This window comes from Pseudogemmobacter sonorensis (genome assembly GCF_042762395.1).
GTDB classification, from domain to species: domain Bacteria; phylum Pseudomonadota; class Alphaproteobacteria; order Rhodobacterales; family Rhodobacteraceae; genus Pseudogemmobacter; species Pseudogemmobacter sonorensis.
Genome location: NZ_JBEFZE010000008.1, coordinates 1 through 56154 on the forward strand (window position 1 = coordinate 1; position 56154 = coordinate 56154).

Here is a 56154-nt window from a genome sequence, read left to right on the forward strand (position 1 = left end):
GCGGCGGGCGCTGCGCAGGCGCGAAGGGCTCGCGCCGCGGCGCCTCGGCGGCGGGCGCGGGCGCCGGATGCAGGGTCAGCGGCTGCGCCATCGGGCGGCGCGCGATCGGCTGCTCGGGCTTGTGCTGCGCCGAGGCGTCGATCCCGGTCGCCACGACCGAGACGCGCAGCCGCCCCTCCATAGTGGGGTCGAGGGTGGAGCCGACGATGATATTCGCCTCGGGGTCGACCTTTTCGCGGATGATGTTCGCGGCCTCGTCCAGTTCGAACAGCGTCAGGTCGTAACCGCCGGTGATGTTGATCAGCACGCCCTTGGCGCCGTTCAGGCTGATCTCGTCCAGAAGCGGATTGGCGATGGCCTTGCCCGCCGCCTGGACCGCGCGATCCTCGCCCTCGGCCTCGCCGGTGCCCATCATCGCCTTGCCCATCTCGTCCATCACCGCGCGGACGTCGGCGAAGTCGAGGTTGATGAGCCCCGGTCGCACCATCAGATCGGTCACGCCCTTGACGCCCTGGTAGAGCACGTCGTCGGCCATGGCGAAGGCCTCGGTGAAGGTGGTGCGCTCGTTGGCCAGGCGGAACAGGTTCTGGTTCGGGATGATGATCAGCGTGTCGACCACCTTTTGCAGCGCCTCCAGCCCCTCGTCGGCCTGGCGCATGCGCTTGGCGCCCTCGAACTGGAAGGGCTTGGTGACGACGCCGACGGTCAGCACGCCAAGCTCACGCGCGGCCTGGGCGATGATCGGGGCGGCGCCGGTGCCGGTGCCGCCGCCCATGCCGCAGGTGATGAAGCACATATGCGCGCCGGCCAGATGGTCGACGATTTCCTCGATGGTCTCTTCGGCGGCGGCGGCGCCGACCGAGGGGCGGGCGCCCGCGCCAAGGCCCTCGGTCACCTTCACGCCCATCTGGATGCGGGCATGGGCCTGGCTTTGCTGAAGGGCCTGGGCATCGGTATTGGCCACGACGAATTCGACGCCTTCGAGCTGCTTCTCGATCATGTTGTTGACCGCGTTGCCGCCCGCGCCGCCCACACCGAAGACGGTGATGCGCGGCTTCAGTTCTTCGCGCTGGTTCGTCATCGTCAGATTGAGTGCCATGGTTCCGCCTGTCCGTTTCTTGTGACGCCGCTGTCAGTCTTCGCTTCGATGGAGAAGGCCTGTCCCGGACCCGGATCCACCACATTTTCGCCGATTCTAGCCATATCGCGACGCGAGGTCACGAGAAAAACGTGCAATCCCCACAAAATATGGGGGTTTTGGCGCGGTAATCGGCGGGATTTCGCGACTTTCGCTGGATATGGGGGTCACCAGTTGTCCTTGAACCAGCGGAAGGCCCGGCGCAGGCTGCGCGCGGGGTAGCGTTCGGCGGGCACCTCGAAGTCCCACCACTCGTCCTGCGGGTGCGCGGCGAAGAGGCAAAGGCCCACCGCGCCCGCGAAAGCCGCGCCCGCGGCGGCCTGGGGCAGGCCCTGGACGCGCAGCGGGCGGCCCGCGCGCACGCGCTGGCCCAGGATGCGCGCGGCCAGATCCTCAAGCCCCGGGATCTGGCTGCCGCCGCCGGTGAGGACGATCTGCTGGCTGGGCATGTGGTCGAAGCTGGCGGCGTCCAGCACCGCGCGGGTCTCCTCCAGGATCTCCTCGACGCGGGGGCGCATGATGCCGATCAGTTCGCTGCAACTGATCTGGCGGCGGTCCTTGTCCCAGTCGCCGGTCTCGGCGCCGATCTCGATCATCTCGCGGTCGTCCATGCCGGTGGCGATCAGCCCGCCGTGGCGGGTCTTGATCCGCTCGGCCATGGACAGCGGAATGTCGAGCCCCTTGGAGATGTCCGAGGTGACATGGTCGCCGCCCATCCGCACGCTGTCGGCATAGATCATGTGCTTTTTCATGAAGATCGACACGCCGGTCGAGCCGCCGCCCATGTCGATGCAGGCCGCGCCCAGTTCCTGCTCGTTCTCGACCAGCGTCGAGATCGCCGAGACATAGGCCGAGGAGGCGATCCCGGCGAGTTCGAGGTCGCAGCGCCGGATGCAGTAAAGCAGGTTCTGGATCACGTCGCCGTCGACCGACAGCAGATGCATGTCGCAGGCCAGCCGGTCGCCGATCTGGCCCCGGGGATCGGCCAGGCCCGAACGGTGGTCCAGCGCGAAATTGATCGGCTGGGCGTGCAGCACCTCGCGCCCATGGCCAAGGTCGGGGACCTCGCAGGCGGCCAGGGCGCGGGCGATGTCCTGCTCGCTGACCACATGTTCGGCCAGTTCCACCTCCCCCGCGAGGCCGTAGCTGCGCGGCTCGGCGCCCGAGAAGCAGGCGATGACGTGGTCGACGCGGACATTGGCCATCTTCTGCGCGGCCTGGACGGCGGTGCGGATCGCGCGTTCGGTCTCGTTCATCACCGCGATCTCGCCGAAGCGCACCCCGCGCGAGCGGGTGGTGGCGGCGCCGATGATGCGGAACTGCGACTGCCCCGCCATCGGGCCCACGCCCTCGGTCTCGCGCGAACGGGCCTCGCCGTCGAAGCGCAGGATCAGGCAGGCGATCTTCGAGGTGCCCACGTCAAGGATTGCGATCACGCCCCGCTGCATGGCGGCCCGGCGCATGTTCCGCATGGCGCGTTGGGTCTGGTAGAGGTCGGTCACAGGTCTGTCTCCACGATGGGCAGGCCCTTGGCGCGGCGAAGCTCGTTCATCGCATGCGCGGTCAGGCGAAGGGTGGGGCGGGCGGAAAGGCGAAGGTCGACGGCGGCCAGGTCGCGCGCCAGGATCCCCTGCGCGGCATCCAGCGCCAGCAGGCGCTCCAGCGCGCGGACGGGGGCGGTCTCGGGCAGCAGGATGCGCTGGCCGCGGTCGAGCACCAGATCCCAGCGGCGTTCCCCCATGCGCACCAGGCCCCGGATGCGCGGCGACAGCGGATGGGCGGCGGCAAGGATCTCCAGCGCCTCGGCGGCGGCGCGGTCGGCGCCCGCGCCCGCCACCAGCGGCAGGTCGGCGCGGTCGGTGCGCTCGATCAGGCTGGCGACGCGGTGGCCGGTCTCGTCGATCAGGGTCAGGGCGGGGGCGGCGCCGGTGCCGTTGTCCTGGCGCCAGACCAGGGCGGGCGCGCGCTCCACGATCAGCACCTGCAGGATGCCGCCCGAGCGCACGCGCAATTCGGCCGATTTCACCGCATCCAGCGCCTCGATCCGCTGCCGCGCGGCTTCGAGGTCCAGATCGAAGGAACTTCGCGGCAGGTCGAGCTGCAGCCGCGCGCGCACCGCCTCGGCAAGGTCCTTCGAGCTGCCCTCGACCGAGGCGAGGGTGACCATGAACTCGGGGCGCTGCTCGAAGGCCTCGCGCAATTCGGTCCATTTGCCGGTCAGCGCGGCGCGGCGGTCGGGATCGCCGAGCCAGAGCGTGCCGCCCGCCAGGATCGCAAGGCAGGGCACGCCCACGCGCAAAAGGGCGCGCAGATGCGGTGTCAGCATGATCCGCTGCATCCGGTAGGCCCAGAGGCTGGGCGCCGGATCGCGCGGCGCGGCCGCGGCGGGCGCGCGGCGCAGGGGCGGCTCGATCCGTTCATAGGGCCGCGCATGCGGGCGAGGGGGGGCGCTCAGCGGTCGCATGAGGCGTCCCTCACCATCCAGTCCATCAGCTCGGGGAACGAGATCCCCAGATGCGCCGCCTGTTCGGGCGCGAGCGAGGTCGGCGTCATGCCCGGCTGGGTGTTGGTCTCAAGCAGCACCAGCCCGGCCAGCCCGCGCGCCTCGTCCCAGCGGAAATCGGTGCGCGACAGGCCCCGGCAGCCAAGCGCGCGATGCGCCCGCAGCGCATAGTCGAGACAGGCGGCGGTGATCTCTTCGGGCAGGTCGGCGGGGATCTGGTGGCGCGATCCGCCGGGGGCGTATTTCGCGTGATAGTCATACCAGCCGTCGGTGATGATGTCGGTGACCAGCAGGGCGCGGTCGCCCATGACGGTGGTGGTCAGCTCGCGCCCCGGCACATAGGCCTCGACCATGACCTCGGCGGGCATGGTCTCGGCCAGGCGCGGCGCGTTCGAGCCGGGATGGACGATGTAGACCCCCACCGAGGAGCCTTCGTTGTTGGGCTTGACCACATAGGGCGGCGCCAGGACATGGCCCGCCTCGACCGCCTCGCGCGCGACGACCAGGCTTTCGACCACCGGCAGGCCCGCGGCGCGATAGACCTCTTTGGTGCGCTGCTTGTCGAGCGCCAGCGCCGAGGCCAGCACACCCGAATGGGTATAGGGGATGCGCAGCCATTCCAGAATGCCCTGGACGCAGCCATCCTCGCCCCAGCGGCCATGCAGGGCGTTGAAGACGACGGCGGGTTTCAGCCGCGCAAGCACCTCCGGCAGGTCCGGGCCCGCATCGACCTCGACCACCTCGTAACCCGCCGCGCGCAGCGCAATGGCGCATTCATGCCCCGTCGCGAGAGAAACCTCCCGCTCGGCGGACATGCCACCTTGAAGAACCGCAACGCGGGGAAATCTGCCCGATCCCACCGCCATATCTGCCTCGAAGAGCCTTTGATGGCCCTATTTCTGTTTATTTTCAGGGCTTTTGCCCCTTGGTCTTCGCGCTGTGGGAACTGCCGTCCCGCCTGTCCGCGATCATGCCGCCGGTTCGCCGACGCACATGATTTCCCATTCTAGCGTGATCTTGCTGGATTGGAACACTTTTTTTCGCACTTCCTCGCCAAGCGTCTCAAGATCGGCGGCGCTGGCCCCGCCGGTGTTGAGCATGAAATTCGCGTGAAGCTCGGACATCTGCGCGCCGCCCACCCGGGCGCCGCGCATTCCGGCGTCGGAAATCAGCTTCCAGGCCTTGAGGTCGTGGCTGTCCCCGGCCTCGCCGGTCGAGGAAAATCCGGCCGGATTGCGGAAGGTCGAGCCGGCGGTGCGCGCCTTCACCGGCTGGCTGGCGTCGCGCCTGGCCAGTTGCTCTTCCATCCGGGCGGCCAAGGCGGCGGGCTCGCCGGGCGCGGCGCGGAAGGTGGCCGCGACGATCACCGCGCCTTCGGGCAGGTCCGACTGGCGATAGCGCAGGTTCAGGGCCCGGGCGGGCAGGGTCAGGACCTCGCCCTCCCGGGTGACCAGGCGGATCTCTTCCAGCGCATCGGCGGTGTAGCGGCCGTAGCAGCCCGCGTTCATCCGCACCGCGCCGCCGATGGCACCGGGGATGGTGCGCAGGAAGGTCAGGTCGAACCCGGCCTCGGCGGCCTTGCGCGCGACATGGGCGTCAAGCGCCGCCGCCCCGGCGGTGACGGGCGCGCGGCCGGTGCCGTCGGCCGCGCCCACCTCGATCGCGTTGAAGCCGCGCCCCAGCCGGATCACCACGCCCCGGATGCCGCCGTCGCGCACGATCAGGTTCGAGCCGACGCCGATCGGGAACACCGGCACCTCGGGCGGCAGGTCGCGCAGGAAGGCGGCCAGGTCGGCCTCGTCCGCGGGCTGGAACAGCCAGTCCGCCGGGCCGCCGACGCGCAGCCAGGTCAATTCGGCAAGGGAACGGTGGGGCGTCAGCACGCCGCGCGGAACGGGAAGATCGGTCATGCCCGCATGGGTAGCGCCGAAGGGCGGGGCGCCGCAAGGGTGCCCGGCAGGGACGGCCGACATGGATGGCCGACAAGGACGACACTGGCCCGCGGCGCCTTTCGCCCGGACGGGGCGGCGGATGCCACTGGAAACGCGGCGCGGCGGGGTGTAGGGGAAAGGGGTCCCAGCCTCCCCGAACCCTGCACGGAGCAAGCCGATGAAAGCCGCCGTCATCACCTTTCCCGGATCGAATTGCGACCGCGACCTGGCCGTGGCCTTCGAGGCCGCCGGTTTCCAGGTCGCCCGCGTCTGGCACAAGGACAGCGAATTGCCGGCCGGGACCGATGTCGTCGGCGTGCCGGGCGGCTTTTCCTACGGCGATTACCTGCGCTGCGGCGCCATCGCGGCGCAATCGCCGATCTCGGCGGCGGTGCGCGCCCATGCGCTGCGCGGCGGCCATGTGCTTGGGATCTGCAACGGCTTTCAGGTCCTGACCGAGATGCGGCTTCTGCCCGGTGTCCTGATGCGCAACGCGGGGCTGCGCTTCATCTGCAAGCCGGTGGCGCTGAAGGTTGCGACGGCGGATTCGGATTTCACCCGGGGCTATGCGCCGGGCCAGCGGATCACCATCCCGGTCGCCCATCACGACGGCAACTACACCATCGACGAGGCCGGGCTGAAGACGTTGCAGGACGCGGACCGCATCGCCTTCACCTATGACGAGAACCCCAACGGCTCGGTCGGCTCCATCGCCGGGGTGCTGTCGGAAAACCGCCGCGTGCTGGGGTTGATGCCGCATCCCGAACGCGCCGCCGATCCGCTGCATGGCTCGGCCGACGGGGCGGCGATGTTCGCCGGGCTCGCCTCGGTCGCCATGGGCGGGTTGGCGCTGGCCTGAGCGGGCCCGGCTTGAGGGGCAGGGGGCAGGCGCCTAGAATCCCGTCCATGTTCGCCGACCACATCAAGGCAGAAACCACCGAGACCGCGCCCGGCCTGGCCGAACGCGTGTCGTGGCGCGTGCGGCTTTCGGTCGGGCTGCTTCTGGTGCTGGCGGTGGCGGTGGTGCTGATCTCGAACCGCTGGCTGACCGAACGGTTCGAGGAAAGCACCCGCAACCGCTCGGACGTGCGGCTGGCACTGTATTCGGGCAATCTGGTGTCCGAGTTGCAGCGCACCTCGGTCGTGCCGCTGCTTCTGACGCGCGACCCCGACCTGATCACCGCGCTGCGCGACGGCAATTTCTCGCGCACCTCGGCCAAGCTGATCGCGCTGCAATCCGAGATCGGCGTGGCCTCGATCCGGCTGCTGGATGCCGACGGGCGGGTGGTCGGCGCGACGAATCGCAATATTCTGGGAACCTCCTACCGCTCCGAGCCTTATTTCGTCGATGCGCAGCGCACGAACGAAACCATCTTCACTTCGGCCCCGCGAGAGGCGGGCGGCTACGACTTCACCTATTCGCGGGCCTTGCGCGCCGACGGCAAGGTGCGGGGCGTGATCGTGGTGTCGGTCGACCTTCTGAAATACGAGCGCGCCTGGTCGGGGTTGCAGGACGCCGTCGTCGTGACCAACAGCGAGGGCACGGTGATCCTGACCACGGTGTCGAGCTGGCGCGGCCGCGCGCTGGCGGACGCGCTGGCGGTGGCGCCGCCCGCCTCGGGGCTTGCGCGCGCCTTCCAGGCGATGACCGACTGGGTGCGCGCCCGGCCCGATGCGGTTGTGAACGGCGAGCCGATGATGCGGACCGAGGCCCGCATCCCCTTTCGCGGCTGGCGCATCGTCACCTTCACCGACCATGCCCAGGTGCGCGAGAAGGTGAACGGCATCCTCGCCCTGGAAATCATGGCCTTCGCCATCCTGATGTCGATCAGCTTCTATTTCCTGTCGCGCCGGGCCTGGTCGCGCTCGATCAGCCTGCAACGCGAATCGGCCGACCTGCGCCAGCTCAACGCCCGCCTGCAACGCGAGATCGCCGAGCGCGAGAAGGTCGAGGCCAATCTCCAGGTCGCCGAACAGACGCTGGAGCAAAGCTCGAAGCTCGCGGTCCTGGGCGAGATGTCGGCCGCCGTCAGCCATGAGCTGAACCAGCCCCTTGCGGCGATGAAGACCTATCTGGCGGGCGCGCGGCTTCTGCTGCAGCGCCGTCGCCCGGAAGAGGCGCTCTCTTCGTTCCAGCGCATCGACGACCTGATCGAGCGGATGGGCGCCATCACCCGGCAGTTGAAATCCTATGCCCGCAAGGGCGGCGAGGCCTTCGAGCCGGTCGACCTGCGGCTTTGCGTCTCCTCGGCGCTGGCGATGATGGAGCCGCAGCTCAAGAGCCGCGTGGTCAAGATCACCCGGGGCATGCCCCGCCAGCAGGTCATGGTCATGGCCGATCGCATCCGGCTGGAGCAGGTGATCATCAACCTTCTGCGCAACGCGCTGGATGCGATCAAGGATGTGCGCGCCCCCCGGATCGACCTTCTGCTGTCGGCGGGCGAGACCGCGACCCTGACGGTGCGCGACAACGGCCACGGGATCACCGATCTCGATAACCTTTTCGAGCCATTCTATACGACGAAGAAACCCGGCGAGGGCGTGGGCCTGGGCCTTGCGATCTCCTCGGGCATCGTCACCGATCTGGGCGGCAGGCTCACGGCCCGCAATGGTGAGGGCGGAGGCGCGGTCTTCGAGATGCAGCTTCCGATCCTTGGTAAAGAGCAGGCAGCAGCGGAGTAGCAGGCATGGCACGGGCGATGAAAGTGGCGATCGTGGACGACGAGGCCGATATGCGGGCCTCGATCAGCCAGTGGCTGGCGCTGTCGGGTTTCGACACCGAGACCTACCCCTCGGCCGAGGATGCGCTCAAGGCGATCGGGCCGGAATTCTCGGGCGTGGTGGTGTCCGACATCCGCATGCCGGGGATGGATGGCATGGCCTTCCTCAAGCGGCTGATGAGCCAGGATTCCGGCCTGCCGGTGATCATGATCACCGGCCATGGCGATGTGCCGATGGCGGTCGAGGCGATGCGGGTGGGTGCCTTCGACTTTCTCGAAAAACCCTTCAATCCCGACCGGATGACCGAACTGGCGAAAAAGGCCAGCCAGGCGCGGCGGATGACGCTGGACAACCGCGCGCTGCGGCGCGAGCTGTCGGACGGCACCACGATCATGAAGAAGCTCGTCGGCTCCAGCCCCGCGATGGAGCGGCTGCGCGAGGATATCCTCGATCTCGGCCAGGCCGACAGCCATGTGCTGATCGACGGCGAGACCGGCACCGGCAAGACCCTGGTCGCCCATGCGCTGCATGCGGTGGGGCCCAGGGCCGCGAAGAAATTCGTCACCATCTCCTGCGCCGCCTGGTCCGAGGACCAGCTCGCCGCCCGGCTCTTCGGCCCCGGCGAGGACGGCGCGATCCCCCTGGTAGAGGAGGCGCGCGGCGGCACGCTCTGCCTCGAAGACATCGAGGCGCTCAGCCAGGGCCTGCAGGCGCGGCTCCTGACCTTCATCAACGACCAGGGTATGCCGCCGGAAACCCGCATCATCGCCATCCGCAACCAGCATGCCCCGGATGTGACGCTGGAACAGGCGCTGCGCCCCGATCTCTTCTACCGGCTGGGGGCGATGACCATCGTGCTGCCGCCGTTGCGCGCGCGCGGCGAGGATATCCTGCAGCTCTTCACCCGGCTCTCCGAGGGCTTCTCCGAGGAATACGGCTGCGAGGCGCCCCAGGTCACCGCGCAAGAGGCCGCGCAGCTCCTCCAGGCGCCCTGGCCCGGCAATGTGCGCCAATTGGTCAATATCGCCGAACGCGCGGTGCTGCAGAACCGGCGCGGCTCGGGCTCGATCGCCTCCCTGCTGATGGCCGACAACGAGGCCACCGGCCCGGCGATGACCACCGAAGGCAAGCCGCTGAAGGAATATGTCGAGGCTTTCGAGCGCATGCTGATCGACAATACCATGCGCCGCCACAAGGGCTCGATCGTCGCGGTGATGGAGGAACTCTGCCTGCCGCGTCGCACCTTGAACGAAAAGATGGCGAAATATGCCCTCCAGCGCTCGGACTACGTCTGACCCCCCCTCTTTTTCGGCCGCGGGCCCGCGAATGGCCCGCGCCCGCCCGAAGACCGACCCGCGGAACCATCTCCCAGATCAGCCCCCCGGCCCAACCCCACCGAACACCACCACAGCAAAGAACCCGCCTCTCCCCCATTCTTCTTTGCAAAAAATATCCCGGGGGTGAGGCGCCAAAGGCGCCGAGGGGGCAGCGCCCCCCCCCACCCCCCACAACAAACCAACCATGACGGCCATGTGAATTTCCCGTTGCCCTCGGCCCGGCTTTGGCCTTAGGGTCGGCATAAGACGTCCCCGCATGGGGCGTTTGGTGAATTCTCTCCCCTTCGGACTGACGGGAGCCCGATCAGACGGGCGCCCGGATCCGCGTCGCGAAACGCGGGGGAGCCGGATCGGTCGCAAGATCGTGAACATTGCCGCAACGCCCGCCGCAAGGCCCGGGCGCCAGGGTCAACAAAGGCGGGGGGCCGCGCGCCCCCTTGACGTGAACCGCGATGAGGTGCGTGAGCATTGCAGCAGGAACAGGGACCCGCCCGCGGGGCGGTCCCGGCCATGCCTTGCTTCGCGCCCGCGCCCAGACAAGTCGCCCCGAAATCTCGAATTTCTCCTCCGGTCCGCCCTGGCGGCTGGCCGGGGGCGTTTCGCCTTCGGGGCGCGATGGAACAATATGGCAAAGAAGATGCTCATCGACGCCACCCATGCGGAGGAAACCCGCGTCGTGGTGGTGGACGGAAACAAGGTCGAGGAATTCGACTTCGAAACACTGAACAAGCGGCAATTGGCGGGGAACATCTACCTCGCCAAGGTGACGCGGGTCGAACCCTCGCTCCAGGCGGCTTTCGTGGATTACGGCGGCAACCGGCACGGGTTCCTCGCCTTCGCGGAAATCCATCCCGATTACTACCAGATCCCGGTCGCCGACCGTAAGGCGCTGATCGAGGAGGAGCGCGCGCTCGCCCGCGCGGAGGAGGAAGAGGAAAACCGCCGCCACCGCCGCAAGAAGCCCTCGGGCCGCACCCCGGCGCGGGCCGAGGCGGCGCGCGGCGATGCGGTGGTCAGCGCACCGGCAGCCGAGGGCGAACTGCCCGAGGGCATGGCGGTGATCGACCTTGACGATGGCGGGCAAGATGGCGGGATCGAGGCCTATGAGGCCGAGGGCGCCGCAGAGACGCCTTCGGTGGCGCAGCCGGATGACGAGGCGACCGCCGTCGAGGGCGCATCCGAAGACGCCCGCGAAGACGACGGCGCCGAGACCTCGGGCGACGAGATTTCGGGTGACGAGGCCCATGCCGATGCCGACGACGGCATCGAATCCATCGCCGAAGAGGACATGGCCGAGGAAATCTCGGCCCCCAAACGGGTGCGGGCGCGCAAATACAAGATCCAGGAGGTGATCAAGGTCCGGCAGATCATGCTGGTCCAGGTCGTCAAGGAAGAGCGCGGCAACAAGGGCGCGGCGCTGACCACCTATCTCAGCCTTGCCGGGCGCTACTGCGTCCTGATGCCGAACACCGCGCGCGGCGGCGGCATCTCGCGCAAGATCACCCAGGCCGCCGACCGCAAGAAGCTCAAGGAAATCGCGGGCGAGCTGGAGGTGCCGGAAGGCGCGGGCCTGATCATCCGCACCGCCGGCGCCAAGCGCACCAAGCCCGAGATCAAGCGCGATTACGAATATCTCATGCGGCTGTGGGAACAGGTCCGCGACCTGACACTGAAATCCATCGCCCCCGCCGCGATCTATGAAGAGGGCGACCTGATCAAACGCTCGATCCGCGACCTTTACTCGCGCGAGATCGACGAGGTGCTGGTCGAGGGCGAGGCGGGCTACCGCACCGCGCGCGACTTCATGCGCATGATCATGCCTAGCCACGCAAGGCAGGTGAAGCTTTACGCCGACGCCATGCCGCTGTTCGCCCGCCATCAGGTGGAAAGCTATCTGGGCGGCATGTTCAACCCGGTCGTGCAGCTCAAATCCGGCGGCTATATCGTCATCGGCGTGACCGAGGCGCTGGTCGCGATCGACGTGAACTCGGGCCGCGCCACCAAGGAGGGCTCGATCGAGGACACCGCGCTCAAGACCAACCTCGAAGCCGCCGACGAGGTGGCCCGCCAGCTTCGCCTGCGCGACCTTGCCGGTCTGATCGTGATCGATTTCATCGACATGGAAGAGCGCAAGAACAACATCGCCGTCGAAAAGCGCCTCAAGGACAAGCTCAAGACCGACCGCGCCCGGATCCAGATCGGTCGCATCTCGGGCTTCGGCCTGATGGAGATGTCGCGCCAGCGGCTGCGGCCGGGCATGCTGGAATCCACCACCCAGCCCTGCGCGCATTGCCACGGCACCGGGCTGATCCGCTCGGACGACAGCATGGCGCTGACCATCCTGCGCGCGCTGGAGGAAGAGGGCACGCGCAACCGCTCGAAAGAGGTGCTGCTGAAGGCGCCGGTCGGCATCGTCAACTATCTCTTCAACCACAAGCGCGAACATATCGCCCTGATCGAGGCGCGCTACGGCATGGCGGTGCGGATGGAGGCGGATCCCGCGCTGATCTCGCCCGACTACCTGCTTGAGAAGTTCAAGACCGCGACCCGCAGCGTGCCCGAGCCCGTGCAGGTGATCTCGGGCCATGCCGGGCTGATGGGCGCGGCGGTCGAGGAAGAGGATCTCGTGGACGAGGTCTTCGAGGAAGAGGAAGAAGAGGTGGCGGAGTCCGCCGCCGCGAAATCCGGCCGGGCCGAGGAGGAAAACGGCGCCGAGGCCGAGGGCGGAGACGGCAGGAAGAAGCGCCGCCGCCGCCGCCGCCGCCGTGGCAATGGCCGCGACGGTCAGGTCGAGGGTGCCGAGGACGGGGCGGAGGATGCCGCCGAGGCGGTGACGGAGGATGCCGCGCTCGAAGCCGCGGCGGAGGTTCCGGCCGGGGCGGATGCGCCCGAAACCGCCCCCGAGGCGGTCGAGGCCGCGCCGGTTGCGCAAGCCCCGGCCGAGCCTGTCGTCGAGGCGCCCGCCAAGCCCAAGCGGACCCGCAAGCCGCGCGTCTCCAAGGCGTCCGAGGCGGTGGCGGCCGCGCCTGTGGTCGAGCCCGCGGTCCAGCCTGTGGCGAAACCGGCCCCGGCCGAGGCCGAGGCCGAGGCCGCGATGCCGCCGGGAACCGCCGAGGCGGCAGAGCCTGCGGCCAAGCCGCGCCGCAGCCGGGCCTCTTCGGCCAAGGCACCTGCCAAATCGGCCGCCAAGCCGCGCGGGAAGAAGGCGGCGGAAGCTGTGGCGGATCCCGCCGAGACGGTGGCAACGGCGGCGCCCGCCTCTGAAACCCGCGTCGCCGAGGCGCCCGTGGCCGAGGCGCCGGTTCTGCCCGCCCTTCAGCCCGATCCCGGCCCGGCGGCGGTGGACAGTGTCCAGCCCGATCCGGCGGCCGAGGCCGCGGTGGAGCCGCAAGGCGATCTCGCCATCGCCCCGGCGCCCGGGCCTGCCGCCGCGGATGAGGCGGCGCCGGGCAAGCCGCGCCGCTCGGGCTGGTGGTCCTTGGGCCGCTGAACCCGCGCCCGACGCGCGAAAGCCTTGGACGGGGCGTGCGGGAACCCTCCCGCGCGCCCCGTTCCATTTCGGGCGGGTGGATTGGGGGGGGCCGCGTTGTCTTGGCCCGGGCCCTCTCGGGCTCAGGCTCAGGCGTGGGCAAGGGCGAGGACGAGGACGACGCGAATGACATCCGGTCGCTCCGCGACGTTCCGGCGCTTGGTTGGTCAGGCCCGCGCGGCGCGGATGAAATGCAGCATGACCGCCCCTTCGGCGCGGCGGCCCAGATATTCATGGCCGGTCTGGGCGCAGAAATGCGGAAGATCCACCGCCGCCATGGCATCCGTCGCGCGGATGCACAGCACCTCGCCCGGCCGCATCGCGATCAGGCGCTTTCTCGCCCGCAGCACCGGCAGCGGGCAAAGCAACCCCTCGCAATCGCTGATGCCGTCGGGTGTGGGCAGGGGGCCGCCGCCCCCGTCTCGATCCCCGGATATGTCGTCCCTGTCCGCCATGGCCCCCGTGATACCGCCCTGCGACGGAATGCGACAGGAAAATCCCGCGAAAGTGAGCGCGCGCCCGGTGACGCCGCCCCGGCGCCGCGCTAAGGAGGGCCATGTTCGGGATCGACCTCTTCGAAGCCAGCCTCGGCCCTGCCGCCCTTGTCGCGCTTGTCGCGGGGGTGCTGTCGTTCCTGTCGCCCTGCGTCCTGCCGGTGGTGCCGCCCTATCTGGCCTATATGGGCGGGATCTCGGTCGGCGATATGAAGGGCCCGGGGGCGGCGCGCCGCCGCATCCTGCTGCCCGCGCTGTTCTTCGTCCTGGGACTTTCGACGATCTTCCTGCTGCTGGGCTTCACCGCCTCGGCCTTCGGGGCCTTCTTCCTGTCGAACCAGTTGCTGTTCGCCCGGATCGCGGGCGGGGTGATCATCGTCTTCGGCCTGCATTTCCTGGGGCTGATCACGATCCCGATGCTGAACCGCGAGGCAAGGGTCGATGCGGGCGACCAGGGCGGATCGGCCTTCGGGGCCTTCGTCCTGGGGCTGGCCTTCGCGGCGGGCTGGACGCCCTGCATCGGCCCGCAACTCGGCACCATCCTGTCTCTGGCCGCGCAGACCGATTCGGTGCAGAAGGGCACGCTGCTCTTGGGGATCTATGCGCTTGGCCTCGGCCTGCCGTTCCTGGCCGCCGCCCTGTTCATCGAGCGCGCCATGGGGCTGATGAACCGCCTCAAGCGCCATATGAAATGGATCGAGCGCGCCATGGGCGGGCTTTTGCTGATCGTCGGCGTGATGATGGTCACCGGCGCCTTCACCGATTTCAGTTGGTGGCTGCTGGAGATCTTCACCGCGCTCGGCCTGCCCCTGCCGGGCTGAGCCCGGGACTGATCCTGCGCAGCTATCCCCTTATTTCCGCCGGAATTCTGTGCCAGTCTGGCCCCCGGAGGGGCGCAGATGGACGAGGCATCCGAGAGGCGGGCGGCGAAGGCGGCGGAACCGGCGTTCCGGCGCCGGGTCTTCTACATTCCCGGCTACGATCCGTTCCACCCCCGCCGCTACCGCGAGCTTTACCGGCGCGAGGGCGCCGAACAGGCCGCGCTTTCGGGATATGGGCTGACGTTGCGCCCGAAGACCACCAAGGGCCCCTATGGCTGGCATGTCACCGGCCTGATCGAGGGCGCGCGGGCCGAGGCCGATGTCGAGGTGCTGGTCTGGTCCGACATCGTCAGGGGCTCGATGTCCGAGACCATCCCGGCGACCTATCTGCAACTCCTGCGCACCGCCTGGGCCTATATCGGCTCGGGCGCGCTGTTTCGCCTGATGCGGCTGAGGAAGGGGCCGATGATCGCGGCGCTCTACCCGATCGTCTTCCTGATCGCGCAACTGGCGCTTTGCGCGGGCCTGGGCTGGCTGCTTGGACGCCTGGTCGCGGGATGGAGCCACTGGAGCCTGGGGACTCTCGTCTTCGCCCTTGTGACCGGCCTGGGGCTGCGCTGGTTCCGGGCGCATGACAACAAGGTCTTCGCCTGGTATCTGATGCATGATTATGCCTATTCCGCGCAGTCGAAAGGTGCGAATCCGCCAGAGCTCGAAGCCCGGATGTTCGAATTCTGCAAAAGGATCGAGGCGGCGCTTGCCGATCCGGAACTGGACGAGCTGCTGGTGGTGGGCCATTCCTCGGGCGCGCATCTGGGGATCTCGATTCTTGCCGACCTGATCCGCGCCGGGCACGGGACGCGTGACGGAAGCGCCGCGCCGCCGGATCGCCCGGCCTTGTCCTTCCTGACGCTGGGGCAGGTGGTCCCCATGGTCTCGTTCCTGCCCGAGGCGCGGCGGCTGCGCGCCGACCTGCGCTATCTGAGCGCGCGGGACGAGGTCTTCTGGCTCGACGTGACCGCGCCCGGCGACGGTTGCGCCTTCGCGCTTTGCGATCCGGTGGCGGTCTCGGGCGTGGCGCCCGAGGACAAGAAATGGCCGCTGGTCGTCTCGGCCGCCTTCACCCGCACGCTTTCGGCGCAGAGGTGGCGAAAGCTGCGTCGGCGCTGGTTCCGGCTGCATTTCCAGTATCTTTGCGCCTTTGACGCGCTGACCGGGGCGATGGGTGAATATGATTATTTCCGCGTCACCGCCGGCCCCCTGACGCTGGCGCAAAGGTTCGGCGCCCGGGCCCCGTCGAAAAGCCGCATTGAACGCGCGGTCAATCGTCATAGAAGCGTGGCATGAAAGATCCCGCGAAATGCCCGTTCCACGATGGCGCCCCGCCGCTGCCCGAGCCGCCGCCCGAGCCGCCCAAGCCCCTGCCGCGACCCGAGCGGGTGTCGCTCATGACCTATCTGCGGCTGTTCCGGCGCGACATCCTTTCGGCCCAGCCCGCCCGGCTCTACCGCGCCTGGATGGCGGAATTCCGCACCCCCTTCTTCCGCAGCTATCTGTGCAACGACCCGGCGCTGATCGACCTTGTGCTGAAGGAGCGGCCCGGGGATTTCCCCAAATCCGACCGGATCCGGGCCGGGCTCGACCCGCTTCTGGGCAATTCGGTCTTCACCACCAATGGCGAGACCTGGAAGCGCCAGCGCCGCATCATCGACCCCGCCTTCGAGGGCGGACGGCTGAAGGACACCTTCCCCGCCATGGTCGCGGCGGCGCGCGCCGCCTTGGCCCGGATGCCCGAGGGCGAGGTCGAGGTCGAGGAACAGATGAGCCATGCTGCGGCGGACGTGATCTTCCGCACGCTCTTTTCGATCCCGATCGAGCATGAGGTCGCGGGGCGGGTGTTCCACGAATTCCGCACCTATCAGCGCAGCCAGCCGATCCTGAACCTTGCGGCCTTCCTGCCGCTGCCGCGCTGGTTTCCGCGCTTCTACCGCCGTGGCACCCGGGCCTCGGCCAGGGTGATCCGCGGGCTGATCACCCGATTGACCGAGGACCGCGCTGCCCAGATCCGCGCGGGCACGGCGCCCGACGATCTGGCGACCAAGATCATGACCACCGCCGATCCGGTGACCGGCGCGCGGTTCGCGCCCGAAGAGATGGTCGACCAGGTGGCGATCTTCTTTCTGGCCGGGCATGAGACCAGCGCCTCGGCGCTGGCCTGGTCGCTCTATCTGCTCGCGCTCGACCCCGATACGCAGGAGCGGGTCGCCGCCGAGGCGGAAACCCTTGGTCCCGATCCCGATTTCGGCGCGGTGGGCCGACTGAGGTTCACCCGCGACGTCTTCCGCGAGGCGCTGCGGCTTTATCCGCCGGTGCCGATGATGGTGCGCGAGAGTCAGCGCCCCGAGACCCTGCGGGGCCGAAAGGTCGCCCCCGGCGCGCAGGTGGTGCTCTCGCCCTGGCACCTGCACCGGCATGAGCGGCTGTGGCAGGCGCCTGATGCCTTTTGCCCCCACCGCTGGCAGAGCGAGGCGGGCAAGGCCTCGGCCCGGGCGGCGTTCATGCCCTTCTCTGCGGGGCCGAGGGTCTGCACCGGCGCCGGATTCGCGATGGTCGAGGGGGTCTTGCTGCTTGCCATGCTGGCGCGCCGGTTCCGGTTCGAGCGGATCGCGGGCCAGGATCCGGTGCCGGTCGCGCATCTGACGGTCAGGGCGCGGGACGGCATCCGGCTGAGGGTGGTGCCGCGTCCGGGCGGCGCGGCGGGCTGAATCCGTGCCGATCCGCAGTGTCGGCCTCCCGGTTCCAGTCTCCCGGTTCCAGCCTCGCTGGTGACCACGCGAGCCGATGCGAGCCCCGGTCCCGAGGCCCGGCTTGCGATCCCCGGCCTTCCGCCCGGCTCAGGCGATCTCGACGCGGTAGCTTTCGATCACGGTATTGGCGAGCAGCTTCTCGCACATCGCCTTGACCTCGGTCTCGGCGCTGGCGCGGTCGGTCGTGCCCAGTTCCAGCTCGATCACCTTGCCCTGGCGCACCCCCTCGACCCCGGTGAAGCCGAGCGCGCCGAGCGCATGGCGGATCGCCTCGCCCTGCGGATCGAGAACGCCGGATTTCAGCATGACGGTGACGCGGGCTTTCATGGTCGGGCTCCGGTGGCTCTGGGATGGCGGAGGCAATAGCGCCCCCGCCGGAACGGGGCAAGGGGCGGCAGGCCTAGTTGATCGCCGAGGATTTCGCCGGATGGGTCACATTCGACGGCAGCACGCCCAGGCGGCGGGCCAACTCGGTATAGACATCGGCCAGGGGCGCGGGTTCGGGCGTCTGGCCATCGGCGCGCTCGGGCTGGCGCAGGTCCCACAGCAGCATCGAATCGGGGCTGATCTCATCGGCGAGGATCAGGCGCATGAAATCGCCCTCCCAGATCCGGCCGATCTCGATGCGGAAATCCATCAGCCGCACGCCGATGCCCAGCATGATGCCCGACAGGAAGTCGTTCACCCGCAGCGCCAGGGCGATGATGTCGTCCAGGTCCTGCTGGTTGGCCCAGTTGAAGGCGATGATATGCTCTTCCGAGACCAGCGGGCTGTCGAGATTGTCGTCCTTGAAGTAATATTCGACGATCGGGCGCGGCAGGGGGGTGCCTTCGGGGATGCCGAGGCGTCGGCTCAGCTCGCCTGCGGCGAAGTTGCGCACCACCACTTCCAGCGGGACGATCTCGACCATGCGCACCAGTTGCTCGCGCATGTTCAGGCGGCGCATGAAATGCGTCGGCACGCCGATATTGTTCAGCCCGGTCATGAAGAATTCCGACAGCCGGTTGTTCAGCACGCCCTTGCCTTCGGTCGCCGCCGAGAACTGGGCGACATTGGCGGGATTGCCGTCGGTCTCATCCTTGAAATACTGGATCAGGGTGCCGGGTTCGGGGCCTTCGTAGAGGATCTTCGCCTTGCCTTCATAGACCTTCTTGCGTCGTGCCATGCCTGCCTCTGCGGGAAATGCCGAAAGGGGCAGCCCTGCCGCCCCCTCTTTGACCATGGCCTATAAGGCAAGGGGCCCGCGCCCGCAAGGCGGGCGCAGAACGTAAGGGCATGGGGCCCGCAAGGCGGGCGCGGAGCGTAAGGGCATGGGCCCGCAAGGCGGGCGCAGAACGTAAGGGCATGGGGCCCGCAAGGCGGGCGCGGAGCGTAAGGGCATGGGGCCCGCAAGGCGGGCGCGGAGCGTAAGGGCATGGGCCCGCAAGGCCGTCGCGGAGCCTGAGGGCAGGGGTCTCGCCGCCGTCGGTCCGGGCGGCTTTGGTCTTGCGGCCTCGGCCTTCGATGGGCATATGAACGCACAGGATCTCTTGCAGCCGGAGCGGGCCATGACCACCTTTGACGACCGCGAAAACGCCTTCGAAGCCAAATTCGCCCATGACAACGACATGCAGTTCCGGGCCGAGGCGCGGCGCAACAAGTTGCTCGGCCTCTGGGCGGCGGAGCTGCTCGGCAAGACCGGCGAGGCGGCCGAAGCCTATGCGATGGAAGTCGTCGCCTCGGATTTCGAAGAGGCGGGGACCGAGGATGTCGTGCGCAAGGTCGCGGGGGATCTGGCGGGCAAGGCCTCGGCCGACGAGGTGCGCGCCCAGCTTGCCGCGCTGCTGCCGGTCGCCAAGGCCCAGCTTCTGAGCGAGATCTGATAGCGAGATCTGAATTCCGGGCGAGATCTGAGCGGACGGCCGCCGGATCCTTGCGGCCCGGTCGGGCGCCTGTTGCCGTCGCCTGCGCCCCATGGTTTCGGGGCGCGCGCGGGGACCCCGCAGCGGCATGGCCCCCTGATCGGGGTCGGTGCCGGTTTCGGTGAGAGAGGTCGGATCCATGGGGCGCGACGGCGCAGGACAGCGGAAGGCGGGCGGCGATGCCCTGGCGCGCCTTCTGGAAAGCCGCGACTGGCTGATGGCGGATGGCGCCACCGGCACCAATCTTTTCAACATGGGCCTTGCCGCGGGCGAGGCGCCCGAGTTCTGGAACGCCGAGCGGCCCGACGACATCCGCCGCCTCTACCGCGATGCGGTCGAGGCCGGGTCGGACATTTTCCTGACCAATACCTTCGGCGGCAATTCCGCCCGGCTGAGGCTGTTCGGCGGCCAGCAGCGGGTGCGCGAGCTGAACCGGACCGGCGCCGCGCTTGGCCGCGAGATCGCCGATGCCGCCGGGCGCGCGGTCGTGGTGGCGGGATCGGTCGGCCCCACCGGCGAGATCTTCGAGCCGATGGGCCGCCTGACCCATGCGCTCGCGGTCGAGATCTTCCACGAACAGGCCGAGGCGCTGAAGGAGGGCGGGGCGGATCTGTTGTGGGTCGAGACCATCTCGGCGCCCGAGGAATATCGCGCGGCGGCCGAGGCGGCGGCGCTTTCGGGCATGGGCTGGGTCGGCACCATGAGCTTCGAGACCGCCGGGCGCACCATGATGGGGGTGACCAGCGCCGCGCTGGCGGGCCTTGTGGAGAAACTGCCCGATCCGCCGCTGGCCTTCGGGGCGAATTGCGGGGTGGGGGCCTCGGACCTGCTGCGCACGGTGCTGGGCTTCGCCGCAACCGGCACCGGGCGGCCGATCATCGCCAAGGGCAATGCCGGGATCCCGAAATATCACGACGGCCATATCCATTATGACGGCACGCCGGAACTGATGGCGGAATATGCCGTCCTGGCCCGCGATGCCGGGGCGCGGATCATCGGCGGCTGCTGCGGCACCATGCCCGCGCATCTGCGCGCGATGCGGGCGGCGCTGGAAACCCGCGCGCCGGGCCCGCGCCCGACGCTGGAAGAGATCGTGGCGCGGCTCGGCCCGTTTTCCTCGGCCTCGGACGGGACCGGCGACGATCCCGACGGCGCCCCGCGGCGCGAGCGGCGCGGCAGGCGGAGCTGAGGCGCCGCGCGGTCCGGGGAAGGGGCTCCCCCCCGGGTGCGGGTGGAAGCATATGGCTAGAACAGGCCCAACTGGTCGCCGCGCGCGAAGGGCGGGGCGAAAAGGTCGCAACGCAGCGGCGGCATGGGTTGGTCCAGCCCCAGCCGCGCCACCGCCTTTTCGAATCTCTGGGCGATCAGCCGCGACCACACGCCCTCGCCCCGCATCCTCTTGCCCCAGGCGGGGTCGTAATCCCGCCCGCCATGGGTGTCGCGCACCCGTCCCATGATCTTGGCGGCCCGTCCCGGCTCGGCCTGTTCCAGCCATTCGCGGAACAGCGGCGCCACCTCTTGCGGCAGGCGCAGCATGATCCAGCTTGCCGCCGATGCGCCCGCATCGCGCGCGGCGGTCAGGATCGCCTCGATCTCGTGGTCGGTCAGGCCGGGGATCACCGGCGAGACCATGACCCGCACCGGGATACCGGCCCGGGCCAGCCGCTCGATCACCTGCAGGCGGCGGGCGGGGGCGGGGGCGCGCGGCTCCATCCGCCGCGACAGGCCCGCATCCAGCGTGGTGACCGAGAGGCCCACCCGCAACAGCCCGCGCGCCGCCATGTCCGACAAGAGGTCGATGTCGCGCTCGATCAGCGTGGCCTTGGTCACGATGGCCAGCGGATGGTTGAAGGCCGAGACCACCTCGACCACCTCGCGCATCACCCGCCATTTCGCCTCGATCGGCTGGTAGGGATCGGTGTTGGTGCCAAGCGCCACCGGCGCCACGCGATAGGCGCGGGCGCGGAACTCGCGGTCCAGCACCGCGCCAAGGCCGGGCCGTGCCACCAGCCGGGTTTCGAAATCCAGCCCGGGCGAGAGGTTCAGCCAGGCGTGGCTGGGCCGTGCGAAACAGTAGATGCAGCCGTGTTCGCAGCCTCGGTAGGGGTTCACCGAGCGATCAAAGGGCAGGTCGGGCGAGCGGTTGTAGCTGAGGGCCGAGCGCGCGCGCTCTTCCCGCGTTTCGGTGCGCAGAAGCGATTCCTCATGCGCGATCTCCCATCCGTCGTCCACCGCCTCGCGCAGATTGGCCTCGTAGCGCCCGGCCAGGTTCGATCCGGCGGCGCGGGCGCGGATCCGCTCTCCGGGCATCAGGCCGGGGGCGGGGGGGCGGGTGAAGGTAGGGGGCGATTCCATGCACCCAGTCTAGAACATAGTGGGAACACTTGCCAAGTGTCGGCTGTGGCCTCCGCCCCGGTGGGCGGCATCGGCGACGGTTTTGGCGCGGGGGGCTTGAGTTGGCCCGCCCGAGGCCCCAGATTGCGGATATGTCCGACCCGCGACCGCGCGCCTGCGTGCCCCTCGTGTCGGCCCCGAGCCCGCGCGGCCTTCCTGCGGGGACGGCCTTGAGGAGGATCCCGATGCCGCTGACGCATTTCCTCGGCCTGATGGCTTTCGTGCTGCTCGCGGCGGGCCTGACGCTGGCGCTTGCCTTCTGGATCGGGCTTCCCCTGGCCGCGCTGGCCTTCGCCGCGCTGGCGGGCAGCCTGTTCCTGGGCCTGCGCCAGTTGCGCTGAGGCGGGGCCGCGCGGCTTCGCGCCTTTCGCGCCGGGGACCCGCAGGCTTCTCCCAGAACCTGCCCCTGCGGACAGGCAAAGCCGCCGTCGCGGCCTCAGCCCCGGTCGCGGTAATGCGCCAGGCAATAGATCCGTATCGCCGAGGCCAGCCCGTCCTCGGGCGCGCGGGCGGCGTCGATCTCGGCCGCCAGCGCGTTCAGCGCCACGGCCTTTTCGGCTGCGATCGCGCGGAACGCCTGCCAGAACGCCGGTTCCAGCGTGACGCTGGTGCGGTGGCCTTGCAGGGTCAGCGAGTGTTTTTCGGGCGGCATGGCCAAGTTCTAGCCGATCACCACGCCCCGGGGAACCGGATTCCCACGCCGCGCCCCGGCAGGGCAGTCTCGCGGACTGGTTTTTTCGCGCCGCCGCGGCTAGTCCTTTTGGCGGGACAATGATGCGCAGGAGAGCATGGAATGGACCGGGTTCTGGTGACGGGGGGCGCGGGCTATATCGGCTCGCATGCCTGCAAGGCGCTGGCGCGCGCGGGGTTCGAGCCGGTGGCCTTCGACAACCTCTCGACCGGCTGGCGCGAGGCGGTGAAATTCGGCCCGCTGGTCAAGGGCGACCTGCTGGACCGCGCCGCCATCGACGCCGCGCTTTCGCAATACCGCCCGGTGGCGGTGATGCATTTCGCTGCGCTTTCGCTGGTGGGCGAATCGATGAAGGACCCGGGGAAATACTGGCGGGTCAATGTCGACGGCGCGCTGAACCTGGTCGAGGCCACGGTGGCGGCGGGGATCCGCGATTTCGTCTTCTCCTCGACCTGTGCGACCTATGGCGACCAGGACGGCGTGGTGCTGACCGAGGAGACGCCGCAATATCCGATCAACGCCTATGGCGGCTCCAAGCGCGCCATTGAGAACATCGTCACCGATTTCGGCGCGGCCTTCGGGCTGAACCATGTGATCTTTCGCTATTTCAACGTGGCGGGCGCCGATCCCGAAGGGGATCTGGGCGAACAGCATGTGCCCGAGACCCATCTGATCCCGCTGATGCTGGATGCGGTGGCGGGCAGGCGCCCGGCCCTGACGGTCTTCGGCTCGGACTATCCGACCCGCGACGGCACCTGCCTGCGCGATTACGTCCATGTCTCGGATCTGGTCGACGCCCATGTGCTGGGGCTGAAATGGCTGCTCGACGGGCGCGGCAGCCGGGTCTTCAACCTTGGCACCGGCACAGGCTTTACCGTGCGCGAGGTGATCGAGGCCTCGCGCGCCGTCACCAACCGCGAGGTGCCGGTGGTCGAGGGGCCGCGCCGCCCGGGCGATGCGGTGGCGCTGGTCTCTGGCTCGGCCCGGGCGATCGAGGAACTGGGCTGGGCGCCCAAACGCTCCACCCTGCGGCAGATGATCGGCGATGCCTGGGGCTGGGCGTCGCGGCCCGGCTACGGCGGCTGAGGCCGGGGGTCGGCGTGCGGCATTGTCACCCGCCCCGCTCCCGGTCTATCCCTTTGACGGATGATGCGAAGCGGAGGCAGGCGATGGCGGGAATTGCGGTGATGGGGGCGGGGGCGGTCGGCTGCTACTACGGCGCGCTTCTGGCCGAGGCGGGCGAGGCGGTCACCCTGATCGGCCGCCCGGCGCTTGCGGCGGCGGTCCGGGACCAGGGCGGGCTTTTCCTTGAGACCGGCGGGCACAAGCGGCTGGTCCCCGCGGCCGAGGCGGCGGGAAAGCCCGGGCTTTCGGTGGTCACCGGGCCCGAGGGCGTGGCGGGCGCCGATCTGGTGCTGTTTGCGGTGAAATCCGGCGATACCGAGGCGGCGGGCCGACAGATCGCGCCGCATCTCGCGCCCGGGGCGGCGGTGCTCAGCCTTCAGAACGGCGTCGGCAATGCGCCCGCGCTTTCCGAGGTGCTGGGGCGCGAGGTGATCCCCACCGTGGTCTATGTCGCGGTCGAGATGGCCGGACCGGGCCATGTGCGCCACAAGGGCCGGGGCGAATTGATCCTGGGGCCGGGCGCGGGGGCCGATGCGGCGGCGCTGCGGCTTGGCGTCGCGGGGATCCGGGCCGAGGTCTCGGACCGGGCGCAGGCCGCGCTCTGGACCAAGTTCACGGTCAATTGCGTGTTCAACGCCGCCTCGGCGCTGACCCGCCAGCCCTATGGCGTGATCGCGGCCCAGCCCGGGGCCGAGGCCTTCCTGCGCGGGGTGATGGCGGAATGCCTGGCGGTCGCCCGCGCCTCGGGCGTCGATCTGCCCCAGGATTTCTGGCCCATTATCGAGGGAATCATCACCGGCATGCCGGGGCAGTTTTCCTCGACCGCGCAGGATCTGATGCGCGGCAAAAAGACCGAGATCGACCATCTGAACGGCGAGGTGCTGCGCCGGGCCGAGGCGCTCGGGCTGGCGGTGCCGCTCAATGCCGCGCTCTGGGTCATGGTCAAGGCCGCCGAGGCGGGCTGAGCCGGGACCGATTCGAGCGCCGCGCCGAAGAGGGGGCGGCGAATCCGGCCGGTTCTGCCCGGTTCTGTGCGATTTTTTTCAGGCTGTGCGAGTTGTGAAAGAATTGTCACAAACTGGCGCTAGACGCTCTTGCATGGATCCGGCGCCCGCCGTTACCTTTCCGTTACAATCGCGCAACTGCGATGGACGTGCGGAAAGGAGGGGCCGCGCGCCACGGACAGGCCGAAGATGATCACCAACAGGGGAGAGACCCATGAACTTCAGAACCAGACTGGCCGCGACGGCAAGCATCATCGCGATGCTTGGCTCGGCGGTTTCGGCTCAGACGCTGGCCGAGCTTGAGGCCGCCGCCAAGGCCGAAGGCATGCTGACCACCATCGCGCTGCCGCATTCGTGGTGCGGCTATGGCGATGTGATCGCGGGCTTCAAGGCGAAATATCCCGAGATCAGCGTGAACGAGCTGAACCCCGACGCGGGTTCCGCCGACGAGCTTGAGGCGATTCGCGCCAACAAGGACAACAAGGGCCCGCAGGCCCCCGACGTGATCGACGTGGGCCTGGCCTTCGGCCCCGCCGCGCAGGCCGAGGGGCTGCTTGCGCCCTACAAGGTCTCGACCTGGGACACGATCCCCGATGACGCCAAGGATGCCGACGGCCATTGGTATGGCGACTACTACGGCGTGATGTCGCTGGTGGTGAACACCGACCTCGTGGACAATGTGCCGACCTCCTTCGCCGATCTGCTCAAGCCCGAATATGCCGGTCAGGTGGCGCTGGCGGGCGATCCGCGCGCCTCGAACCAGGCCATCCTGGGCATTCTTGCCGCTGGAATGGCGCGCGGCGCCGAGCCGGGCGCCGAGGCCGCCGAAGCCGGTCTCCAGTTCTTCAAGGAGCTGAACGAGGCCGGGAATTTCGTGCCGGTCATCGGCAAGGCGGGCACGCTGGCCCAGGGCACCACGCCCATCGTCATCGCCTGGGACTACAACGGCCTGTCCTGGCGCGACGGTCTGAACGGCAACCCGCCGGTCGAGGTGATCGTGCCTTCGGACGTCTCGCTCGCGGGCGTCTATGTCCAGGCGATCTCGGCCTATGCGCCGCAGCCCAATGCCGCGAAGCTGTGGCAAGAGTATCTCTACAGCGACGAAGGCCAGCTCGGCTGGCTGGCGGGCTACTGCCACCCGATCCGCTTCAACGATCTGGTCGAGCGGGGCGTGGTGCCGCAAGAGCTTCTGGACAAGCTGCCTCCGCCCGAAGGCTATGCGGTCGCGGTCTTCCCGGCGATCGAGGCGGTGAACGCCAATTCCGACGCCGTCAAGGCGGGCTGGGACAGCGTGGTCGGCGCTTCGGTCGTCGACTGATCCGGCAGGCCCCGGGGGCGGGTCGGTCTCGGCCCGCCCCCGATAGCCTGACCGACCGGGCGCGCGCCTGCTGTTTCGTTTCGGACCTTTCGTCCCGTCCCCGCTTTCCGTCTTTCGTCTCCGTCTTTCGTCAAGGAATGATCCGCGCATGGCCGCACCGCGCTTTGCTTTTCGTCCGGGCCTGTCGAACTGGCTGGGCGTGGCGCCGTTCTTTTTGTTCGTCTTCTTCTTCCTGATCCTGCCCGCGCTTTACATCGTGGTCGGCGCCTTTCGCGCCCCCGACGGCAGTTTCACCTTCGCCAATATCCTTGGCCTGAACACGACCACGATCCGCAATGCCTATTGGGTCTCGATCCGGGTCAGCTTCTGGTCGGCGCTGATCGGTTGCCTGATCGGCTTTGCCATGGCGGCGGCGGTGGTCTTCGGCGCGCTGCCCAAGGGCATCCGCGCGCCTTTGCTGACATTCTCGGGGGTGGCGTCGAATTTCGCGGGCGTTCCGCTGGCCTTCGCCTTCATCGCGACGCTGGGCCCGGCGGGGCTGATCACGCTTTGGCTGCGGTCGGAGTTCGGGATCAACCTGCGGGCCTGGGGGTTTAACCTGTTCTCCTCGCAGGGGCTGATCCTGACCTATCTGTTCTTCCAGGTGCCGCTGATGATCCTGATCATCGTGCCGGCGCTTGACGGGCTAAAGCGCGAATGGCGCGAGGCGGCCGAGATGCTGGGCGCATCGGGGTTGCAATACTGGCGCATGATCGCGCTGCCGATCCTGACCCCGCCGTTGCTGGGCACTTTCGCGCTGCTTTTCGCCAATTCCTTCGGCGCGGTGGCGACGGCCTTCGCGCTGGCGGGGCCGCAGCTCAACATCGCGCCGATCCTTCTGTTCTCGCAGATCCGGGGCGACGTGCTGGGCGATCCGGGCCTGGGCTATGCGCTGGCCTTCGGCATGATCGTGATCACCGGCCTGTCCAACGGCATCTACCTGTGGCTGCGGGCGCGCTCGGAAAGGTGGCAGAAATGAACGGCGCGGAGCTTTCCGGGATCGAGGGCGCGCTGGCCAGCCTGGCCTGGCCCTTGCTGCGGGCCTTCGACTGGCTGAATGCGGTGGTCGAGATGGCGCTTTCGCTGGGCGGGCGGCTTGGCCATGACGGCGGCAAGCTGCTGGCGGCGCTGGCGCTTGGCTTCGTCTTTCAATTCGCGGCCCGGCTGCCCCTGCGCGCGGTGGTGGCGATCGTGGCGTTGGCGACGCTGGCCTTCGCGCTGCCGGTCCTTTTGATCCGGGCGCTGGAGACGGGCGTGGCGCCGCCGCATCTGCTGGCCTTCGCCTGGGGGATGGCGCTGGCGGCGGGCTGGACCTCGCTGCGCTGGTGGAGCTGGACCGCCTTCGTGCTGGGCACGATGATCTTCGTGCTGCCGCTCTTGGGCATGGCGGAATTCTCGCTCTCGATGCGGCGCGGGGTCTATTCCTTCGACGCCTATGTCTCGGTCCTGGGCGATCCGGCGTTTCGGCGCACTTTCCTTTATTCGGTGATGATGGCGGGGCTGACCATCGTCTTCGGCGTCCTGATCGTGGTGCCGACCGCCTATTGGGTGCGGCTGCGGATGCCGAGGCTGCGACCGGTGATCGAATTCATCACCATGCTGCCCCTGGTGATCCCGGCCATCGTCGTGGTCTTCGGCTATATCCGGCTTTACAACACCTCAAGCTGGCTGCCGCTGACCGGATCGGACCTGGGCACCAACATCCTTCTGATGTTCGGCTATACCATCCTCGCGCTGCCCTATCTTTACCGCGCGGTGGACACCGGCATGCGCGCCATCGACATCGCCACCCTGACCGAGGCGGCGCAATCGCTCGGCGCGGGCTGGCTGACGATCTTCGGGCGGCTGATCCTGCCCAATGTGCTGGTCGCGGTCCTGTCGGGCGCCTTCGTCACCCTGGCCATCGTCATGGGCGAATTCACCATGGCGGCGCTGCTGAACCGGCCCGCTTTCGGCCCCTATCTTCAGCTTGTCGGTGTCAACAAGGCCTATGAGCCCGCCGCGCTGGCCGTCATCGCTTTCGCCATCACCTGGGCCTGCATGGGCCTGATCCAACTGGTCACCCGGTTGCAGAAACACACAAGGGCCGCGCGCTAGTCTCATGGCATATCTCGACATCGAGCATCTGGAAAAAAGCTTCGGCGACAACCGCGTCGTCAAGGATTTCAACCTGCCGGTCGAACAGGGCGAGTTCATCTCGCTTCTGGGGCCCTCGGGCTGCGGCAAGACCACGGTCCTGCGCATGGTGGCGGGGTTCGAGACCCCCACCTCGGGCAAGATCGTGATCGACGGCCAGGACCTGACCCGGGTCAGGACCTCGAAGCGCAACGTGGGCATGATGTTCCAGGCCTATGCGCTGTTTCCCAACCTGACGGTGGCCGAGAATGTGGGCTTCGGGCTGAAGGTCGCGGGCGTGGGCCGGGCCGAGCGCGAGGCCCGGGTGACCGAGATGCTGGATCTGATCGGCCTGCCGGACAAGGCGGGCAATTATCCGTTCCAGCTTTCGGGTGGCCAGCAGCAGCGGGTGGCGCTGGCCCGCGCGCTGGCGCCGCGGCCGCGGGTGCTCTTGCTCGACGAGCCGCTGTCGGCGCTGGACGCCAAGGTGCGGGTGTCCCTGCGCAACGAGATACGCGACATCCAGCGCGAGCTGGGCATCACCGCGATCTTCGTCACCCACGACCAGGAAGAGGCGCTGTCGATCTCGGACCGGATCGTGGTGATGAACGGCGGCGTGGCCGAGCAGGTCGGCCCCCCGCATGAGATCTACAACCGCCCGGCCACACGGTTCGTGGCGAATTTCGTCGGCACCCTGAACACGTTCGAGGCGGTGGCGCAGGGCGGCAATCTGGTCAGCGTCGGCGGCACCCCCGTCGTTCTGGCCGAGCCGCATGGCGCCACCGGGCCGGTCGCACTGGCCCTGCGCCCCGAGGCGGTGCGCCTTGGCCGCGCCGAGGGGCGCGAGGTGGTGCTGCCCGCCGTGATCGAGGAGGTGCATTTCCTTGGCTCGGTGATCCGGCTCAGGGCGCGGGCCGGGGGCGGGCTGGTCGACCTGGATACGTTCAACCGCGCCGATACCCCGCCGCCGCCGGTGGGCTCCTCGACCGAGATCAGCTTCTCGGGCCGGGACGCGATCGTGCTGCGGGGCTGAAAGGCGCCGTCTATCCCTTGTGCGGTGCCCTCCATCCGGCGCCGTCCCTTCGGGTGGTGACTTGCCTGCGGGGCCGCTTGCGTTCTATGCTGGCAAACATATCGCCTGCACCGAACCGCCTAGCCGACCACTGACGGAGGGACGCCTTGCATCTTGGCTATGTCTGCCTGCCCGGCGACGGCGAGACCGACCGGCTTCTGGCCGAGGTCGCGGCGCGGCTGAAGGCGCAGGGGCTGGCGCTGGCCGGGGCGGTGCAGGTGAACAGCCACCGCCCGGGCAGGCGCAAGGCCGATATGGACCTGCATCTGCTGCCCGGGGGGCCGGTGGTCCGCATCAGCATCGACCGGGGCGAGGGCGCGACGGGATGCCGTCTCGACACCGCCGCGCTGGAGGAAGCCGCCGTGGTCGTCGCCCGCCGGGTCGAGGGGGCGGATGTGCTGTTTCTGAACAAGTTCGGCAAGCAGGAGGCCGAGGGCCATGGCTTTGCCGACAGCCTGGCCGAGGCGTTGTCGCAGGGGATCCCGGTGGTGGTCGGCATGGTCGATCATTTCCTGGAGGGGTTCCTGGCCTTTGCCGATGGCCATGCGGCCGAGCTTCCGGGCGAGGTCGAGGGCGTGCTGGACTGGATCGCCGCGGCGCGGCGCGAGCGCGCGGCCTGAGGGATCGGCCTTCGGGATCTGGTCGGGGCGGGGAGGGGGCGCTGCCCCCTCGGCCCGTGCCGGGCCTCACCCCCGGGATATTTTTGCAAAGAAGAATGAGGCAGGGGGCGGATCCTTGGGGCGGCTGGGTCTTGGGGATCTGGGCCTTGGGGGTCAGAGGCCGAAGCCGCTCCAGGGGATGTAGTGCAGGCGGTCGCCGGGGCGGATCCGTTGCAGATCCTCGGGGAGTTCGATGAGGCCGTCGGCCCAGGCGAGGCTGGAGATCCGCGCCGAGCCCTCGGAGGGGAAGACTTCGGCGAGGCCATGTTCGTTCAGGCGCGCGCGCAGGTATTCGCGCCGTCCGGCGGGTTTGTCGCGGGAGAAACCGGCGATGACCGGGTGGCCGCGCGGCGGGCGCCAGCCCGCGCCCGCGCGCAGGGCCAGGGCGGGGGCGGCGAAGACCATGGCGCAGGTCATCGCGGCCACCGGATTGCCGGGCAGGCCGAAGACCGGCACGCCTTTCCAATGCGCCAGCGCCAGCGGGCGGCCGGGTTTCATCGCCACGCGCCAGCTTGAGAGTTCGCCCTCGGCGCGCAGGAGGGCCGAGACGTGGTCCTCGTCCCCGCCCGAGGCGCCGCCGGAGGTCACGATCGCATCGGCCAGACCGGCCGCCCGGTCCAGCGCGTCGCGGATCGCGTCGCGGTCGTCGTCGAGGATGCCCAGGTCCAGCGCCGCATGCCCCAGCCGCGTCAGGGCCGCGATCAGCATCGGGCGGTTCGCGTCGGGGATCGCCCCGGGGATCACCCCGGGCGCCGCGTGGTCGAGCGCCAGCTCGGCGCCGGTCGACAGCACGCCCACCCGCAGCCGGGGCCGCACCACCAGGTGGGTGAGGCCGGTGGCGGCGGCGAGGCCGATCTCGGCCGGGCCGAGCCTTTGCCCGGGCGCCAGGATCGGGGCGCCGCGCCGCACATCCTCGGCCGCCGGGCGGATATTGGCGCCGGGCCTTGCGGGCGGATCGGCAAGTTCGATCCCGCCATGCGCCATGCGGGTGCGTTCCTGCGCGATCACGGTGTCGACCCCTTCGGGAAGGGCGGCGCCGGTCAGGATGCGAAGGGCGTGGCCGGGGGGCACGGTGCCGGGATAGGGGACGCCGGGGGCGGCGCGGCCGGGCGCCAGCGGCACCGGACCCGCCGCGGGGTCGAGCGTGGCGAAGGCGTAGCCATAGCCGTCCAGCGCCGAATTCGACATGGGCGGGTGGCTGCGCGCGGCCCGGGCCTCTTCGGCCAGGATGTGACCGGCGGCTTCCTCCAGCGGCAGGGTCAGCCGGGTGGTGATCGGCCGGATCCGGGCGCGCAGCCGGGCGAGGACCTCTTCGACCGGGGCGTCCCGGCCCGGCCCGCGCGGCGGCGGCGGGGGGATGAGCCCGGTCTCGGCGGCGATGAAATCGGCGATGGCGGGGATGTCGTCGAGATCGAAGCGGGGCAGGCCGGGCCGGGAGAGATCAGGCAGGTCGAAAGGGTGGTCCGAGGCCAGCGCCCGGATCGAGCCGAGCCCGGGCGCCAGGGGCGGTTCGGCCGCGCCGCGCCGAATGGTTTCGATCTTGGCATGGGGGGCGGTCTTGAACCCTTCGACCAGCACCAGATCCACCGGGGCGAGCCGCGCCAGATGCGCCTCCAGCCCCGGTTCGGCGCCGCCCATCAGCGCCCATCCGTTGGGCGCGGCCAGCACGACCTCGATGGCGCCCGCCGCGCGGTGGCGGTCGCTGTCGGTGCCGGGGCGGTCGAGGCCCGCGGCGTGATGGCTGTGCTTGATCGTCGAGACCCGGAGCCCGCGCGCGGCGAATTCCGCGACCAGACGCTCGACCAATGTGGTCTTGCCCGAATTCTTCCGCCCGGTGATCCCGTAGATCCGCATCCCGCCTGCGCCCGTCTTGCCCCTGTGTCCAGAAGCTTTGCCATGCCGGATGCGCCGGGGCCAGCCCGCCGCTTGTCCCGCGCGGCATGAAGTCGCCGCAGGCGCCTGGCGGGGCTGGATCCCGGGGCGCGTCAGATCTTCGGCAGCGGGCACCGGACCAGAAGGTGCCGCTGTGCGGCAGGGCCGAACGGGAGGTGAAAAAGTCGAGCATCGCCCCGGGATCGGGCTGGCCGGTCAACCGCGGATGCCGCGCGAGGGCAAGCGCCCCGGGCCGCGCCAGATGCGGTGGCGTGTCGTTGACCATGTGCCGGACGGCCAGAGCGCGGCTCTCACGCGCGGCTTCGGGCACCGGGGCGTCGCCCCGTGCGCCAGATAGCGGCCGAGACCCCCGGCCCGAGCGCCATGCGGCCCAGGCCCGGGCGCCATGCCGCCGCGATCCGCGACATGGCTGCAGCCGGTGGCGAGATATAGAAATCGGGGGTGGCGGAGAGCATGCCCTCGACCGAGAACTGACGGGTCGGGGCATCCGCGAAGAGGCCCTCGGGCAGGCGGCCTCCGGCGGCCTTGATCATGTCGGCGAAGGCGCCGTCGCCGACCAGGGTGCAGCAGGGCATTCCGTCGGCATGGAGATGGATCATCACCTCGGGACGCTCCGCGCCGTCGATCAGCCCGGCCAGCCGACTGGGCCCGGCGGCGTAGCGGTCGGCGATCGCGACGGCGCGGGGCCTCTTCGCCGCATAAGGCGCAGGCTGGGTTCGGTATTCTCCAGCGGGCGGGCGAAGAAAACCACCAGCGCCACCGGGATTCCCGCCGTATCGGACAGGTCCATCACCGGCCTCTGCATCCCGCCCGCGCCCGCCTTGCCGCTTGTCGTTCAGCGAGGCGTTCGCCACGCGCCCCTCGCCCCGGAAGCGATATCCGGTCAGGCCCGCCCTGTTGGTGCTGCCGCCCACCAGCGGGCAGGAGGCGATATATTCCTTGTCGAACAGGTTCGAGACCGCGAGGTTCAGCTTCAGCCCCTTCAGATCGGCATTGCGCGCGCCGAAACCGCAGGAAAGCGACAGGTCGGCGACGGTTAAGCCGACACCTTGTAGATGTTCGATGCGTCGCCCCGGCTTGAACCGACATGGCGCCCCCCCCACCGATCGCCAGACCGGCCAGCGCCGTGTCGTCGCCAAAGCGGCAATGCGCCCGGAGTGCGGCCTGATGGGTCGGCGCCGCCGCCGGTGTCCTGCCGATATTGGCGCCCTGGGTATTCCCGACCGTGGTATGGCTGTAAGGGCCGATCAGGTCGAAGCCCCGGGCGATCTGGGCCCTGGCCTAAGGCTCGATCCCGCGCGAGCGGACCTCGCCCTGCGGGTCGAGCAATTGGCGGGCGTGCTGCATCCGGGATTGGCGATGCCGCTTGACACGATCATGTTCTGCCGGCGGATGTCGAACAGCGCGACGGTGAAAAGGCCCGGGAAACTGCCCGGCTCATAGCGCAGGCCGAGCTCCCATTGCCGCCGGGTCATCGCTTCGAAACTGGCCAGATTGCCCGAGGCGTCCAGCCCCGTCACCGCCGAGGACTGCGGCTCGAACGAGGACGAGCAGCTTGCATAGGGGGCAAAGCCATTGCCGAAGTCGTAGGTCGCGCCGATCCGGCCGCTGGTTTTCGAGGCCTTGACATCGTATGGCGTGGTCGCGCCGGTTGCCGGGGTGGTGGTGCGGCCCCTGGATTCATAGCGGTCGTGGCGCAGGCCCGCCGTCACGGTCAGGGTGCCGATCTCCATCCTGTCCTGCGGGTAGAAGCCGGGTTGCTCGCGCGTCTCAGTCGCGTGAGGGGTGAAGGGCGCCGAAGCCGCGATGCCGCAGACCGGGTTCAGATCGTCGATGTTCGGCACCGCGACCGAGGTGGTATGGTCGCGGGCGGAATCGAGATCAGGGTCGTCGAGGCCGGTCAGCAGGGTAGCATGGCAGCGCCGGTCTCGAACCTGAACTCCAGCCGCGTGTCGGTGCCCGGCATCCTGCTGTGCTCAAGGAAACGCGAGCCGAGGCGGCACAGCTCCGACCCGTTCGGATCGACCCAGGCCATGGCGGCAAGGGGCGGCGCCATGATGCTGTATTGCTCGGCTTCGAGGTGCGTGCAGCGCAGCGCGTGCGTCAGCATGACACCGGGCGAGAAGCGGTGCGTCACCTCGTAGCCGATCCATTTCTGTTTCCGTTCCAGCCCCGACCATTCCGGGCCTTCGAGGTTGAAATCATAGGAATGCCCAGCCCGGCCGGATGGTCGAAGAGGACGCCCACGGCGGGCAGGAACGGCGCATGGTCGTTGGCCGGGGTCGCGGATGATCCCGGCCTGCACCGTCAGTTCGGTCGTCTCCGAGATCTTCCGGGTCAGCGAGGGCGCCAGCATGTAGCGTTCGGTCCTTGAGCCGTCGACATTGCCATCAATGCCGCTGGCAAGGCCGGTTACCGGGAACGGCAGCCTGCCGCCCTCGGTCAGCGGCTGGCTGAAGTCGAAGGCCAGCCCGGCCCGGTCGGGCGATCCGAAGCGCAACTCTACCTCGCGCGTGACCCCGGCGTTGCGGGCGGAATGGAGTGCTGGAACGGCTCAAGGTTTTCCTCCTGCCAGAAAGTTGTCAAGAAAACAGTCGGGTAAGCTATTTCTTGACTACGGGCAGGCAGGTGGGCAGGCGGGTGGCGCGACCACATCGCCACCTTTGAAGGCCAACCTGGGACCTATGGCTGCCAGTCAAGCCGGTGTTGCCGGGCGGATTCGGCGGGTAGGGATGGCGCGATGAATGCAAGCTCCAGCATGCCGGGCGGGCCGGAAAATGGCGGGGCCGATCAAGATCCGGCCCCGGGGCCGACGCAATGGCAGGGGCAGGCCGTCCGGCTGCGTTTCCGCGACATGTCGCGGGTGACGGCCGCCCAATCCATTCGCCACCCGCCCGATCTTTCCGCCTTCGCGCCGGATGACGTGCTGATGGAGTGGTGGGGGCCTCAACCGCGAGCTCCGGCCCGGGCTGCATCTGCATGCCGCCGAGGGGGAGGAATGGCATGCGCTGGTGTCGCGCTCGGAACACCCGCCCGGTCTTTACTGCCTCTTCCTGCTCGGCGATGCGCTGGACCTGCGCTTCGGCGAGCAGGGGATCGGCATCGGCGGAGCCAATGGCGCGGCGAAGAGGCATATCGGCCCTGCGCCATCGGCCCGAACTGTTCGAACGGCGGGCCAAGCGGCGCCGGTCGGTGCGCAAGGTGATCGTTTGGGCAAGCCTTGAATGGCTGAACCGCGACGGCGCCGGTTTCCTGGCCGCCCTGCCGCCGGAGATGGCGTCGGGCGGTATCGCGCGGGATGTATTTGCGCGCCTCGTGGAACTGATCAGCCAGATCACGCGGCCGCAGGAGATGTCCGAGCCGCTCGCGCCGCTTTGTTTCGAGGGGCGCGCGATCCAGGTGGTCTAGGGGACGCTGGCCGCCCACCGATACGATCCCCCGCGCCGCGCTGCCCCCGGGCAACCTGTCGGCGCTGGAGCGGGCGAAATCCTGGATCGGCGGCGCGCGGCCCGAGGATCCGGCCGCCGAGTCCATCGCCCGCGAGGCCGGGGTCAGCGCGCGTGTTGCAGTGATTGTTCCAGGCCTCGGAGGATTGCGGCGTCCATGAATGCGTTCGCGGCTTCCAGCTTGATCGGGCCTATGCCGGGTTGCGGAGCGGGGTTTCGGTCCCGGACGCCAGCCAGAACGCGGGGTATGATTCGGCCACGAATTTCGCGAAGCTCTTCCGCAACAGGTTCGGCGCCCCCCCGCTCGCCGCTGCGACCCCTGCGCCAAGGGCGCGCGGGGTCGACATGGGGCCGCCCGCCGGGAGCTCGGTTCGAAAGCCGCGATATGCCTTGCTTTGCGGACTGATCGGGGGCGCCTGTCTGGCGCAGGTCGGCTTTGCCCCCCGGCCGCGAGACGGGCCGGAGCCGGTCACGCGCCGACGACCGCGCGGGACAGCCGCGCTCAGGAGCGCGGGACCGGCCTGCCGTTCACCCAGGTCGCGCGGATGGCGCGGTCGTCGCCCATCATGATCGTGGGGAAGATCTGCTGCCACAGCGTCTCGGCCCGCCGGGTCGCCTGCTCGATCGGATGGGTCGAGGCCAGGTCCACCACCACCAGATCGGCCTCCATCCCCGGGGCGATATTGCCGATCCGCTCCTCGGCCCGCAGCGCCCGGGCCGAGCCCTGGGTCGCCAGCCACCACAATTGCGCCGGATGCAGCGGGTTGTGGCGAAGCTGCGCCACCTCATAGGCCGCCGCCATGGTGCGCAGCATGGAAAACGACGATCCCCCCCCGGTGTCGGTTGCCAGCCCCACCCGCAACCGCCGCGCCAGCCCCATGTCGAACAACCCCGAGCCGATGAAGGTGTTCGAGGTCGGGCAATGCACGAGGCTCGCCCCCGCCTCGACCAGCCGGGCCTTTTCGCGCTCGGTCAGCCAGATCGCATGGCCGTAGACCGCGCCTTCGCGCAGAAGGCCCTGGGTCTCATAGGTGTCGAGATAGTCGCGCGATTGCGGGAAAAGCGCCTTCACCCATTCGATCTCGTCGGTCTGTTCCGACAGATGGGTCTGCATCAGGCAATCGGGATGCTCCTTCCACAACTGCCCCATCGCCGCCAGTTGCTCGGGCGTCGAGGTGGGCGAGAAGCGGGGCGTGATCACATAGGACAGCCGGTCCAGCCCGTGCCATTTGCGCAAGAGCGCCCTGGACTGGTCATAGGCGCTTTGCGCGGTGTCCAGCAGGCCCGGGGGGGCGTTCCTGTCCATGCAGGTCTTGCCGGTATAGATCCGCATGTCGCGCGCCTGCGCCGCCTCGAACAGCGCATCGACCGAGCCGGGATGGATCGTGGCATAGGAGCAGACCGTGGTCGTGCCGCCCGCCAGCACGATGTCCAGATAGCGCCCGGCGATGTCGCGGGCATAATCGGGATCGGCGAAGCGCATCTCCTCGGGGAAGGTATAGTCGTTCAGCCAATCGATCAGCCGCTTGCCCCAGGAGGCGATCATCGCCGTCTGGGGATAATGGACATGGGCATCGACGAAACCGGCCGAGATCAGGCAGCGGCCGTAATCGTGGCGCCGGGCCCGGGGATGCGCGGCGGTCAGCGCCCCGGCCTCGCCCAGATCCAGGATCCGGCCCGCCTCGACCAGGACCGCGCCATCGGCGATATGGCGGGCGGCATCCTCGCCCGTCTCGAAAGGGTCGCCCCGATAGCTCAGCACCTGTCCCAGAAGAAGATCGGCCATGTGTCGCCCTTTCGTTACCCGCGCCGGTTACTGCGCCTGTTACATGCGCCCGTTACCCGCGCCCGCCAGCATAGGCGCTTGCGGCCGAAAGGGAATCCGGTGCTTTTCCCTGTTTTGCGAAAACACCTTTGGCTATGGTCGCGATAATCTTTCACGGGGCGGTTCAGGACAGGCGATGACGGAAACCGAGGCAGACCGCGACTCCGATCGCAACCGGGGGAAGCTCGCGATGGAGCGGCTTGGCCTTGTGCTCGACGCCGTCGAGGCGGGCGATGCGGCGCGGATCGATTCGCTGCTGGATCCGCTGCATGCGGCGGATGTGGCCGACATCCTGGAACAGATCTCGCCCGCGCAGCGCGAGGATCTGCTGGCGCTGTGGCATGGCGGGGTGGATGGCGAACTGCTGTCCGAGATCGACGATTCGATCCGCGAATCGGTGATCGAGTCGCTGCCCGAGGCCGTGGTGGCCGAGGCGATGCGCGAACTCGACACCGACGACGTGGTCGACATCCTTGAGGATCTGGACGAACCGGCGCAGGAAAAGATCCTGGAGGCGCTGGAGGACGCCGACCGGGTGGCGGTCGAACAGGCGCTGTCCTATCCCGAATATTCCGCCGGCCGCCTGATGCAGCGCGAGACGGTGGTCGCGCCCGAGCACTGGAACGTGGGCGAGGCGATCGACTGGCTGCGCAGCTCGCAGGCGCTGCCCGACCAGTTCTACCATGTGATCCTGATCGACCCCAGGCTGCGCCCCGTCGCCTATGTCACGCTGGGCCGCATCCTGTCGGCGCCGCGCGACACCCCGCTGCGCGAGATCGCCGAGGAAAGCTTCCGCACCGTCAGGGCGACCGACCCCGAGGCCGATGTGGCCTGGATCTTCAACCAGTATCACCTGATCTCTTGCCCGGTGGTGGATCAGGGCGGGCGGCTGGTGGGGGTGATCACCATCGACGACGCGATGAACGTGCTGGACGAGGAACACGAGGAGGACATGCTGCGCCTTGCGCGGGTGGGCGACGAAAGCTCGATCCAGGACGGGGTGTGGGAAACGGTGAAAAGCCGCATCCCCTGGCTGTTCGTGAACCTGATCACCGCCAATGTCTCGGCCCTGGTGATCGGGCTTTTCGACGGCACCATCGCGCAGATCGTCATCCTGGCGGCGCTGATGCCGATCATCGCCTCGATGGGCGGGATCGCGGGCACGCAGAGCCTGACCATCGCGGTGCGCGCGCTGGCCTCGCGCGATCTGACCGGGGCGAATGCGATGCGGGTCGTGCGGCGCGAGGCGCTGGTGGGCGTGGTCAACGGGCTGTCCTTCGCGGTGCTGATGGGGGCGGTGGGGTGGTTCGTCCTGGGCCTGCCGATGCTGGGGGCGGTGCTGGCGATGGCGATGATCATCAACCTTTGCGTGGCGGCGCTGGCCGGGATCCTGGTGCCGCTGGCGATGGACCGGATGGGGTTCGATCCGGCGCTGGCCTCGGGGACATTCGTGATGACGGTGACGGATGTGGTAGGCTTCTTCGCCTTCCTCGGCCTCGCCTCGGTGCTCTTGCTGTGAGCGGGGAGGGCCCCGCCCAGGCAAAGGCGGCGCTGCAGGCGAAGGCGGGGCTGCAGGCGAAGGCGGGGCTGCGGGGGCAGGCGCGGGCAGCGCGGGCCGGGGCCCATGCGAGGGGGCAGGGCCAGGCGGCGGAACTCCTGGCCGACTACCTGGGCGCCTTGCTGGCGCGGCAGGGGGGGGCGCTGGCGGGCTATATGCCGATCCAGACCGAGATCGACCCCCGCCCCGCCCTGGCCGTCGCGCCGGTGCCGGTCTGCCTGCCGGTGATCCAGGGCCGGGACCTGCCCTTGCGGTTCCGCGAATGGTCGCCCGGCAGCCCGCTGGTCGAGGGCGCCTTCCGCGCGCTGATCCCTGCCGAGGGCGCCTGGCTGGAGCCCCGGGTGCTGATCGTCCCGCTGCTGGCCTTCGATGCGAGGGGGTTCCGGCTGGGCTATGGCGGCGGCTTCTACGACCGCACGCTGGAGCGTCTGCGCGCCCGGGCCGCCCTGTCCGAGGGCGCGGCGCCGGTGCGGGCTGTGGGCTTTGCCTTCGCCGCGCAAGAGGTCGAGGCGGTGCCGGTCGAGCCGACCGACCAGCCCCTGGACGCCATCGTCACCGAGGCGGGCGTGATCGAGCCGCCGGGCGCGTGAAGGGGGCAGGGCGCGCCCCGGCCTTGATCCCCTGCGTGGCGCAGGCCAGGGGTCCGGCCGACGCAGCGCCCTCAATGCGCGATGGCTTCCTGCCGCACGAACATGTTCGACCAGGCCCGGTCGATCAGATCGGGGGTCATCTGATAGGGAATGCCCTCGAACTCGCAGATCGCGATCATCTGGTCGATCAGGAAGGTCGGCTGATAATTGGCGAAATTCATCCCGATGGTGGGATATTTCACCTTCAGCAGATGCATCAGCGCCCGCTCGTCCAGCGGCATCTTGCGCTTGCGGGCCACCATGGCGAAGATCTTCAGGAACATTTCCTGATTGGGGCCGTCGATCTTGATCTTGAAGAAGATCCGCCGCAGCGCCGCGCCGTCGAAGATCTCGTTGGGGTGGAAGTTGGTCGAAAAGATCACCAGCGTGTCGAAGGGCACGGTGAATTTCTCGCCCGATTGCAGCGCCAGGATGTCGCGGCTTTCCTCAAGCGGCACGATCCAGCGGTTGACGATCTTCTGCGGCGGCTCGGCCTGGCGGCCAAGGTCGTCGATGATGAAGATCCCGCCGGTGGCCTTGAGCTGCAAAGGCGCCTGATAGGTGCGCGAGACCGGGTTGTAGGCCAGGTCCAGCATGTCGAGGCTGAGTTCGCCCCCCGTGATCACCGAGGGCCGCTCGCAGCGGACATAGCGCTGGTCGTAGCGGTTCGAGGTGCGGCGCAGGCAGTTCGGGTCGTCGGTCACGCTCTCGGCCGCCGAATGCACGATGGGGTCGTAGACCGAGATGATCTGGCCCGCATATTCGATGGCGCGCGGCACATAGACCTTGTCGCCGATGGCCTTGCGGATGCCGTGGCTGATCGAGCTTTTGCCGTTCCCCGGCGGGCCATACATCAGGATCGAGCGCCCCGAGGTGACCGCCGGGCCAAGGTTGCCCAGAAGCTCGGGCGGCAGGATCAGCCCGCCCATGCCCTCAAGCAGCGCCTCGCGCGTCAGGCGGATGTCGCGGATCGACTGGTGGCGGACCTGTTCGGCATATTGCGCCAGCGGCACGGGGATGGCGCCGTAATATTCCGACTGCGACAGCGCGTCGAGCGCGCGGCCCTTGCCGCCGTCGGTCAGTTGATAACTCATTTCGTTGCCGGAATTGGCATGCATCGTGCCGGTGGCCTCGACCAGCCTCTGGCCGCGCGCGAGGTCGATCAGTTCCTGCGTCAGCGGGACGGGAAGCGAGATGGCGCGCGAGATCGCCGAGACCTGGTCCAGATTGGTGCGGAACATCGTCTTCAAGAGGATGTCGCGCAGCATCACCGGGGAAATGCCGGTATCGCCAAGGCTGCGCGGCGAGACCGGGGATCGCGTGCCCGAGGATTGGGTGCCCGAGGATTGTGCGGCGGAGGATTGCGTGGCGGGCCGGACGGCCGCGGGGTCGATCGGTGCGTTCATCTCATGCCCTAGATAGCGCGGGCGGATTGCCCTTCGCGTCCCCAGGATGACGGAAGAATTTGTCAGCCTTGGGGCAGGAAGGCGGCGAGAAGATAGATCACCAGCATCGAGGACAGCGAAAGCCCCATGGGAAACAGCTTCTTGCGCTCCCAACTGGTCCAGTCGGGGGTGGCGCGGCGCACGGCGGGGATGCGCTTGAGGATGCGGTGCAGGACCAGCGCCCCGATCGAGCAGACCGCGTAAAGCCCGGCGATGAACCAGGGGCTGCCGCCGACGAAGACCCCGGCCATGGCGGCGGCGAATTTCGCATCCCCCGCCCCGAAAAGCCCGATCATATTGCCGAAAAAGCCAAGCGCCAGCACGATGGCCATGATGGCAAAGCCCCAGAGCCAGCTTTCCCAGCCCACCGCATACCAGCCGACCAGCGCCCAGATCGCGGTCATGGCGATCACCGCCTTGTTGCGGATCTTCATCTCTTTCAGGTCGGTCCAGGCGACCCAGATCGCGACCGGGATGACGAAGGGCAGAAGGACAATGGCCTGGTGAACGGTCGGATTGGTCACGGCTTCAGTTCCTGACATTGGCATCAAGGGCGGCGAGGCTGCGGCTCGCGGCTTCGAAATGCTGGGGATGGGTGTCGACGGCCTGCTGCAAGAGACCCTTGCCCACCGAGACATCGCCCTGCTTGATCGCCGCCAGCGCAAGGGTGTAAAGCAACTCGGCCCGCTCGGTCTGGTTCATCTCGACCACGGGCAGGTCGTATTTGCGCTGCGCCGCGCGCGCCATGACAAGATTGTTCTTGGCGGTGAACAGGCCCGGCTCATAGGTCAGCGCGCGGGTGAACAGCCGCTCGGCGCCCGGATAATCCTGCCGGGTCAGCTTGGAAAAGCCCCAGTTGTTCAAGACGCCCGCCGGTTTCGTCGTCATCCCCGAGGCGATTTCGTAGAAACTGTCGGCCTTCTTCCAGTTCTTCTCGCTGTCGGCGATCATCGCTTCCAGCCGGTAGCGGTCGAAGGTCTCATGCGTGGGGGGGACGGCGTTCAGCGTGGCCTTGGCCTTGTCCCATTGGTTGGAGCGGATCTGGGCATCGGCCAGCATCACCCGGTCTTCCGCCGTGCCCTGGGGCGAGGCGACGACCGCCTCCCAGACCTGGGCGGCCTCGACCGGCTTCTGGGCGCGCACCAGCGATTTCGCCAGCCCGCGCATCAGATCGACCCGGCCGGGATCCTTCTGGAGCGCGCCCTGGAAATAGGCCACCGCCTCGTTCGGGTCGCCCACGGTGAGCATGATGTCGTTGAGGTTCGATTCGTCGATGACGTTGACGTCCTTGATGGCCCGCTGGACCTGGGCGTCGCTCGTCCTCTGGCAGCCCGCCAGAAAGGCCGCGCCGCCAAGGCACAGCATCAGCAAAACAGGGTGGCGCATTATGCGTCCTTTTCGTTGACTGCCCGTCTTTGTTCGCGCCGCCTTTGTGGCGGTTTTCGTGCCGGTCGAAGGGCGCAGCCCCGCCTGTCACAGCTCGGTCAGAAGCACATAACGCCCCTGTTCGCGCCGGACGAGCTGAAACCCGCCTTCCTCTGCCGCCTCATCATACACATTGCCCTCGGTTCGCGCGATAGCCAGTTTCAGATTGTCGCGGATCGAGTCCGATTGGCCACTGTCAAGCGCATAGGCCTGCTGGAACACCACCCGCGCCTCGCCGGTCTTGCCGCGTTCCATCAGCACGACGCCAAGGTTGTTCAGCGCGGGCACGAAGGCGGGGTCGATCTCAAGCGCGCGGCGCAGGGCCTGTTCGGCCTGTCCCAACCGGCCAAGCGCCAGATTGGCCGAGCCGATGGCCGAAAGCGTATCGACCGAGATGCCCTGTTCGGCGGCGGCGCGCAGATAGGCCTTCAGCGCAAGGTCGGGCTCGTTCGCGGCCATCAGGCGATGGCCGACCAGCAGCCCGTCCACCGCCTCGCCCCTGGGATCGGCGCCCCAGGGGGCGTTGCGCCCCTGATCCGCGCCGCAGGCGGCAAGGACCAGCAGGGCGGCACCGATGACAAAGCTACTTTTCAATTCGCCCCCGCGCCGACTTTCCCGCGCGCCGACCGCCGCCGCATGCCGCCCGCCGGGATCCGCCGCGCCAAAGCGCGCGCGGGCCGGCCTCAGAAGCCGCTCATCTGCGACAGCATCGTCGCGATGCCATAGACCGAAGGCCCGATCAGGATGACCATCAGGGGCGGCACGGTGAACAGCATTGTGCCAAGTGTCAGCTTGGTCGGCAACATGTTTGCCTTTTCCTCGGCCCGCATCACGCGCTTGTCACGCATGTCCGAGGAATAGACCCGCAGCGCCTCGGCGATCGAGGTGCCGAAGGTGGCCGATTGCACCAGCGTCGTCACGAACGAGGCCACATCCGGCACGCCCACGCGGTCGGCCATGTCCTTGAGCACGGTGACCCGCTCTTTCCCGGCCTTGACCTCGTTGGCGACCATGTCGAATTCGTCGGCCAGCGCCGGATAGCCCGCCCGGCTTTCGCGCGCCACGCGGATGATCGACTGGTCCAGCGACTGCCCGGCCTCGACGCAGACCAGCATCATGTCCAGCGCATCGGGGAAGCCCTGGATGATCTCGTTGGTGCGGCTCTCGACGCGCTTGCCGATCCAGTATTGCGGCAGGTAATAGCCGATGGCGCCGGGAGCCAGCACATACATCATCATCGACTGGGTCGAGACCTCGGCCGAGGCCGATTGCACGAGGCCGTAAAGCCCCCCCAGCACCAGGCCGGCGATGCCCAGCACCATCTTGGCGGCGTGGAACAGCCGCACTGCGCCCTTTTCGGGATAGCCCGCCCGCATCAGCTTCAGCCGGATCGCGGAAAGCTCCTCGGCCTTTTGCGGCTCAAGGAAATGGGCGTATTTCTCAAGCTTGTCGCCCTTGCCCCCGGCGCGGCGCAGCTTGTCGGGGCCCTTGCCGGTCTTGGCCTCGGCCTTCAGCTCCGAGAAACGGTCGCGCTGCTTGTGCAGCATGACCGGCAGCGTCAGCACGATCAGCAAAACCCCCAGAAGCCCCACCGCCATCAACGGACCCAGCGGGCCGAAGATTTCGGTCAGGGGCCGGGTGATGAAATCCAGCATGGTTCAGACCTTGATGTTGACCATGATCTTCATGAAGATCACGTTGAAGACGAGGAAGGCGCAGACGACCAGCGCTGCGGGGATGAAGACGGCGGTCTCTTTCACGTCGTCGTAGTAGTCGGGCTGGATCATGTTGATCATGATCAGCGCAAGGATCGGGAAGGCCGAAAGGAACATGCCCGACCATTTCGCCTCGGCGGTGATGGCGCGCACCTTGCGAAACAGCTTGAACCGGGCCCGGATCACCTTGGACAGGCCCTCCAGGATCTCGGCCAGGTTGCCGCCCGATTGCTGCTGGATCGTCACCGCCACGGCCAGGAAGCGCAGGTCCTGGCTGTCCATCCGCTCGGCGAAGGCCTTGAGGCTTTCGGAGATGTCGGCGCCATAGGCGGCCTCGTCGGCGATCACGCCGAATTCGGTGCCAAGGGGATCGGCGATTTCCTTGGCGACGATGCCGACCGCCGAGGAGAAGGGATGGCCCACCCGGAGCGAGCGCACCATCAGCTCAACCGCGTCGGGAAGCTGTTCCTCCAGCAGCGACATGCGCTTCTTGGCCTTGTTGTTGACCCAGACATAGACGCCGCCCACGCCCATCCCCACCGCGACCAGCGCGCGCACGCCCAGTTCGGCCTTGGTGCCCATGGTCAGGCCCAGGAAGGCGAAGGCGGCAAGGCCCAGCATGATCAAGATAAGCTGCGGCGGCGAAAAGGCGATATTGGCGCGCTGCGCCTTCTTGGCCAGGATCGAGTAAAGCGGGATCGACTTCGAATTCAGGTGCTGGTTCATCTCCTTGCGAAGCTGTTCCAGCACCTGTTCGCGGTTGCCGTTCTTTTCCAGCAGCGTCAGGCGGCGCGAAATGCGGTTGTTCAGGCTGATCGACTTGCCGAAGACGGTCAGATACAGGCCCTCGACCAGCACGACGACCGCGACGAAGACCATGATATAGATGAGCGGGGCGATGGAAATGGTCATGGCGCGGCCTCAGTTGATGGGTTCGTAGATCGAGGCCGGCAGGTCGAAGCCCCATTGCCGGAAGCGGTCGGAATGCGAAGACCGGATCCCGGTCGCGTTGAAGCGGCCGATGATCTTGCCCGAGGGCTCGACGCCGAGGCGCTCGTAGCGGAAGATCTCCTGCATCGAGATCACCTCGCCCTCCATCCCGGTGATCTCGGTGATCGAGGTCATCCGGCGCGAGCCGTCCTGCAGGCGCGAGGCCTGGACGATCAGGTTCACGGCGCTGGCGATCTGGCTGCGCACCGCCTTCAGCGGCATTTCGATCCCGGCCATGGCGACCATGTTCTCCAGACGCGAGATGCCGTCGCGCGGGTTGTTGGCGTGGATCGTGGTCATCGAGCCGTCGTGGCCGGTGTTCATGGCCTGGAGCATGTCGATCACCTCCTCGCCCCGGGTTTCGCCGACGATGATGCGGTCGGGCCGCATCCGCAAAGCGTTCCTCAGACAGTCGCGTTGGGTGACGGCGCCCTTGCCCTCGACGTTGGGCGGGCGGCTTTCCATCCGTCCGACATGGATCTGCTGAAGCTGGAGTTCGGCGGTATCCTCGATCGTCAGCACCCGTTCGGTGTTGTCGATGAACGAGGACAGCGCGTTCAGCGTGGTGGTTTTCCCCGAACCCGTCCCGCCCGAGACGATGATGTTCAGCCGGGTCGAGACGGCGGCCTGAAGATAGGCGGCCATTTCCTCGGTAAAGGCGCCGAAACGCACAAGATCCTCGATCTTGAGCTTTTCCTTCTTGAATTTCCGAATGGAGACCAGGCTGCCGTCCACCGCCACCGGCGGCACCATGCAGTTGAAGCGCGAGCCATCGGCGAGACGGGCGTCGCAATAGGGGTTCGACTCGTCGACGCGGCGGCCGACGGCCGAGACGATCTTGTCGATGATGCGCATCAGGTGGCGCTCGTCGCGGAAGGTCACGTCTGAAAGCTGCAGCTTGCCCGCGCGTTCGACAAAGACCCGGAACGGGCCGTTGACCAGGATATCGTTGACGGTCTCGTCCTTCAGCAGCGGCTCAAGCGGGCCAAGGCCCATGACCTCGTCGTAAAGCTCCTGCACCAGGGTCGAGCGGTCGGCGCCGTTCAGCGCCACCGACATCTCGTCCAGCGCCTCGGAGGACACCTGCGAGATCTCGGCCTTCAGGCTGGCCTCCGAGGCATGTTCCAGCGCCGAAAGGTTCAGGTCCTCCAGAAGCCGCTTGTGGATCGCAAGCTTCAGCTCCATCAGCCGGTCCTTGCGCTTCTTTTCCTTGTCGGCGGCCACCGCCTCGGCGGGCGAGCGCGCCACAACCGCAGGCCCGGGACGCAGGGTCGCGACCGGGGCCGGGGCCTTGGGCGCGGGCGCCGCCGCAGCGGCGGCGGCGACGCGCGCGACAGCCGGTGTCGCGGCGGGGGCGGGGGCGTCTTTGCGGAAGCGGCTGAACATCGGGATCGGACCTTCGTGAAATGGTTACGCCTTGCCCGCGCTCTCGGCGGCCTTGTTCAGGTCGTGGAGCGAGCGGGCGAGTTTCTGCACTTCCTTGCGCAGCGGATTCTTGGGCGCGCTTTCCGACAGCGGCAGGCCGTGGTCGTTGGCCTGGGTCACCTGGGCGCCGCCGTCGGGCAGTTGCACCTCGATCGCGATCTCAAGGCTTTCGGCCATGCGCTTGACCCGGCTTTTCGCCGAGAGATCGGTGAATTTCGGCGCGCGGTTCAGCACATAGCGCAGCTTCTCATGCGGCAGCGCCTCGGCCTTGAGGGCGCGCACGAAGCGCAGGGTGTTCTGGGCCGAGCGCAGGTCGAGCTCGATCATGGCGAAATAGACATGGGCCCGGGTCAGCACCGCCTCGGTCCAGGCGATCACCGTCGTCGGCATGTCGATCACGACGAAATCGAAATTCGCCAGCGCCATGTCGATCAGCGTGCCCAGATCCTCGCCGGTGATGATGTCGAGCGGCAGCATGTCCGCGGGCGCGGTGAAGACGAAAAGCCGGTCGTTGAAGCTTTGCATCGACTTGACCAGGCTTTCGCTGTCGGCCGATTGCGGATCGGTCAGCATCTCGAACACCGCTTCCTTGCGCGGCAGATCGAGATAGGTCCCGACCGAGCCGAACTGGAAATCCAGGTCCATCAGGCAGACCCGGGGCGGATCCTTGGGATCGGCGCCGGCCAGCTCCCACGCCAGGTTGGTCGCGAAGGTCGAGGCGCCGGTGCCCCCGGCCAGGCCGTGGACCGGCAACAGCACGCCCTGGCGGTCGCCCTTGACCTTGAAGGCGGGGCGTTCCTCGGGTTCGGCGGCGGCTGCGGGCGCCGCCGCGGGGGGCGGGGCGGCGGGGGTGCGGATACGCTCGATCGCCTCGCGCAGCGCGCCGTCGGGCAGCGGATAGGGCACGAAATCATCGGCGCCAAGCCGCATGAGCTGATGCAGCGCGACCGGGCTGATCTGGTTGGCGACCAGGATCACCTTGACGCCATGGCCGCGCGCGGCGCGGATCACGGCCGAGATGCGCGAAAGGTCGCCCTCATCTTGGGCATCGACGGCGATGGCGATGAATTCCAGCGTCTTGGCTTCGGGCTGGTCGAGAAAGATGAGCGCATCGTCGAAGCCGAGGTCGCCCCAGGCCTCGCCAAGCTCGCGTTCCATATCGTCGATGAGCAGCTCGAAATTCTGCACGTCGCGCGAAACCGTGCAGGCCGAGATCGGCGCCGGTTCGGGGTGTAGGGTGGCCACGCTCGTCATCTTGCCTCACGTCCTGTCTGGCGGCGGGCGGAACCTTGCCGGGCGCGGCGGCGCCACGACGGTTTCAGGGTCCCGAACGCCGGGCACGGGGTGATTCCCCGCGCGCTTGTTCCCATCCCGGGCAGAATGGCTGCGGAACTTGGCGAGATTGGGGCCGAAACGGCGTCAATCTGGGATATTGTGGCGGATCAGGGCGGCGGGCCAAGGCGGGGCAGGGGGGCTGCCGGGCGGTCGCGGCGGGAAGCGGCGACCGCGCGAGGGGCCGGGGCGCGCGCAGGCGGCGCCGCGCACGGGCCCGAGCGCCCGCACCCGGGAAGAGGGGAGGGCGGGAAGAGGCGGCCCCGGGACAAGGCCGGGCCGGAACGGGCCAGATCGGGAAGAATGGCCCCGGGAAAAGGTGGGGCCGGAAAAGGTGGGGCCGGAAACAGGCGGCGCGGGCGCCGCCCCCGGGGATGGGACCGGGCGCGATCCGGGCGGCGTCAGTTGCCGCCGGGGTTCACCTGGGTCTCCATGACCGAGTTCAGGGGATGCGGGCGCTCGGCCAGGCTGGTGGTGTAGGTCCGCCAGACGATCTCGGCATATTTGCCGTTCATCACCATGGGCGCGCCCTTCACGAAGCCGGTGACCTCGGTCACGGTGCGGCGGTTGCGCTCTTCGGGCTGGGCGGTCTGGATCACCGGGCGGGTCTTGCCGTAGCTGACCACCGCCTCAAGCCGCGATTTCGAGATCCCTTTCGAGGCGAAGTAATCCACCACCGCCCGCGCGCGGCGCAGGCCGAGCGCGTGGTTGTAGCCCTGGCTGCCGACCAGATCGGTATGGCCGTAGACCTTGAAGCGGACCTCGGGGAACTGGCGGATGAAATTGGCCTGGGCGTCCAGAACGGCGCGGGCCTCGGGCGTCAGTTGCGCGCTGTCGAAGGGGAAGGTGATGGTGTCGTTCACCTCCTTGTTGAACCGCTCGGCCAGGATCTGGGTGTAATCCAGCTCGCCGTTGTGCAGCAGGGTGTTGTGCATGGTGGGGTTGCCGAAGCGGCCCTCGTCCAGCGCGGCGCCGGATTCGCGGTCGAAATCGGGGCCGCAGGCGGCCAGCGCCAGGATGCAGCCGGTGGCGAGCAGCCGGGAAAGCGCGCGGGTCTGGATCGGGGCCATCGTCCTCACTCCATCACATAGCCGTAGGAGGACGAAAAGTCCTGCCGCGCCACCTCGCCCGCGGCGCCGCCGGGGGTCTTGGCGACATCGCCGTAAAGGAACATCTCGCGCTCGGTGGGCGTGCGCACCCGGTCGGTCGGCAGGGCGAGAACCTCGCCTCGGACCGGCGTCACCAGATGCGGGGTGACGATGATCACCAGTTCCGACTGCGCCCGGGCATAATCGGCCGAACGGAACAGCGCGCCCAGGATCGGCACGTCGCCCAGCCACGGCACCTGGCCGCTGAGATTGCGGAAATCGTCCTGCAGCAGGCCCGCGATGGCAAAGCTTTCGCCATCGCGCATCTCGACCGTGGTCGAGGTCTCGCGCCGCTTGAAGGCGTTCAGGGTGATGTCGTTGGTCTGCAGCGTGATCGAGGTGTCGATCGAGCTGACCGCGGCATTGATCGTCAGGTTGATGATATCGCCGTCCACCACGACCGGGGTGAAGTTCAGTTCCACGCCGAAGGGCTTGTATTCGACGGTGATCCGGTCCTCGGACGAGGCGACCGGGATCGGATATTCGCCGCCCGCCAGGAACTTGGCCTCCTGCCCCGAAAGGGCGGTCAGGTTCGGCTCGGCCAGTGTGCGCACCATGCCCTTGGTTTCCAGCGCCTCAAGCAGCACGGCGAATTCCAGCGCACCCGCCGAGAAGCCAAGCCCCATCGCCCCGGCCGACTGGGTCTGCACCGGCACGCCCGAGAAGAAGTTGTTGATGCCGTCGATATTGCCGGTGGCGATGCCGCCGCCCACGGTATTGCTGTTCGAATTGATCCCGATCGAGGCGGAAAGGTCCTTCGAGACCGAGCGTTGCATCTCGGCGAAGCGCACTTTCAGCATGACCTGCTGGGTGCCGCCCACGACCATGAGGTTCGACACCCGGTCGGGCGCATAGCGGCTGGCGAGGTCGAGCGCGCGGTCCATCTTGGCGGTGGAACTGACGGTGCCCGACAGCACGATGCCGTCATTGGCGGTGCGCACCTCGATGGTCTCGCCCGGCAGGATCTGCTTGAGGCGTTCCTTGAACTCGGCGATGTCGGGGGTGACATGGACCTCGACATTCGAGATCAACCGGCCGTCGGGCGACAGAAGCGTCAGCGTCGTGCGCCCCGGCGCCTTGCCCAGCACATAGATCGAGCGATCCGAAAGCGTCGAGATATCGGCGATGCCGGGGTTGGCGATGGACAGCTCGGCGAAAGGCGTGTCGCTTTCGACCACCACGGCGCGGTTCATCGGCACGTTGAGCGCGTTCGACGCCTGGCCGGTCTGGACCCGCAGCGCCTGCGCGAAGGCCGGTGTCTGGGTCGTGGCGGCAAGGGCAAGCCCAAGCGCCCCGGCGGCAAGATAGGTCTTCATGCTCATGTGATCCGCCCTTTCGATCACGCCTCGTTTCGGGTCTTTTGCGCCCGTTCGGTCCGGGTCTGTGCGCCCAATTCTTCACCCCAGAGTGCCGGAAGCCGGGATTATTTGCAAGAATCAAACGCTTGTATGCTTATCCTGATGTGGATAACCTGCAACATGCGCAAGTCTTGGTAAATTCGGCGGGGGGGAACCCCATATTCTGTGGCCTTTCCCCGGGCTGGCCCAGTGCCGGCTCGGACCCGCGCCGGACCCGGTTCTGTCGGCAGCGGAGCATCGGCCTTGATTGCCGGGCCCGGATCGCTCGCGCGCGGCTCAGTTGGTGCAGGGGATCGGCACCTCGATGACCTCGTCGCCCTTGCGGGTGCGGATCGAGCAGACCTGCGGCGCATCCACCGGCACCACCTCTTCATGCACGACGCCCAGGAGGCGGTCGCGGTCGACCTCGACCAGGCCCTGGACCACATCCTCGGCCGAGGCCACCAGCGACATCGACAGCCGCCCCGTCGCCTGGGCCTGGGCAAGCCGCGCCACCTGTTCGGGCGAGGCCTCGACCGTCAGCGTGCGCGCATTGCCCGAGATGGCCTGGCCCTGGCCGTCGCTGTTGTCGGTCGCGATGACGCGGATCGCGCTTTCGATCAGCCGGGTGACCTCGCCCGAGACCGAGGAGCCGCTCGATCCGGTCCAATAGATGTCGATATAGGATTCCGGCATGATGATATTGGCCACGCCCGAGGCCACATCGACCCGGATCTGGAAGGCGCGCATGTTCTTGCCCAGCTTGTCGGTCAGGCTCGCCGCCTCGCCCGGGGCGGTCACGCGGCTGGCGAGCACGATCTCGTTGGCCTCCAGCGAGCGGCTGAGCATGCGCGGCTTGTTGGTATCCTCGGGGAAGAGCAGTTCGGAGGCGGCGATCGCAAGCGCGGCCTCCGAGGCCTCCTTGCGCTCGCCCATGGCGACCAGGAAGGCGCCCGGCGGCAGGAAGCGTTCCTGGACATAGATCGGCTGGACATCCTCGGGCGTCAGGGGCGCGCCGAAGGCCATGGCGGATTTCGCGGCATAGACCCGCACCAGATTGCCGGTGCGGCGCTGCAATTCGGTCGCCTGAGCAAGCTGGCTTTCCTGCGCCCCGATATAGCTTTGCGCCAGATGGACCGCGCCGCCCGCAAGCGCCATGCCGATCACCAGAACCAGAGCGAATACTGCCCGCATACCTATTCCCCTACATTGTCGGCGGACATGCCACCCAAGATTGCCTTGCGCCTTCGTCCCGGGGGCGCGCCCCGGATCGTCCCGCCGGATCCCTCCGCCGTATCCTTCCGCCGGATTCCACCGCCGACCGCGCCCGCCCCGTGACCTATGGCGTCAGAAAGCCGCTGGCCGTCTCGACCTGGCCGCTGATCCCGTCGGTGACATTCTGCATGGATCCGCGCATCTGATAGACCATCAGCCCGATCTGTAGGCCGACGATGGCCGCGGTCAGCACCACCCAGTCGATGGTCATGGCGCCGTCCTCGCAGGTGATGAAGTCTTTCAGGTGCTGGGCCATGCCCCGGTCTCCGGTTGCTGATGTTCCCGCCCGCCGGAACCGGCGGATGGAGTCTTCGCCCCCATTTTCCATGGCTATTGGGCAGAATTGCGGCGGAACCATGCGCGCCGGAAGGCCAGGGGAGGTGCGCCCGCGCGCACCTTTACCCTGTGCGCGACGGGACCTTGCGGCCCCATGGCAAAGCGAATGGGCCGCGCCCCCTTTCGGGAAGCGCGGCCCCTGTCCCGGACGGGCCGGAACCGGTCGGATCAGGGGTTCGCGGCGGCGTTGATCGTGCCGGCGATGTTGGTCGACAGGCCGGTGACGGCCGGACGGATGGCGGTCATGACGATCAGGCCCAGGCCGACGACGGCGGCGGTCAGCACGACCCAGTCAACGGTGACAGCGCCGGATTCGTCGTTCGAGAAGTTCTTGAAGGTGTGCAGCAGCATTTTCGTGTCCCTTTCCAGGTGCTCAAGGTTCAATGATCCTTTGCGGCTTTTCCGACCGGCCTCTGTTCCGGCCGTCTTCCGCTTTGGATGAGCCTATATGGCCCCCGAAACGTGGCGAGATTGGGATGGGTTCGGGGCATTTTCACAGCAGCCGGATTTTTTGCGGGCGAAATATGCAAGTGAATGGAAAACAATGAAATATTTCTGAACGGCGTGGCGGCGCCGGGCGAAGGGCGCGTGGCAATTGGGTCAAATTGGGCGAAATTGCCACGATCCGGCGGCGTTTTCGCTTTCCGCGCGGCGGATTCTCTGCCAGCCTGACCGGCAACAAGAAGAACGAGCAGCCCCCGAACCGCCCCTTGCAGGCTTTCCCGATGCGATTACCGCCCGGCCTTGCCGTGTCGATTCTGTCCGGCCTTGTCGCGATTCCCGCGATGGGGCTCGTGCCGGGTCCCATGGCCGGTCCTGTGGCGGCGCAGGAGGATTTCACCTTCCGCCGCATCACCGTGGGCGAGATGGAGCCCGGGCGCCGCATCACCGTGCAGATCGACCCCGAGGAACAGGCCCGCCGCCTTGCCGCCACCGCCTGGAAGGACCCCGCGCTGCCCGGCGCGGCGCTGGCGCCGCCCGAGCCGGGCGCCGAAGCGGCCCCCAGGCCCGCGCCGAAATCCTCTTACGCCTGGTTCTGGGATCTGGTCCCGCCCGGGCGCGCCGAATCTGCGGGCCGCTTCCCCGCCGCGATGTCGGCGCTGAGCCAGGGCCCCGGCGGCGCGCAGGTCGCCGCGCCCCGGCTGCAATCCATGCAGACCATCGCCGAGACCTATGGGCGCGAGATCCTGATCGCCACCGTCGGCACCGATGTCTCGCCCGCGCTGGTGCTGGCGGTGATGGGGATCGAGAGCGCGGGCCGCAAGGATGCGGTCTCTTCCGCCGGGGCGGTGGGGCTGATGCAGTTGATCCCGGCCACGGCCGAGCGGTTCGGCGTGACCGATTCCACCGATCCCGCCCAGAACATCAAGGGCGGCGTGGCCTATCTGAACTGGCTGTTGAAGGAATTCGACCGCGATCCGCTGATGGTTCTTGCCGCCTATAACGCGGGCGAGGGGGCGGTGCGCGCCAATGCGGGCGTGCCGCCCTATGCCGAGACCCGCGATTATGTGCCCAAGGTCCTGGCGGCCTGGCAGGTGGCGCAGGGCCTGTGCCAGACCGCGCCGGAACTGGTGACGGATCCTTGCGTGTTCAGGATCGTGGCGGCGGGCGGCGACTGAGGGGCCCGGCGGTGCCGCCGGGAGGGCGCGCCGCTTGATCGCCATCCAAGGGGGCGTGCGGAGGGGCCATGTCACTGCCCGCTCCGTGTCCCGCCCATCTCGCGCCCGCCGCCTCGCGGAGCCTCGCGTCTTGCGCTCAGGCGGCGACCGGCCGGGCAGGCCAGGCCTCAGACCGAGAACACATCCGCCGTTTCGGGATGCTTGCGCCGCAGCGCGTTCACGAAGGGGCAGAGCGGCATCACCTTGAAGCCGTTCTCGCGCGCGTCCTTGACCAGCGCCTCGAACAGCGCCCGCCCGGCTCCGGTGCCGCGAAAGCTGTCGGGGACGCCGGTGTGATCGGCGATCACCAGCACCGGCGAGACGATCGAGAAGGTCAACTCCGCCTCCTCGCCGTCGCGGGCGATGACATAGCGGCCCTTGGTGGTGCCGGTTTCCTTGGTGACGGTGATCTCGCCCATGTCCTGCCGTGCCCCTTCTGGTGGTTCCGCCCGGGGGCCCGCCGCGCGCCCGGCCGCGATCCTGCCCGCTTTCGTCGCCGGTTCCGCCTCGGCCGACCCGCCCATAAGGAGGGGCGGGGGCCCGGCTTGTCAACCGGGGCAAGGGGGCAGGGGCGCGCGGCATTGAACGGCGGGGGCCGGGCTGCTATGGCCCGCAAGGCGGCCGCTTGGAGGAATGGTAGACTCAAGGCACTTAAAATGCCTGGCCCGGAAGGGCGTGCGGGTTCGAGTCCCGCAGCGGCTACCACCATGCCTGCATGGTGTTGTTTTGAAGCGAAAAATATCGGCGTGGGTCAGTCGCGAGCTTGCCGTGGGTCAGCCAGGGGTCCCGTTCCGGCCAGGGATCGTCCCGCCGCTCGCTTTGCGGCCTCGATCCCCTCGGAAACCCTGCGATTGCGCCCGGGGTCAGACCGTCTCCTTCACCGCCTCCATCGCGACATAGGTCGAGGTCTGGGCGACATGGGGCAGGGCGCTGATCCTTTCGGCCAGGACCCGGCGGTATTCGGCGATATCGGCGGTGCGCACCTTCAGCAGATAGTCGAACCGGCTGGCGATCATATGGCATTGCTCGATCTCGGGGACGGCGAGCACGGCGCGGTTGAAGGCCTGAAGCGCGGCCTCGCGCGTGTCCGAAAGCCGCACCTCGACGAAGGCGACATGGGCCTGGCCCATCTTCACCGGATCCAGGATGGCACGGTAGCCCGCGATCACCCCGGCCTCCTCCAGCCGTTTCATCCGCGCCTGCGCCGGGCTTTTCGACAGGCCGATCCGCCGGGCCAACTCGACGGCGCTGATCCGGCCCTCGGCCCCCAGAACCCGCAGAATCGCGCGGTCGAAACGGTCGAGTTCCGGCAGGTCGTTCGGCATGCTAAATCCTGAAATTACATTCTTTCAGCCTGTATAACAGCAATCAATCGGGAAGAAAGATCTCTGTTTCGGGTGTATCCTGGGTCAATCGCGGCGAGGGCATGGATCGGGGCATATCATGGACGAAAACTGGCGCATCATCACCGAGGGCAGCCTGACCGACGAGGCCGCCCTGGTGGCGCGGCTGGTCGCGCAAAGCGGGCTGGACGCGGCGGCGCGGGCGCGGATCGCGGCCTCGGGCGCCGATCTGGTCCGGCGCATCCGCGAAAGCGCGCGCCCCGGGCTGATGGAGGTGTTCCTGGCCGAATACGGGCTTTCCACCGACGAGGGCATCGCGCTGATGTGCCTGGCCGAGGCGCTCTTGCGCGTGCCCGACGCGCCCACCATGGATGCGCTGATCGAGGACAAGATCGCGCCCTCGGACTGGGGGCGGCACCTGGGGCATTCGGCCTCGTCGCTGGTCAATGCCTCGACCTGGGCGCTGATGCTGACCGGCAAGGTCTTGGACGAGGGCGGCCCGGGCATCGCGGGCAGCCTGCGCGGCGCCATCCGCCGCCTGGGCGAGCCGGTGATCCGCACCGCCGTCACCCGCGCCATGAAAGAGATGGGGCGCCAGTTCGTCCTGGGCGAGACCATCGAAAAGGCCATGGCGCGGGCGCGCGATCTGGAGGCGAAGGGCTTCACCTACAGCTACGACATGCTGGGCGAGGCGGCCCGGACCGAGGCCGATGCGCGGCGCTATCACCTGGCCTATTCCTCGGCCATCACCGCCATCGCGGCGGCGGCGAAGGGCGACGACATCGGCGCCAATCCCGGGATCTCGGTCAAGCTTTCGGCGCTGCATCCGCGCTACGAGGTGGCGCAGCGGGACCGCGTGATGGCGGAACTGGTGCCGCGCCTGCGCGCCCTGGCGGGGCTGGCGCGCACCGCCGGGCTGGGCTTCAACATCGACGCCGAGGAGGCCGACCGCCTCGCCCTGTCGCTTGAGGTGATCGAGGCCACCCTGTCCGACCCGAGCCTTGCCGGATGGGACGGGTTCGGCGTGGTGGTCCAGGCCTATGGCCGCCGCTGCGGCGCGGTGATCGACTGGCTGCACGGCCTTGCCACCCGGCTGGACCGGCGGATCATGCTGAGGCTGGTCAAGGGCGCCTATTGGGATGGCGAGATCAAGCGCGCCCAGGTGCTGGGGCTTGAGGGGTTTCCCGTCTTCACCCGCAAACAGGCGACCGATGTCAGCTATATCGCCAATGCCAGGAAGCTTCTGGGCCTGACCGACCGGATCTATCCGCAATTCGCGGGCCACAACGCCCATACCGTCGCCGCCATCCTCGACATGGCGCGCGAACAGGGCGTCGCACCCGAGGCGTTCGAATTCCAGCGCCTGCATGGCATGGGCGAGCGGCTGCACGATCTGGTGATGGCGGGCCACGGCACCCGCTGCCGGATCTATGCCCCGGTCGGCGCGCATCGCGACCTTCTGGCCTATCTGGTGCGCCGCCTGCTGGAAAACGGCGCGAATTCAAGCTTCGTCAACCAGATCGTCAATGAAGAGGTGGCGCCCGAAACCGTCGCCGCCTGCCCGCTGGACTTCGTCGAGGGCCTGGCCGACCTGCCCGGCCCGGCGGTGATCGCACCGGCGCGGATCTTTCCGGGGCGGCGCAATGCGGCCGGGTTCGACCTGACCGACGCCCGCGATCTGGCCCGGATCGAGGCCGCCCGCGCGCCTTTCGCCGACAGCCTGCATGACGCCCGCCCGCTTCTGGCCGGGCCGGTGGCGGGGGGGGCGCGCGCCG

At 68.4% G+C, this 56154-nt stretch carries 52 protein-coding genes, 1 tRNA gene and 1 pseudogene (1 of these 54 only partly in view); 24 read left to right on the forward strand and 30 right to left on the reverse strand.

Annotated elements, in window-relative coordinates; all coding sequences use genetic code 11:
* The 5 genes from ftsZ to murB all read right to left on the reverse strand — a co-directional run.
* A partial coding sequence (gene ftsZ / locus ABNX41_RS08180; RefSeq protein ID WP_438669232.1) for a cell division protein FtsZ occupies nucleotides 1-1099 on the reverse strand: 1099 nt, incomplete at its 3' end.
* A 206-nt stretch (nucleotides 1100-1305) separates the two neighbouring features.
* Complete coding sequence (gene ftsA / locus ABNX41_RS08185) at nucleotides 1306-2640, reverse strand: cell division protein FtsA (RefSeq protein ID WP_438669233.1); 1335 nt, start codon at nucleotides 2638-2640, stop codon at nucleotides 1306-1308.
* A complete protein-coding gene (locus ABNX41_RS08190; RefSeq protein WP_438669234.1) occupies nucleotides 2637-3602 on the reverse strand; it encodes a cell division protein FtsQ/DivIB in 966 nt (321 codons plus the stop codon). The genes ftsA and ABNX41_RS08190 overlap by 4 nt, the downstream gene beginning before the upstream one ends.
* Entirely contained in the window at nucleotides 3590-4507 is a 918-nt protein-coding gene (locus ABNX41_RS08195; protein WP_438669235.1) for a D-alanine--D-alanine ligase, read from the reverse strand. Before ABNX41_RS08195 ends, ABNX41_RS08190 begins: the two co-directional genes overlap by 13 nt.
* A 102-nt stretch (nucleotides 4508-4609) precedes the next feature.
* Nucleotides 4610-5551, reverse strand: coding sequence for a UDP-N-acetylmuramate dehydrogenase (gene murB, locus ABNX41_RS08200; RefSeq protein ID WP_438669236.1), 942 nt, complete (start codon nucleotides 5549-5551; stop codon nucleotides 4610-4612).
* Between the two features lie 199 nt (nucleotides 5552-5750).
* On the opposite strand from murB, the gene purQ reads away from it, so the two are divergent.
* From purQ to ABNX41_RS08220, 4 genes are all read left to right on the forward strand, one after another.
* Entirely contained in the window at nucleotides 5751-6431 is a 681-nt protein-coding gene (purQ, locus tag ABNX41_RS08205; RefSeq protein ID WP_438669237.1) for a phosphoribosylformylglycinamidine synthase subunit PurQ, read from the forward strand.
* Nucleotides 6432-6478: 47 nt separating this feature from the next.
* The gene (locus ABNX41_RS08210; RefSeq protein ID WP_438669238.1) at nucleotides 6479-8254 is read left to right on the forward strand and encodes a sensor histidine kinase; all 1776 of its coding nucleotides are present in this window, start codon (nucleotides 6479-6481) and stop codon (nucleotides 8252-8254) included.
* 5 nt (nucleotides 8255-8259) lie between these two features.
* Nucleotides 8260-9588 (forward strand): sigma-54-dependent transcriptional regulator, encoded by a 1329-nt coding sequence (locus ABNX41_RS08215; protein WP_438669239.1) that lies wholly within the window; start codon nucleotides 8260-8262, stop codon nucleotides 9586-9588.
* A gap of 667 nt (nucleotides 9589-10255) precedes the next feature.
* Nucleotides 10256-13120, forward strand: coding sequence for an Rne/Rng family ribonuclease (locus tag ABNX41_RS08220; RefSeq protein WP_438669240.1), 2865 nt, complete (start codon nucleotides 10256-10258; stop codon nucleotides 13118-13120).
* 206 nt (nucleotides 13121-13326) lie between these two features.
* On the opposite strand, the gene ABNX41_RS08225 is transcribed toward ABNX41_RS08220, so the two are convergent.
* A complete protein-coding gene (locus ABNX41_RS08225) occupies nucleotides 13327-13614 on the reverse strand; it encodes a sulfurtransferase TusA family protein (RefSeq protein WP_438669241.1) in 288 nt (95 codons plus the stop codon).
* Nucleotides 13615-13715: 101 nt separating this feature from the next.
* On the opposite strand from ABNX41_RS08225, the gene ABNX41_RS08230 reads away from it, so the two are divergent.
* The 3 genes from ABNX41_RS08230 to ABNX41_RS08240 all read left to right on the forward strand — a co-directional run bounded on the left by ABNX41_RS08230 (nucleotide 13716) and on the right by ABNX41_RS08240 (nucleotide 17239).
* Nucleotides 13716-14474 (forward strand): cytochrome c biogenesis CcdA family protein, encoded by a 759-nt coding sequence (locus tag ABNX41_RS08230; protein WP_438669242.1) that lies wholly within the window; start codon nucleotides 13716-13718, stop codon nucleotides 14472-14474.
* A gap of 78 nt (nucleotides 14475-14552) precedes the next feature.
* The gene (locus ABNX41_RS08235) at nucleotides 14553-15821 is read left to right on the forward strand and encodes a hypothetical protein (protein ID WP_438669243.1); all 1269 of its coding nucleotides are present in this window, start codon (nucleotides 14553-14555) and stop codon (nucleotides 15819-15821) included.
* A gap of 101 nt (nucleotides 15822-15922) precedes the next feature.
* Entirely contained in the window at nucleotides 15923-17239 is a 1317-nt protein-coding gene (locus ABNX41_RS08240) for a cytochrome P450 (RefSeq protein WP_438669358.1), read from the forward strand.
* Between the two features lie 129 nt (nucleotides 17240-17368).
* Here the strand turns inward: ABNX41_RS08240 and purS are convergent, their stop codons facing one another.
* Nucleotides 17369-17608 carry a phosphoribosylformylglycinamidine synthase subunit PurS gene (gene purS / locus ABNX41_RS08245; RefSeq protein WP_438669244.1) on the reverse strand — a complete coding sequence of 80 codons (240 nt, stop codon included), beginning with the start codon at nucleotides 17606-17608 and terminating at the stop codon, nucleotides 17369-17371.
* 73 nt (nucleotides 17609-17681) lie between these two features.
* Nucleotides 17682-18446: a phosphoribosylaminoimidazolesuccinocarboxamide synthase gene (locus ABNX41_RS08250; RefSeq protein ID WP_438669245.1), complete on the reverse strand. Its 765-nt coding sequence runs from the start codon at nucleotides 18444-18446 to the stop codon at nucleotides 17682-17684.
* A gap of 382 nt (nucleotides 18447-18828) precedes the next feature.
* Here ABNX41_RS08250 and ABNX41_RS08255 point away from each other — a divergent pair, with 382 nt between their 5' ends.
* Nucleotides 18829-19143, forward strand: a complete 315-nt coding sequence (locus ABNX41_RS08255; protein WP_438669246.1) for a DUF1476 domain-containing protein — start codon at nucleotides 18829-18831, stop codon at nucleotides 19141-19143.
* 178 nt (nucleotides 19144-19321) lie between these two features.
* Nucleotides 19322-20371 carry a betaine--homocysteine S-methyltransferase gene (gene bmt / locus ABNX41_RS08260; RefSeq protein ID WP_438669247.1) on the forward strand — a complete coding sequence of 350 codons (1050 nt, stop codon included), beginning with the start codon at nucleotides 19322-19324 and terminating at the stop codon, nucleotides 20369-20371.
* A 56-nt stretch (nucleotides 20372-20427) separates the two neighbouring features.
* Here bmt and ABNX41_RS08265 read toward each other — a convergent pair whose 3' ends face one another.
* Nucleotides 20428-21537, reverse strand: coding sequence for a PA0069 family radical SAM protein (locus tag ABNX41_RS08265; RefSeq protein ID WP_438669248.1), 1110 nt, complete (start codon nucleotides 21535-21537; stop codon nucleotides 20428-20430).
* Nucleotides 21538-21761: 224 nt separating this feature from the next.
* On the opposite strand from ABNX41_RS08265, the gene ABNX41_RS08270 reads away from it, so the two are divergent.
* Nucleotides 21762-21917, forward strand: a complete 156-nt coding sequence (locus ABNX41_RS08270; protein ID WP_438669249.1) for a hypothetical protein — start codon at nucleotides 21762-21764, stop codon at nucleotides 21915-21917.
* 95 nt (nucleotides 21918-22012) lie between these two features.
* Here ABNX41_RS08270 and ABNX41_RS08275 read toward each other — a convergent pair whose 3' ends face one another.
* Complete coding sequence (locus ABNX41_RS08275) at nucleotides 22013-22228, reverse strand: ribbon-helix-helix domain-containing protein (RefSeq protein ID WP_438669250.1); 216 nt, start codon at nucleotides 22226-22228, stop codon at nucleotides 22013-22015.
* A gap of 141 nt (nucleotides 22229-22369) precedes the next feature.
* Here ABNX41_RS08275 and galE point away from each other — a divergent pair, with 141 nt between their 5' ends.
* The 7 genes from galE (at nucleotide 22370) to ABNX41_RS08310 (ending at nucleotide 29560) form a co-directional block, all read left to right on the forward strand.
* Nucleotides 22370-23353, forward strand: coding sequence for a UDP-glucose 4-epimerase GalE (gene galE / locus ABNX41_RS08280; protein WP_438669251.1), 984 nt, complete (start codon nucleotides 22370-22372; stop codon nucleotides 23351-23353).
* Nucleotides 23354-23436: 83 nt separating this feature from the next.
* The gene (locus ABNX41_RS08285) at nucleotides 23437-24357 is read left to right on the forward strand and encodes a ketopantoate reductase family protein (RefSeq protein WP_438669252.1); all 921 of its coding nucleotides are present in this window, start codon (nucleotides 23437-23439) and stop codon (nucleotides 24355-24357) included.
* A gap of 253 nt (nucleotides 24358-24610) precedes the next feature.
* Nucleotides 24611-25714: an ABC transporter substrate-binding protein gene (locus ABNX41_RS08290; RefSeq protein WP_438669253.1), complete on the forward strand. Its 1104-nt coding sequence runs from the start codon at nucleotides 24611-24613 to the stop codon at nucleotides 25712-25714.
* A 148-nt stretch (nucleotides 25715-25862) separates the two neighbouring features.
* Nucleotides 25863-26732, forward strand: a complete 870-nt coding sequence (locus ABNX41_RS08295; RefSeq protein WP_438669254.1) for an ABC transporter permease — start codon at nucleotides 25863-25865, stop codon at nucleotides 26730-26732.
* Nucleotides 26733-27043: 311 nt separating this feature from the next.
* On the forward strand, nucleotides 27044-27850 hold the full coding sequence (locus ABNX41_RS08300; protein WP_438669359.1) for an ABC transporter permease: 807 nt from the start codon (nucleotides 27044-27046) through the stop codon (nucleotides 27848-27850).
* A gap of 4 nt (nucleotides 27851-27854) precedes the next feature.
* Complete coding sequence (locus ABNX41_RS08305; protein WP_438669255.1) at nucleotides 27855-28901, forward strand: ABC transporter ATP-binding protein; 1047 nt, start codon at nucleotides 27855-27857, stop codon at nucleotides 28899-28901.
* A 146-nt stretch (nucleotides 28902-29047) separates the two neighbouring features.
* A complete protein-coding gene (locus tag ABNX41_RS08310) occupies nucleotides 29048-29560 on the forward strand; it encodes a DUF2478 domain-containing protein (protein ID WP_438669256.1) in 513 nt (170 codons plus the stop codon).
* A 153-nt stretch (nucleotides 29561-29713) separates the two neighbouring features.
* Here ABNX41_RS08310 and mobB read toward each other — a convergent pair whose 3' ends face one another.
* The 4 genes from mobB to ABNX41_RS08330 all read right to left on the reverse strand — a co-directional run bounded on the left by mobB (nucleotide 29714) and on the right by ABNX41_RS08330 (nucleotide 33992).
* Nucleotides 29714-31453 (reverse strand): molybdopterin-guanine dinucleotide biosynthesis protein B, encoded by a 1740-nt coding sequence (gene mobB, locus ABNX41_RS08315; RefSeq protein ID WP_438669257.1) that lies wholly within the window; start codon nucleotides 31451-31453, stop codon nucleotides 29714-29716.
* 329 nt (nucleotides 31454-31782) lie between these two features.
* Entirely contained in the window at nucleotides 31783-32631 is an 849-nt protein-coding gene (locus ABNX41_RS08320; protein ID WP_438669258.1) for a TroA family protein, read from the reverse strand.
* Between the two features lie 108 nt (nucleotides 32632-32739).
* Nucleotides 32740-33336 (reverse strand): TonB-dependent receptor domain-containing protein, encoded by a 597-nt coding sequence (locus ABNX41_RS08325; protein WP_438669259.1) that lies wholly within the window; start codon nucleotides 33334-33336, stop codon nucleotides 32740-32742.
* A gap of 56 nt (nucleotides 33337-33392) precedes the next feature.
* Nucleotides 33393-33992 carry a hypothetical protein gene (locus ABNX41_RS08330; RefSeq protein ID WP_438669260.1) on the reverse strand — a complete coding sequence of 200 codons (600 nt, stop codon included), beginning with the start codon at nucleotides 33990-33992 and terminating at the stop codon, nucleotides 33393-33395.
* Between the two features lie 463 nt (nucleotides 33993-34455).
* On the opposite strand from ABNX41_RS08330, the pseudogene ABNX41_RS08335 reads away from it, so the two are divergent.
* Both ABNX41_RS08335 and ABNX41_RS08340 read left to right on the forward strand, forming a co-directional pair.
* Nucleotides 34456-34716: pseudogene (locus ABNX41_RS08335) on the forward strand (hypothetical protein); the annotation flags it as partial.
* On the forward strand, nucleotides 34607-34900 hold the full coding sequence (locus ABNX41_RS08340) for a hypothetical protein (protein ID WP_497883249.1): 294 nt from the start codon (nucleotides 34607-34609) through the stop codon (nucleotides 34898-34900). The pseudogene ABNX41_RS08335 and the gene ABNX41_RS08340, both read left to right, overlap by 110 nt.
* Before the next feature lie 540 nt (nucleotides 34901-35440).
* Here ABNX41_RS08340 and guaD read toward each other — a convergent pair.
* Nucleotides 35441-36724: a guanine deaminase gene (guaD, locus tag ABNX41_RS08345; RefSeq protein ID WP_438669263.1), complete on the reverse strand. Its 1284-nt coding sequence runs from the start codon at nucleotides 36722-36724 to the stop codon at nucleotides 35441-35443.
* Nucleotides 36725-36953: 229 nt separating this feature from the next.
* On the opposite strand from guaD, the gene mgtE reads away from it, so the two are divergent.
* Both mgtE and ABNX41_RS08355 read left to right on the forward strand, forming a co-directional pair.
* On the forward strand, nucleotides 36954-38282 hold the full coding sequence (gene mgtE / locus ABNX41_RS08350) for a magnesium transporter (protein ID WP_438669360.1): 1329 nt from the start codon (nucleotides 36954-36956) through the stop codon (nucleotides 38280-38282).
* A gap of 50 nt (nucleotides 38283-38332) precedes the next feature.
* Nucleotides 38333-38911 (forward strand): 5-formyltetrahydrofolate cyclo-ligase, encoded by a 579-nt coding sequence (locus tag ABNX41_RS08355; RefSeq protein WP_438669361.1) that lies wholly within the window; start codon nucleotides 38333-38335, stop codon nucleotides 38909-38911.
* Nucleotides 38912-38982: 71 nt separating this feature from the next.
* On the opposite strand, the gene ABNX41_RS08360 is transcribed toward ABNX41_RS08355, so the two are convergent.
* The 13 genes from ABNX41_RS08360 to ABNX41_RS08420 all read right to left on the reverse strand — a co-directional run bounded on the left by ABNX41_RS08360 (nucleotide 38983) and on the right by ABNX41_RS08420 (nucleotide 51726).
* Nucleotides 38983-40218, reverse strand: a complete 1236-nt coding sequence (locus ABNX41_RS08360) for a DUF8689 domain-containing protein (protein WP_438669362.1) — start codon at nucleotides 40216-40218, stop codon at nucleotides 38983-38985.
* 200 nt (nucleotides 40219-40418) lie between these two features.
* Nucleotides 40419-40919: an A24 family peptidase gene (locus tag ABNX41_RS08365; RefSeq protein ID WP_438669264.1), complete on the reverse strand. Its 501-nt coding sequence runs from the start codon at nucleotides 40917-40919 to the stop codon at nucleotides 40419-40421.
* Between the two features lie 4 nt (nucleotides 40920-40923).
* Nucleotides 40924-41781 (reverse strand): tetratricopeptide repeat protein, encoded by an 858-nt coding sequence (locus tag ABNX41_RS08370; RefSeq protein WP_438669265.1) that lies wholly within the window; start codon nucleotides 41779-41781, stop codon nucleotides 40924-40926.
* Nucleotides 41782-41868: 87 nt separating this feature from the next.
* Nucleotides 41869-42414: a tetratricopeptide repeat protein gene (locus tag ABNX41_RS08375; protein WP_438669266.1), complete on the reverse strand. Its 546-nt coding sequence runs from the start codon at nucleotides 42412-42414 to the stop codon at nucleotides 41869-41871.
* A gap of 89 nt (nucleotides 42415-42503) precedes the next feature.
* Entirely contained in the window at nucleotides 42504-43475 is a 972-nt protein-coding gene (locus ABNX41_RS08380; protein WP_438669267.1) for a type II secretion system F family protein, read from the reverse strand.
* Nucleotides 43476-43478: 3 nt separating this feature from the next.
* Nucleotides 43479-44447, reverse strand: a complete 969-nt coding sequence (locus ABNX41_RS08385; protein ID WP_438669268.1) for a type II secretion system F family protein — start codon at nucleotides 44445-44447, stop codon at nucleotides 43479-43481.
* A gap of 9 nt (nucleotides 44448-44456) precedes the next feature.
* Nucleotides 44457-45911 (reverse strand): TadA family conjugal transfer-associated ATPase, encoded by a 1455-nt coding sequence (locus ABNX41_RS08390; RefSeq protein WP_438669269.1) that lies wholly within the window; start codon nucleotides 45909-45911, stop codon nucleotides 44457-44459.
* A gap of 24 nt (nucleotides 45912-45935) precedes the next feature.
* A complete protein-coding gene (locus ABNX41_RS08395) occupies nucleotides 45936-47204 on the reverse strand; it encodes a CpaE/TadZ family protein (protein ID WP_438669270.1) in 1269 nt (422 codons plus the stop codon).
* Nucleotides 47205-47683: 479 nt separating this feature from the next.
* On the reverse strand, nucleotides 47684-48352 hold the full coding sequence (locus ABNX41_RS08400; protein WP_438669271.1) for an OmpA family protein: 669 nt from the start codon (nucleotides 48350-48352) through the stop codon (nucleotides 47684-47686).
* Between the two features lie 5 nt (nucleotides 48353-48357).
* Complete coding sequence (locus ABNX41_RS08405) at nucleotides 48358-49752, reverse strand: type II and III secretion system protein family protein (RefSeq protein WP_438669272.1); 1395 nt, start codon at nucleotides 49750-49752, stop codon at nucleotides 48358-48360.
* A gap of 312 nt (nucleotides 49753-50064) precedes the next feature.
* Nucleotides 50065-50961 (reverse strand): Flp pilus assembly protein CpaB, encoded by an 897-nt coding sequence (cpaB, locus tag ABNX41_RS08410; RefSeq protein ID WP_438669273.1) that lies wholly within the window; start codon nucleotides 50959-50961, stop codon nucleotides 50065-50067.
* Nucleotides 50962-51106: 145 nt separating this feature from the next.
* Nucleotides 51107-51298: a hypothetical protein gene (locus tag ABNX41_RS08415; protein WP_438669274.1), complete on the reverse strand. Its 192-nt coding sequence runs from the start codon at nucleotides 51296-51298 to the stop codon at nucleotides 51107-51109.
* A 248-nt stretch (nucleotides 51299-51546) separates the two neighbouring features.
* Nucleotides 51547-51726, reverse strand: coding sequence for a Flp family type IVb pilin (locus ABNX41_RS08420; RefSeq protein WP_438669363.1), 180 nt, complete (start codon nucleotides 51724-51726; stop codon nucleotides 51547-51549).
* A 377-nt stretch (nucleotides 51727-52103) separates the two neighbouring features.
* On the opposite strand from ABNX41_RS08420, the gene ABNX41_RS08425 reads away from it, so the two are divergent.
* Nucleotides 52104-52997, forward strand: coding sequence for a lytic transglycosylase domain-containing protein (locus ABNX41_RS08425; protein WP_438669275.1), 894 nt, complete (start codon nucleotides 52104-52106; stop codon nucleotides 52995-52997).
* 167 nt (nucleotides 52998-53164) lie between these two features.
* Here ABNX41_RS08425 and ABNX41_RS08430 read toward each other — a convergent pair whose 3' ends face one another.
* Nucleotides 53165-53455, reverse strand: a complete 291-nt coding sequence (locus tag ABNX41_RS08430) for a GNAT family N-acetyltransferase (protein WP_438669276.1) — start codon at nucleotides 53453-53455, stop codon at nucleotides 53165-53167.
* A gap of 200 nt (nucleotides 53456-53655) precedes the next feature.
* Here ABNX41_RS08430 and ABNX41_RS08435 point away from each other — a divergent pair.
* Nucleotides 53656-53741 (forward strand) — tRNA-Leu (locus ABNX41_RS08435).
* Nucleotides 53742-53899: 158 nt separating this feature from the next.
* Here the strand turns inward: ABNX41_RS08435 and ABNX41_RS08440 are convergent.
* Entirely contained in the window at nucleotides 53900-54361 is a 462-nt protein-coding gene (locus ABNX41_RS08440; RefSeq protein ID WP_438669277.1) for an Lrp/AsnC family transcriptional regulator, read from the reverse strand.
* A 118-nt stretch (nucleotides 54362-54479) separates the two neighbouring features.
* Between ABNX41_RS08440 and putA the strand changes: the two genes are divergently transcribed.
* Nucleotides 54480-56154: the start of a bifunctional proline dehydrogenase/L-glutamate gamma-semialdehyde dehydrogenase PutA gene (gene putA, locus ABNX41_RS08445; RefSeq protein ID WP_438669278.1), read on the forward strand. Its footprint extends 1805 nt past the window's final position; only the first 1675 of its 3480 coding nucleotides appear in the window; its start codon is at nucleotides 54480-54482; the stop codon falls past the right edge of the window.

Bases quoted from the DNA above. Each gene is read 5' to 3' on its own strand.
- ABNX41_RS08370 (WP_438669265.1), bottom strand. From the start codon at position 41,781: ATGCGCCACCCTGTTTTGCTGATGCTGTGCCTTGGCGGCGCGGCCTTT.
- purS (WP_438669244.1), bottom strand. From the start codon at position 17,608: ATGAAAGCCCGCGTCACCGTCATGCTGAAATCCGGCGTTCTCGATCCG.
- ABNX41_RS08415 (WP_438669274.1), bottom strand. From the start codon at position 51,298: ATGGCCCAGCACCTGAAAGACTTCATCACCTGCGAGGACGGCGCCATG.
- ABNX41_RS08270 (WP_438669249.1), top strand. From the start codon at position 21,762: ATGCCGCTGACGCATTTCCTCGGCCTGATGGCTTTCGTGCTGCTCGCG.
- ABNX41_RS08235 (WP_438669243.1), top strand. From the start codon at position 14,553: ATGGACGAGGCATCCGAGAGGCGGGCGGCGAAGGCGGCGGAACCGGCG.
- ABNX41_RS08255 (WP_438669246.1), top strand. From the start codon at position 18,829: ATGACCACCTTTGACGACCGCGAAAACGCCTTCGAAGCCAAATTCGCC.
- ABNX41_RS08240 (WP_438669358.1), top strand. From the start codon at position 15,923: ATGACCTATCTGCGGCTGTTCCGGCGCGACATCCTTTCGGCCCAGCCC.
- ABNX41_RS08380 (WP_438669267.1), bottom strand. From the start codon at position 43,475: ATGCTGGATTTCATCACCCGGCCCCTGACCGAAATCTTCGGCCCGCTG.
- ABNX41_RS08425 (WP_438669275.1), top strand. From the start codon at position 52,104: ATGCGATTACCGCCCGGCCTTGCCGTGTCGATTCTGTCCGGCCTTGTC.
- ABNX41_RS08275 (WP_438669250.1), bottom strand. From the start codon at position 22,228: ATGCCGCCCGAAAAACACTCGCTGACCCTGCAAGGCCACCGCACCAGC.
- ABNX41_RS08215 (WP_438669239.1), top strand. From the start codon at position 8,260: ATGGCACGGGCGATGAAAGTGGCGATCGTGGACGACGAGGCCGATATG.
- ABNX41_RS08405 (WP_438669272.1), bottom strand. From the start codon at position 49,752: ATGAGCATGAAGACCTATCTTGCCGCCGGGGCGCTTGGGCTTGCCCTT.
- ABNX41_RS08360 (WP_438669362.1), bottom strand. From the start codon at position 40,218: ATGCTGCGCGACATCCTCTTGAAGACGATGTTCCGCACCAATCTGGAC.
- ABNX41_RS08265 (WP_438669248.1), bottom strand. From the start codon at position 21,537: ATGGAATCGCCCCCTACCTTCACCCGCCCCCCCGCCCCCGGCCTGATG.
- ABNX41_RS08300 (WP_438669359.1), top strand. From the start codon at position 27,044: ATGGCGCTGGCGGCGGGCTGGACCTCGCTGCGCTGGTGGAGCTGGACC.
- ABNX41_RS08230 (WP_438669242.1), top strand. From the start codon at position 13,716: ATGTTCGGGATCGACCTCTTCGAAGCCAGCCTCGGCCCTGCCGCCCTT.
- guaD (WP_438669263.1), bottom strand. From the start codon at position 36,724: ATGGCCGATCTTCTTCTGGGACAGGTGCTGAGCTATCGGGGCGACCCT.
- ABNX41_RS08305 (WP_438669255.1), top strand. From the start codon at position 27,855: ATGGCATATCTCGACATCGAGCATCTGGAAAAAAGCTTCGGCGACAAC.
- bmt (WP_438669247.1), top strand. From the start codon at position 19,322: ATGGGGCGCGACGGCGCAGGACAGCGGAAGGCGGGCGGCGATGCCCTG.
- ABNX41_RS08440 (WP_438669277.1), bottom strand. From the start codon at position 54,361: ATGCCGAACGACCTGCCGGAACTCGACCGTTTCGACCGCGCGATTCTG.
- ABNX41_RS08190 (WP_438669234.1), bottom strand. From the start codon at position 3,602: ATGCGACCGCTGAGCGCCCCCCCTCGCCCGCATGCGCGGCCCTATGAA.
- ABNX41_RS08340 (WP_497883249.1), top strand. From the start codon at position 34,607: ATGGCGCGGCGAAGAGGCATATCGGCCCTGCGCCATCGGCCCGAACTG.
- ABNX41_RS08395 (WP_438669270.1), bottom strand. From the start codon at position 47,204: ATGACGAGCGTGGCCACCCTACACCCCGAACCGGCGCCGATCTCGGCC.
- galE (WP_438669251.1), top strand. From the start codon at position 22,370: ATGGACCGGGTTCTGGTGACGGGGGGCGCGGGCTATATCGGCTCGCAT.
- mobB (WP_438669257.1), bottom strand. From the start codon at position 31,453: ATGCGGATCTACGGGATCACCGGGCGGAAGAATTCGGGCAAGACCACA.
- ABNX41_RS08430 (WP_438669276.1), bottom strand. From the start codon at position 53,455: ATGGGCGAGATCACCGTCACCAAGGAAACCGGCACCACCAAGGGCCGC.
- ABNX41_RS08195 (WP_438669235.1), bottom strand. From the start codon at position 4,507: ATGGCGGTGGGATCGGGCAGATTTCCCCGCGTTGCGGTTCTTCAAGGT.
- ABNX41_RS08295 (WP_438669254.1), top strand. From the start codon at position 25,863: ATGGCCGCACCGCGCTTTGCTTTTCGTCCGGGCCTGTCGAACTGGCTG.
- ABNX41_RS08390 (WP_438669269.1), bottom strand. From the start codon at position 45,911: ATGTTCAGCCGCTTCCGCAAAGACGCCCCCGCCCCCGCCGCGACACCG.
- ABNX41_RS08210 (WP_438669238.1), top strand. From the start codon at position 6,479: ATGTTCGCCGACCACATCAAGGCAGAAACCACCGAGACCGCGCCCGGC.
- ABNX41_RS08385 (WP_438669268.1), bottom strand. From the start codon at position 44,447: ATGACCATTTCCATCGCCCCGCTCATCTATATCATGGTCTTCGTCGCG.
- ABNX41_RS08250 (WP_438669245.1), bottom strand. From the start codon at position 18,446: ATGGCACGACGCAAGAAGGTCTATGAAGGCAAGGCGAAGATCCTCTAC.
- purQ (WP_438669237.1), top strand. From the start codon at position 5,751: ATGAAAGCCGCCGTCATCACCTTTCCCGGATCGAATTGCGACCGCGAC.
- ABNX41_RS08220 (WP_438669240.1), top strand. From the start codon at position 10,256: ATGGCAAAGAAGATGCTCATCGACGCCACCCATGCGGAGGAAACCCGC.
- ABNX41_RS08400 (WP_438669271.1), bottom strand. From the start codon at position 48,352: ATGGCCCCGATCCAGACCCGCGCGCTTTCCCGGCTGCTCGCCACCGGC.
- ABNX41_RS08225 (WP_438669241.1), bottom strand. From the start codon at position 13,614: ATGGCGGACAGGGACGACATATCCGGGGATCGAGACGGGGGCGGCGGC.
- ABNX41_RS08290 (WP_438669253.1), top strand. From the start codon at position 24,611: ATGAACTTCAGAACCAGACTGGCCGCGACGGCAAGCATCATCGCGATG.
- mgtE (WP_438669360.1), top strand. From the start codon at position 36,954: ATGGAGCGGCTTGGCCTTGTGCTCGACGCCGTCGAGGCGGGCGATGCG.
- murB (WP_438669236.1), bottom strand. From the start codon at position 5,551: ATGACCGATCTTCCCGTTCCGCGCGGCGTGCTGACGCCCCACCGTTCC.
- ABNX41_RS08285 (WP_438669252.1), top strand. From the start codon at position 23,437: ATGGCGGGAATTGCGGTGATGGGGGCGGGGGCGGTCGGCTGCTACTAC.
- cpaB (WP_438669273.1), bottom strand. From the start codon at position 50,961: ATGCGGGCAGTATTCGCTCTGGTTCTGGTGATCGGCATGGCGCTTGCG.